This window comes from Acidiphilium sp. C61 (assembly GCF_905116885.1).
Lineage (GTDB): Bacteria > Pseudomonadota > Alphaproteobacteria > Acetobacterales > Acetobacteraceae > Acidiphilium.
Window position 1 is genome coordinate 687,218 of the sequence record NZ_CAJHNI010000005.1, and the last position, 55,799, is coordinate 743,016.

The window sequence follows — 55,799 nt, forward strand, 5'->3', positions numbered from 1 at the left end:
CGAACCCTGCGTCGCGCAGGATCCCGAGGATCCGTGCAGTGCTGGTATCGGGAACAATCTCGATCCCGATCAGGCTCCTGTCTTCGCCGCTCGCATCCGGAACGAACGACGACACGACATAGGCTTCCGACTGAGGCACCCCTTCACCGCGCTTCGCCCAGAACGGCAACTTCGCGACGATCGACAGCCGCGGGAGGCCGCCATGCATCAGGCCGACCCACCATGCCGCCTGATCGTCATCCTCATCGGATGGGATGGGCAAGACGGCCGCATGGGCAATTTCACTCGTGATGTCTGTGAGTGCCTGCGAGGGCGTGCGATGCCGGCGCATGGACGTCAGCGGTCCGAAATGTTCACGGGCCAGGGCAAGCAAATCAGCCTGACCGCCATCCGCAACGGCAATGACAAGCCCACCCTCGATCATCAGGGCGCCGGAAAAGAGTTCCCGCCAGATCCTTGTGATCGTATGCGGCGGCAGCCCTCCCTCGTGGCGGGCGAGCAGGCGGCGCAGAATCGCGGCCTCGCGGCCAGGCCGGATCATCACACCGCGCTTCCCGCCTTGCGAACGCACACGCTCGATGATTTCCGCGCGCTGCATCAGCATGTCGTGGATACGGTCGTCGAGGGAGTCGATTTCGGCGCGAAGCCGGGACAGCGCCTCCGGGGCGGTGTCCTGAGGAGGTGATGCAGGCGGCATTTCAGACATGGCATTCCAATAAGCTGAATTCGACTTTAACTGATACAGGAGGTTCGCCACACGGCAAGCCCCATCCTTGCCGCATGCTTGGGTTGAGCGCATATCCTGCGAGCCATGGACCACTCACCCTTTCCCGATATTCCCCATCAGAAGGTATCGTTTCCCGATGGCCTTGCTCTGGATTGCGGCGTGACGCTCCAGCGGCTCGAAGTCGCATACCGGACATATGGCACACTCAATGCAGAAAAAAACAACGCGGTTCTGATCTGTCATGCCCTGACGGGCGACCAGTATGTGGCGGAGCAACACCCGCTGACCGGCAAGCCTGGCTGGTGGAACGCGCTGGTGGGGCCGGGCAAGCCAATCGATACACGACGGTTTTTCGTGGTCTGCGCGAATGTTCTGGGCGGCTGCATGGGCTCGACAGGCCCTCGCAGCCCGCGGAACCATGAAACCGACGATGCCTGGTCGGTCGATTTTCCTGCCATCACCATCCAGGACATGGTGAGAGCCCAAAAGAAGCTGATCGACTGGCTGGGAATCGAACGGCTTTTTGCCGTTGTCGGCGGCTCGATGGGCGGCATGCAGGTACTGGCCTGGGCGTCGATGTATCCGGACCAGGTCTTCGCTGCGGTTCCGATCGCGACAGCGCCATACCACTCCGCACAGAACATCGCCTTTCATGAGGTCGGCCGGCAGGCGATCTATACCGACCCGGATTTTCACGACGGTCACTACCGCGCACATGGGGTGATCCCCGCACGCGGGCTCGCTGTCGCCCGCATGACCGCGCACATCACCTATCTTTCCGAAGCGGCGCTGACGCGAAAATTCGGCCGGCGCCTGCAGCGCCAGACCGCCCTCCCCTCGCCGCTGTTCGGAGAGCGTTTCGCCGTCGAGAGCTACCTCGAGCATCAAGGGTCGAGTTTTGTGCGCCGCTTCGATGCGAACTCATATATCGTGATCACGCGGGCGATGGATTATTTCGACCTCGCTGCCGACCATGGAGGATCGCTGGCTGTGGCCTTTCGCCACACGAAATCGCGTTTCCTGCTGGTCTCGTTCAGTTCCGACTGGCTGTTTCCGACCGCCGAAAGCCGAACGATGGCCCGCGCGCTGAACCAGGTCGCCGCAAATGTCAGTTTTGTCGAAATCCTGAGCGACAAGGGACATGATGCCTTCCTGCTCGATGAGCCGGATTTCCACCGCACGGTTGCCGGCTTCATCTCCGGCGCGGCGGAAGCGGCGGGGCTGCAATGAGCCAGGCAACACCGGTGCGGTTCGTTGCCAAAAACCTGCGTGTCGATCTTGAATTGATCGCAGGGATGATCCCCCCGGGCTCCCGCGTGCTTGATATCGGCTGCGGCGATGGGGCGTTGATCGACCTTCTGGCCCGCACCCGGCGATGCGATGCCCGCGGCATCGAGATCGACATGGCCGAAGTCACCCGCGCCGTCGCGCATGGCCTGCCGGTGATGCAGGGAGACGCGGATACCGACCTTATCCATTACCCCGACAACACATTCGATTATGTCGTTCTGTCGCGCACGCTCCAGGCTGTCGAACAGCCGCGCGAAGTGCTGCGCCAGATGCTGCGCGTCGGCACCAGGGCGATCGTCAGCTTTCCGAATTTCGGTCACTGGAGCCTGCGCTGGCAGTTATTCTCGACAGGCCGCATGCCGATGACCACGACGTGGAACCGGATGTGGTACGAGACACCCAACATCCATCCCTGCACGATCCGCGACTTCTTCGACCTCTGTGCGAAGGACCGCTATCAGGTCGAACAATGGCTGGCGGCCGACGAGGCCGGGCGGCGTGCGCCGTGGCGCCGCTTTCCGCTGCTGGCCAATCTGTTCGGCGAGCAGGGTTTGTTCGTGTTGAAGCGCGAACTGGCGATGGAAAGCTGAAACCGGTATCGCGCCGCTCCCCATGGACGCAGTGATTGTCGAAAATCTGACCAAGCGTTTTGGCACTGTCCGCGCCGTCGACAGTGTCAGCTTCCGCCTGCCCGCCGGGACGACTTGCGGCTTGCTGGGAGGAAATGGCGCCGGCAAGACGACCACGATTTCCATGCTTCTCGGTATCCTGGCGCCTGACGCCGGCTCGATCGAGGTGCTCGGACACGATATGGCGCGAGACCGGTTCGCAGCACTCGCCCGGATGAACTATTCCTCACCCTATGTCGCCCTGCCGATGCGGCTGACCGTCAGTGAAAATCTCCGCGTCTACGGCCACCTCTACAACGTGCCTCGGCTTGAGAACCGGATTCGCGAACTGGCGCGGGATTTTGACCTCGAGGGACTCCTCTCGCGCAAGGCGGGAGCCCTTTCAGCGGGGCAAAAAACCCGAGTAGCGTTGGCAAAGTCTCTGATCAACCGACCATCCCTGCTCCTGCTCGATGAACCGACCGCCAGTCTCGATCCAGATACAGCTGATTACGTGCGCGGCGTCCTCGAGCGATATCGCGACGAAACCGGGGCAGCCATTCTGCTCGCGTCGCACAACATGGCCGAGGTCGAACGACTCTGCTCCCAGGTCCTCATGATGAAAGGCGGGCGGATCGTCGACCGCGGCACGCCGGGCGACCTGATCACGCGCTACGGCCGCGACGATCTGGAACAGGTCTTTCTCGCCATCGCGCGCAATCCGGAGACGCTGCCGCCGTGATCGCCGCCCTTCGCCGGATATGGGGTCTGATCTATCGCCATCTCTGCCTTTACCGGCGGTCCTGGCCACGGGTTCTCGAACTCGCCTACTGGCCCACCCTGGAATTGCTGATCTGGGGGTTCACGGCTCAGTTCGTCATGAAGGGCCATGCCGATCTGGCGATCCGCACCGCCGGCGCGCTGATCGGCGGCGTGCTGCTCTGGGAAGTCGCCCTCCGCGCCCAGATGGGTGTTACCATTTCATTCCTGGAAGAAATCTGGTCACGCAATCTCGGCCATGTCTTTGTCAGCCCCCTGCGGCCGCGCGAAATGGTGCTGGCACTGCTTGGCGTCTCGGTCCTGCGCACGGTCGCGGGTCTCACGCCGGCCGCCGGGATCGCTTTCTTTCTCTACGAATTCAATATCTTCACGTTCGGCCCCGCTTTGATCCTGTTTGTCGCCAATCTTTTCCTGATGGGATGGTGGCTTGCGCTCTGCGTGATTTCCCTCCTGTTCCGCTATGGGGCATCGGCTGAGGCGCTCGCCTGGACGCTCGCTTTCGGGCTTACCCCGGTCGCCTGCGTGTTTTATCCGGTCTCGGTTCTGCCGCCATGGCTGCGCCCGGTTGCCGAAGCCCTGCCGGCCGCACATATCTTCGCCGGCATGCGCACCGCGCTGTATCACCACAAGACGGATATCGGCCAGCTTGCGATTGCTGCCGGGCTGAACCTGTTCTGGATGGGCTGCGCCGGTTTGATATTCGCATTGCAGTTCAGGGCAGCCCGCCGCAGCGGCGCTCTGGTCACGATCGGCGAATGATCGTTCACTCCCCCTCCCGCAATCCACGGAATCCAACATGACACCGACGACATTCTGGCTGATACGGCATGCGACCGTGACACCCCAAGCGCTCGCATTGCTCTATGGCCAGATGGATGTCCCGATCTGTGAGTTGCGCCGCGCTCAGGATGCACCCCGCTATGCGGCTCTCGCCCAGTCCCTGCCCCGCCCGGCGCAATGGTTCGTCACGCCGCTATCGCGCACAAGCCTGACCGCGGAGGCCATCATGAACGCCGGATATGGGCCCATCGCGCCTCGCGTGGAGGAAACCCTCATCGAGCAGGATTTCGGAACATGGCAGGGCATGCGGATGGATAAATTCGCAGAACGAGGCGCGCGGCATCCGTTCTGGCCGGTTGGCGGCGATGAACAGCCGCCGGATGGGGAGAGTTTTGCCCAGCTGCGCCAACGGGTGGGCGCGGGCCTTGAGCGGTTGAGCACCGATCATGAAGGGGAACATGTTGTCGCGGTGTCTCATGGTGGTGCCATCCGTGCAGCGGTGGCGCATGCGCTGGATCTGACAGCCCATCAGGCCTTAAGCCTCGCCGTCGAAAATCTGTCGGTGACCCGGCTTGAGCGCCACGATCGCGCCTGGAGGGTCGTCACGGTCAATGAACAAATTTCCATTTGAACGTCAGCCCGATCCGGGCCACATCCGATCAACACCTGTCCAGAGCGGAGACGAGCAATGACGCAACGCAAGACCACGGCATGGCGCCAGGCGCGAAAGACGCTCTATGCCGGGGTTACCGCACTGTCGGTCACAATTCCCCTTGCATCATGCGCCTCGGGTGCCGGCTCGCCGAACGCCGCCCAGGAACTCGTCGACCGGTCGACCCTCACGGTCGAGACAATGCTCGGATCGGGAACCCCATCCGCCGGCCAGGCCACCCAGATGCTGCGAAATGCCAAGGCGGTCGTGGTCTGTCCGCGCATCTTCAAGGCAGGCTTCTTCATCGGCGGCGAAGGTGGAAGCTGCGTTCTGGTTTCACGCGCGGCCGGCGGTTCATGGTCCGATCCCGCCTTCTACACGATGGGGAGCGGCAGCTTCGGCCTTCAGATCGGCGCGCAGGATGCCGAGGTCATCATGCTGCTGATGAACAACACCGCGCTGAACGCCTTTCTCAGCAGCCAGTTCAAGATGGGAGCCGACGCTGGCGTCTCGGTGGCCACGATCGGGGCTGGGATCGGCGGTTCAACCGGAACGGCGCTTGGCGCTGACATCGTCACATTTACCAAGGCGCGCGGGCTTTACGGCGGGATTTCCCTCTCAGGCTCCGTTTTCTCGAACGATGAGGCGCTCGATCAACAATATTACGGGCAGACCGTCGCTCCGCGTCAGATCGTCGTGAACATGGCGGTTAATAATGCAGGCGCCAACCCGCTGCGGGCGATGCTCTCCAGATACGGTGGCTGAAGCCCAACAAGGGCAGGATAGATCCTTTGATGGGATGACATCATCGCAGGTCATCCTGGGGCTGCGCGTTGCCTGATTGCCGGGCCAGGAAACCAAGCGGGTATTCTGGTTCTTTTCTGCCCTCTGCGTCCGGGCTAGACTGATCGCATGTCGCAATCCGGTGTTGAACCGTTCTGGCGTCGCAAGCGCCTTGGAGAGATGACCCAATCGGAATGGGAATCCCTCTGCGATGGTTGCGGCCGATGCTGCCTGCATAAGCTGAGGGACGAAGAGACCAACGAACTCGCCTTCACGGATGTCTCCTGTCACCAGCTCGACCGGACGACCGGGCGGTGTCTCGACTATAAAAATCGCCTGCACAAGGTTCCCGACTGCACAGCCTTGACACCCGAACTCGTCGACGCGATCGACTGGCTTCCTCCCTCATGCGCGTACCGCCTGGTTGCTGAGGGGCGCGATCTCCCGGATTGGCATCCATTGCGCACGGGCGATCCGGACAGCACGCGCCGGGCTGGGGCATCGGTTGCCGGACGGGTGCGAACTGAGCGAACCGTTGAAAATCTGGAGGATCATATCGTTGAGTGGCCGGTTCTCTGGCCGCGCGCCGGTGATCGCGACGAATAGGATCTTCTGATGCCACACATGCCGTTCAGCATCGCACCGATGGAAGACGCTGAACCTGTCATCGTAGGCGGCCTGCAGGCCACGATTGTCTGGCGGAAAAACAATCGGGCGAGGCGCGTTGCATTGCGGATCGATCCGCAAGCAGGCCGGATTGTCATCACATTGCCGCCGTGCGGATCCCGCCAGGCCGGGTTGGCGCTGCTTCGCGGGCATGAATCGTGGGTTGCCGAACGCCTCGCCTCCCTGCCGCCGGCCCTCGTGATCGCGGATGGAAATGAAATTCCGGTCTTCGGTCAACCGCACAGGATCGTCCACGATCGCGGAACCCGCGGCGGAGCGGCGATCGAGACCCCAGTGATCCGGGTTTCCGGCCATCCGGATTTCCTGGCCCGCCGCGTTCGCGACATGTTGCGCGATCTCGCCTTTCGTGAATTCTCGGCAATGGCACGGCACATGGCGGCGCAATTCCGTGCGCGCCCCGCTGCGGTCCGCATAAAGGACACCCACACCCGATGGGGTAGTTGCACCGCCGATGGAACGATGATGTTCTCATGGCGTCTCATAATGGCGCCACGCTTCGTTCAGGATTATGTTGTCGCACACGAAACGGCTCATTTGCGTCATATGAGTCATGGGCCGGATTTCTGGACGCTGGTGGAGACTCTGACACCATACCGCGCAGAGGCGACAAGCTGGCTGCGTCGCGAAGGGCCCGGACTCCTGCGGATTTCCTGATCGCCACACATCTCAAACCCAATGAACAAGGCCAATCCATGAAAGCAGTCGCCTTTACGCATTCTCTGCCGATCACGGCGGACGACGCGCTGATCGATATCGAGGCTCCGGATCCCGTGCTGCGTGCCCATGATGTCCTGGTCGAGATCCGCGCCGTATCGGTCAATCCGGTCGACACCAAGATCAGGCGCCGCAACGAGCCACTCGGCGAACCCCGGATACTCGGCTTTGACGCCTCGGGCATCGTTCGGGCCGTAGGCCCCGGTGTGACGCGGTTTGGAATCGGCGATGAGGTCTTTTATGCGGGCTCGGTCGATCGCCAGGGCTCCAACGCGCAGTTCCAGGCGGTCGATGAGCGCCTTGTTGCCCGCAAACCCCGCTCCCTCAGCTTTGCCGAGGCCGCGGCGCTGCCGCTGACCACATTGACCGCGTGGGAAATGCTGTTCGACCGCTTCTCCATTCCGAGAGATCGTGTCCATCACGATACGCTGCTGATCGTCGGTGGCGCCGGAGGCGTCGGCTCAATGGCGATCCAGCTAGCGCGCCAGCTCACCGGTCTCGTCGTGGTTGCGACAGCCTCAAGACCCGAAACGATCAACTGGTGCTCCTCACTCGGCGCTCACCACGTCATCGACCACCATCATCCCGTGGCGGCCCAGCTCGAGATGGTCGAAGCCAGCGCGCCGAGCTACATTTTCTGCACCAATCACGTGGAGAAGCACTGGCGCGAACTATGCCATGTGCTGGCCCCCGAAGGGCGGATCGGGCTGATCGAGTCGACCGGCCCGCTCGACATGCACGAGATATTCAACAAATCAGCATCGGTGCATACCGAATACATGTTTGCCCGTTCACTTCACCAGACGGCGCAGATGATCGAGCAACACCACATCCTCCAGTCGGTGAGCCGCCTTGTCGATCAGGAGGTTCTTCGCACGACGATGACGGAAAATTACGGGCCGATCACGGCCGCCAACCTTCGGCGGGCACATGCTGCGATCGAAAGCGGCACAACGCGCGGCAAGATCGTTCTAGAAGGGTTTTGAGTGGATATCATTCTCGCCAGCACATCGGCCACGCGGCAATCGATGCTGCGATCGGCCGGTGTGACGCCGAATGCAGTTGCATCCGGCGTCGACGAAGCGCCGATCAAGCTGTCCTTCCGGGAGGCAGGCCAGTCTTCCACCGCCGCAGCCATGGCGCTGGCACGGGAAAAGGCACTGGCCGTATCGGCCCGACACCCCGACGCGCTGGTGATTGGTGCCGATCAGATACTGGATTGCGAGGGTCGCTGGTTTGACAAACCAGCTGACTTGCCAGCCGCCGCAGAACACTTACGGAAATTGTCAGCCCGGGTGCATCGGCTGGAAACCGCTGTCGTCTGCGCGGTGGCGGGCGCATGCCGCTGGGAGCATTCCGAAGCTCCCGAGCTGAAAATGCGCCCCCTGTCCGATAAATTCATCGCAGCCTACGTCGAATCCGAAAGCGATCAAATCCTGCACTCGGTTGGTGCCTACAGGCTTGAGGGGCTCGGCATTCAACTTTTCGAGCGTATCGACGGCGATTTTTTTACGATACTCGGCCTCCCGCTACTCCGCCTGCTTGCGTTCCTGCGTCAGTCCGGAGCGCTGCCCTCCTGATCGGGCGTAAGTGCCTGTTCCGCCTCCCCATCTGCCAGCGATGGCACAGATGTCTCGGCGGCTTCCGAACGATGAGCCATTTCCTCGAGGCGGGCGACGCGAGCGGCCAAAGCGTCCGCCTCGGCCCTCGCGCGCGAAGCGAGTTCCATTACCGCGTCGAATTCATCACGTCTGACAAGATCAAGGCGCCGGATGGCTTCCTCCACCCGGGTGCGGACCATTGCGGACATTTCATCGCGCAAGCCGCTGGCGGCAGACAGGGCACCGCCGGCAAGGCCCGCCAGATCGTCAAAAAATCGCGGTCTCTCGGTCATGCCTTTTCTCCTGCAGGTGGTGATGACGGATCATCATATGCCCACTATAACCACGTCCATGATACTGGTCACGGGCGGAGCTGGCTTCATCGGCTCCAATCTCCATGCGGAATTGCACAGAAGCGGTCGGGAAACCGTCATCGTCGACCGGCTACGTGCAAACGGCAAATGGCGTAATCTCCGGGCCCATCCTCCCTCGGCCATCGTTGATCCGGACAATCTGGAAAATTTTCTCGCCAGCGATCCGCCGATTGACGCGGTTGTCCATCTCGGCGCGATCAGCGAGACCACGGCAACGGACGGCGACCTTGTATGGCGCTCGAACGTCGTGCTCAGCCAGATGCTCTGGCATTGGTGTGCCGCGCAACAGCGTCCTTTCATCTATGCTTCCTCGGCGTCCACTTATGGCGACGGTTCATTCGGCTTTGATGATGACAACGACATCGAGGCGCTCCGCAGATTGCGGCCGATGAATTTATACGGCTGGTCGAAACATGCATTCGATCTTTGGGTTGCTGGCGAATGCGCCGCAGGCCGGCCGCGCCCGCCCCACTGGGCGGGATTGAAGTTCTTCAATGTCTACGGCCCGAACGAATATCACAAAGGCCGCATGATCTCGGTCATCAAGGTCAAGTACGACGAAATCGCGGCGGGGGAACCCGCGCGCCTGTTCCGGTCTGACAGGGCCGAGATTGCCGATGGCGAGCAGGCCCGGGATTTCATCTGGGTGGATGACGTTGTCGCGGCGATTGGCTTCCTGCTTGCGCACCCCAACGTCAGCGGTCTGTTCAATCTGGGCACGGGGAAAGCGCGGAGCTATGCGGACCTGGCCCGCGCCGTCTGCGCCGCATGCGGCGTTGCAGAACGGATAGAATTTGTCCCCATGCCTCAAAGCCTGGTCGGCCAGTATCAATCGTTTACCGAAGCGCGGATGGATCGCCTTCGCGCAGCAGGGTTTGATATGACGTTCACCACGCTCGAACAGGGTATCGAAACCTACATAAAACGCTTTCTCGGTCAGCCGGACCCTTACCGATGAAAAACGTTTATGTCTGGCCGCATTTCGACCCGATCCTGGTTCGGTTCGGGCCGTTCGCCGTTCATTATTACGCCCTGGCCTACATCACGGCTCTGGTGCTTGGCTGGAGGCTGATGCGCCGGCTGGTCCGGGAGGCGCCGGTCGTCGCGACCCATGAACAGGTTGACGATTTCCTGTCCTGGGCAACGCTCGGCGTCGTGCTGGGTGGGCGGCTGGGCTACATAGTATTCTACCAGCCGGTTTATTTCCTCGACCACCTCAACCGCACCTACGCGGTGTGGGATGGAGGGATGAGCTTTCATGGCGGAATGCTGGGTGTAGCGGTTGCGATCCTGATCTATTGCGGGCGCAACGGCCTCGATCCATGGCGGTTTGGCGACCGGGTTGCCGTGCCGGTGCCAATCGGCCTCTTCCTCGGGCGGATTGCAAACTTCGTGAATGGCGAGCTCTGGGGCCGCCCTGCTCCCTCCTGGTTTCCGTTTCGCATCATCTATCCCGAATCGGGATCTGACGTTCCCCGCTATCCGTCAGAACTGATCGAGGCTACGCTCGAAGGGTTAGTGCTCTTCCTCGTCCTGTTCATCGCCTCCCGCAACGAGCGTATCCGGAACCAGCCCGGGTATCTCGGCGGCATGTTCGTGATGGGCTACGGCATCGCACGAACGGTTGCCGAAGGCTTCCGTCAGCCCGACTGGTTCCTGGGTTATCTGATGTTCGGGCTGACCATGGGGCAGTTGCTTTCCATCCCGATGATCGTGATCGGTGCGACCATGATCTGGCGGGCGAAATATGTCACCCGCCCGAAGGCGGCTCCAGCCGGGGCATGATCGAGCGGTTGGACGCTTTCATGGCGCGGGCCAACGCCGCCTACTACGCCGAATGTGATCCATTCAGGGATTTCACGACAGCGCCCGAAATCAGCCAGATCTTTGGTGAATTGATCGGCCTCTGGGCAGCTGTCACCTGGCGAATGCTCGGCCGCCCGGCTGTATTCTCACTGGTCGAGGCCGGCCCCGGGAACGGGCACCTGATGGCGGACGCGCTTCGCGCCGCCGGGCGCGCCGTGCCGGCGTTCACTAGGGCCGCGGAAATCCACCTCATCGAAACGTCACCGCGACTGATCGCCCTGCTAAGGCAGAAACTCCCGCAGGCCACGATCCACCCGGATCTGTCAACGATTCCCGATCGGCCGATCCTGCTTGTGGCGAATGAATTTCTTGATGCCCTGCCGATACGCCAATTCGTCAGGCGTGGCTCCGCCTGGCATGAACGATACGTGGCGGATGGTGATTTCATCGAGATGAGTACCGATCTCGATCTGCCGGATGCGCCGGATGGCGCAATCATCGAGCGGAGCGAAGGCGGAGACACATTTGTGCGCGATCTTGCCGCACGTATCGCAAAACGGAGCGGTGCCGCACTGCTGATCGATTATGGCCATGATCGCGGGGGAGCTGGCGCAACCCTGCAGGCGATTGAAAGCGGCAGGCCGGCGGATCCACTCGCGTATCCCGGCCGAAGCGATCTTACCGCCCATGTCGATTTCGCCCGCATGGCCATGATCGCCCGTCAGGCCGGCGCCGATATCCAGGGACCGCTGTCTCAAGGCGCCTTTCTCGCTACGATGGGCATTCATGAACGCACCGCCCAGCTGGGGCGTCACGCCAAGGCTGACGACGCAATGCGACTGCTTGCAGCCACACAGCGCCTCACCGCACCGGAAGCGATGGGCAGCCTTTTTCGTGTCATGGCGCTGGCGCCACGAGGATTTGAACGACTTCCCGGATTTTTGTCATGATCCCTTTCATCACTGCGGGGCTAGCCTCGCCCCATGGCTTTTTCTCCAGGCAAGGCGGCGTCTCTGAGGGCGCATATGACAGCCTGAACTGCGGGCAATATGGCAAGGACGATCCCCTGAACGTCGCCGAAAACCGGTCCCGCGCCATGCGCGCCATCGGCGGAATGCCCCACCGGCTGATCGGGCTGAAACAGGTGCACGGCGCGCGGGTCGTCCTGAACCCCGAACCTGGGGCCGCGATGATCGAAGCGGATGCGATGGTCACCGACCAGCCAGAGCTCGGCCTCGGCATCATCACCGCAGATTGCGCCCCGGTTCTGTTCAGCTCCGCTGATGGCAAAATCGTTGGCGCCGCTCATGCCGGATGGCGCGGCGCGGTCGCCGGCATTCTTGAGGAGACGGCAGAGCTGATGCGCGGGATCGGGGCTGAGGGAATAACCGCAGCGATCGGCCCATGCATTCACCAGGAAAGCTACGAGGTCGGAGCGGACATGAGGCAGGTTGTGCTTGACCGTGCAACTGAAGATACGCGCTTTTTTGCAGATGGCAGACCGGGTCACTGGCAATTCGATCTCCCCGGCTACTGTGCAGCGCGGCTTGCCGCGATCGGCGTCCAGACAATAATTCTTCCTCATGACACGCAGGCCGATGAAGCCGGCTATTTCTCACATCGTCGCCGGACCCTGCGCGGTGAGGGCGCGGGCGGACATCAGATATCGATCATCATGAGGCGTGCATGAAACGCCTGCTCTGCATGGCTTTCACACTGTTGCTGGCCGGATGTGGGACGCTGCCACAACCCCTGCTCGGCAAGCCAGGGGCGGAGGGGGCGCGCCTCGCGGTACCGCCGCCGCCGGTTCTGGTCATTCCCCCCTCCCCTGCGACATTGCTCGGGAGCAATGGATCGAAAGCCTATGCTCACGCTCTGGCCCATGCGCTGGACGATCAGAACGTGCCGGCCATGGTCCGCACCCCGCGAAACTACGATTGGGAGCTTTTGGCGACGGCAACCACTTCCGCGGGGCTGACAACGCCCGACTTCAAAATCATCGGGCCGAACCACAAAATATACGGCCACCTGACAGGCCAGCCCGTTGATGCCACCCGATGGGCAGAAGACGATCCTGCAACCATCGCCCACGCTGCCACGTCGGCAGCACCACACCTCGCCAGGCAACTCGCTGCGATCAACGCCTCCGTGCAACAAAGCAATCCAGCCTCTCTCGAAAATCGCCCCCCCCAGGTGATGCTCCTCGGCGTGACCGGCGCACCTGGCGACGGCGACCACGCCCTGAAACTCGATCTTTCGCGGACTCTGCCAAGACAGGGCATTGTCATGGTCAAAGATAAATCCGACGCCGATTTTCTCGTCAGCGGACGCGTGAGGGTGAGCCCTCTCGACAAGACGAATCGGGACACCGAGAACAAGCTGGTCGAACTTGACTGGACGGTGAAAGACCGGCGCGGCAACTTCGTCGGCAAGGTATCCCAGCTACACGACCTGAAGAGCAGTGAAATGGCTCCGTATTGGGGCGATGTCGCTGCCGCGGCGGCACAGCAGGCGGCGCTGGGACTGAAGCAGGTTATCCGGAACGCAACGTTGCGGCATGACGCTGCGGCGAAGACTGGCAACAAACTCCGGAAGGATCCCATAACGGTGCAACAGCCGTGACGTGAAAGGCCAGCGCTTTCGCGCCACGAACATTCAGCAGAGCCGCCCCGTCCGTCCATCTGAAACAATCAGGCCCAATATTCTCAGGATCGTGAAATCCGGATTCGAACAATCCGGCAAGCATGCCGACCGGGGCCGAATCCAGCATTACGTGGTCAATGGCTATCCCGAGTTTGCGCCAATCCTGCGAGACCGGGTCCAACTCAGCGGGGCGCGATGTTGAGGATATGATCGCGACCCTATGGGTTCCATGTGGCAACCGATACACACTCATTGGAGCGGCACTGCTGTCTGGCACAAGAGCCTTGCCGCTTACACAGACTTGGAAATGGCCCGGTATCTGCCGAAAACCGCGCGCGACAAGCCGGTATTGCAAAACAGTCCTGATGCGAGCGAGATGGGGCCCACCGTCGATTACGGGTGCGCAAACGTGTACCGGATCGCGAAAAGGAGGATTAAAGTTAGCAAACAACGTGATATAATTAATACCATCAGAAAATTGGTTCCGGTTTCCACAATCAAGGTAAGTCTCAACCGGCAGCATTTCAGCCAAAATTACATCATGATTTTCAAGCTCGATATGATGATACGTTACACTCGGCACGGATACCTGTCGTATCGAAAGTCCATTGATCAATTTTTTGATCTCGATCAGGTATCCATCAATCCAGATCGCATGGTCCGGTGAGAGATAAAGATCCCGGCATGGTTGGCCAGAGCCGAAGGCATCCTTCTCGATCAGAACCGGCAGGACCAACTCTGGCGACCGGTGCCTGCGGCAATCCACCCGCCGCTGTCCATGCCAGATAATCTTGTGACGATCTCCGGTACGGGTAATGACGTGGTCCCCTTCGCACAAGGTTTCCACTAGCCGCAATCCGTCCGGGGTCAACAGCCGGGTGCCTTGCCTGAAACATGGAACAACGATCTCTACGGTTTTCGGATTGGTCCCACTGACAGCCTGGACGGCCAGTGAACCCGGCGCTGTTGAGAATGTAATCTGGTACGGCGTTTGCCCATCGTTGAGTGTCAGAACATTGCCTGTCACAGAACCGCTGACCTGCTGGGTCTGTCCGTAACCCGTTATGTCAATTGTATCGCCGGCAGAGAACCCTCCAATAGTACCGGAAAACGGGTGCGCCTGGTTTAAAACGATATTTGAACCTGAACCTGTAAAATCTATTAACATTCCAGAGGTAACATTATTTGAAAAAGTAACATTTCCACCAGCCAGATCGATAATACCAGTACCAGATGCGATAGTATTAAAATCTAAATTTGTTCCTGATGAAATAACTATCGTTCCATCATTTACAAATGGGGCCGAAATGGTCGAGCTGCCAGAAAACTGCCAATTTGCGCCTGCAGCAATCGAAACGGTGCTGAATTGTAGAAATTCCGCCAATGGATCGGAAAATGTTCCGGCAACGTTCCCACCAAACACGAGATCGGCAACCGATCCGCCATAGACAAGGCCATCAAAGGTGGCGCCGGGCAAAATTGTCAATGTATCTGTCGGGGTTGCCGCAACACCTGAAGCAAAGGATATGGCAGCCCCCGAGCTTGCACTGACCATACCTCCTTGAATAATATCAACATAATTCTGGCCACTTGGCACCAGAATGCCTGTCGCTCCGTCAATTGTCCCCAGATTGGTCAATTCAGCGACATTATTGAGTTCTACACCGACGCTACCCCCCTGTATCAGGGCTCCAACAAGATTTATCGCGCTTGCCGCTCCAATCTCCAGTCCAATGCCACCGCTTCCGGCAGTAATCATGCCTGCATTCAGAAGCGAACTGCCCGTTACATCGCCACTCAATTTGACCGCAATCGAGCTTGAACTGACTATCGTGGCCAGTGCATTATTCTGAATGCCAAAAGCGCGACCCGTTGTGGATTGTATTGCGCCAAACGCTCCAGAAATCAGTCCTGAATTATCGATCTGGCCGCCTTCATACAGAACGATACCTTCGCCAGACGGCGCCACGAGACTCCCCGCGACATCAATGGTCCACACCGCCGGTGCGACAATCGCGTTTCCCGATGCCACGGCAAAATTGCCCGTTACTGTAACCGGGTCAGCATACTGAGTTGATGAGAGCGAGATCTCTGTCGCCTGGCTCCCGGTAATCGTGTCAGACATCTTCGCCCCTCAAGAATCAGCCGAACAGCTATTTAATCCTGAGATTGTGTATATATTAAACTTTAAGTTGAGTCTATATAAAATTTATGTTTCATTAATTTTTGCCCCCCTGAGGATGGTGCCAGGCAACTGGGCATCCGGGTTGAAATACCCATAAATCAGTCGAGCAGTTGCGCGATTGATCCCCGCCACTGCCTCGAGATCTTTCAAGCCTGCCTGGCGAACGCCTCTTGCGGACCCAAAATGATTAAGCAGGGCGCGTTTGCGGGCTGCGCCAATACCAGGAATACCGTCGAGTTCGCTTGTCGTTATTTTGCGGCTCCTTCCGGCTCTATGGGTCGTGATTGCATACCGATGCGCCTCGTCTCTCAACCTTTGCAGGAAATAGAGTACGGGATGGCGCGGCGGCAGTTGAAACGGGGCACGCTCCGGCAAATGAAACCACTCACGCCCGGCATCCCTGTCCGGTCCCTTGGCAATCGCTACAAGCGGAATATCGACGATACCGAGTTCATCGAGCACAGCGCACGCCGACGAGAGTTGTCCCTGGCCACCATCGATGACGACCAGATCCGGCCAGGAGCCTTCTTCACGCAGCGGATCATCTGCCTGCGCGCGTGCGAAGCGACGCGTCAGAACTTCCCGCATCATGGCAAAGTCATCTCCGGGCGTGACGGGCCCCTTGATTGCGAAACGCCGGTAGGCTGACTTCACGAACCCTTCAGGCCCGGCAACGACCATCACGCCATAGGCATTGGTGCCCATGATATGCGAGTTGTCGTAGATCTCGATGCGCTGCGGCGAAGCCTCAAGCCCGAACAACGAAGCCGTGGCGGACAGGAGCTTTTCCTGGCCAGCAGATTCGGCGAGCTTTCGTTCCAGGGCTTCGCGGGCATTGGTGGCGGCATGATCGACAACCTGCCGCTTCTCCCCGCGTTGGGGGACAGCCATCTCGACCTTATGCCCTGCCTTGAGGCTGAGAGCGTCCCGCAGCAGTGCCGCCTGGGTAACGGCAGTGCTGAGCAGGATCAGAGGCGGCGGAACCTTGTCGTCATAGAACTGGGTGATAAACGCACCGATCACGTCACCAGCGACTGCCCCCTGAGCATGAGTGGGAAAGAAACTTCGATTCCCGTAGTTTCGTCCGCCACGGATGAAAAAGACCTGGACACAAGACTGGCCTGCAGCCTGATGGATTGCGATGACATCGGCATCCCCAACCGTTTCGGGGTTGATCACATCGTCACCGCTTATATGTGCAAGACCGCGAATTCGATCCCGGATTGCAGCGGCCCTCTCATACTCCATGGACTCAGACGCTGCCTGCATTTCCGCAGCCAGATCACGCTGAACTGTACCGGCGCGGCCTGAGAGAAAATCGCTCGCCTGCCGCACCAGCGCACCATAGGCCTCGGCGTCTATGCGCCCGACGCATGGGGCGGAGCATCGTTTGATCTGATAAAGCAGGCAGGGTCGGGAGCGGTTGGCGAAAACGGAGTCTGCGCATGTGCGAAGCAGAAACACCCGCTGCAGCGCCTGGATTGTCTGGTTCACAGACCAGGCGGAGGCAAATGGTCCCCAATACCGCCCCTTTCGCGTCCGAGCACCTCTGTGCTTGACGAGTTGGGGAAACTCGCCCTCCTCGGTGATCATCAGCCACGGATAGGACTTGTCGTCTCGAAGCAGGATATTGAACTTCGGACGCAGCTTTTTGATGAGATTTGCTTCGAGAAGCAAAGCCTCGGCCTCCGTGTGCGTCGTGATGATCTCGACGCTCACAGTCTCCGAAACCATGCGCCGCAGCCGCTCCGGCAACCGGGCGACCTGCGTGTAGGTCGTCACACGTCTCTTCAGGCTGCGGGCCTTGCCCACGTAGAGGGCACTACCGTCGCAATCGAGCATCCGGTAGACGCCCGGCGCTGCCGGCAGCGACCCCAGAGCGGCCGCAATGATATCGACCCCTTTGGGGGGCGTTTGAGGATCGGGCATTATGGTGGCCTGTCAGTGCGGCTAGACTGTGGATAACTCTGTGAACGAATTCGAAGCCTCTTGGCTTCAAGCGATAGTCAAGTCGGCCGGGGAATTTTATGGCAACCCGGGATCGGACAGATAAGCGACTGATATTGCAGACTAATCTTTCAAATCAAAACAACATGGCGAACTCCTGTAAACAATTGAACAAAACCGATTTGCCACGTCTATACGCGTGGACAACTTGCGATACAGCCGTTCAAAGATTTTGCCGGGATGGGATGATACAATGCCAAAAGGGATCACCAGCTATCGGAAAGTATCGCATCCAAACCGCGGTAAAGTCCCGATTGTCGATAGTGATATCATGACAGCCCGTTGCGCATCGAGGAGCCTCTTATGCCCGCCCAGCCCAATTCGACAGATATCAACTCGCGTTCAAGCCTTCCGGTCCATGCGCTGAGACCTGGGGAAATCGAACATTTCCTCACCGACCTGAATGAAACGGAAGCTGCCTATCTGCGTGCGCATGATTTCTCGGGCAAGGCCGCATCCGTCGTGTTGCTGCCAAGCCCGGAGGGGATATCGCGAGCCGTCTTGGGGCTTGGTGACCATCCGGGTCCGGCAACATTTGGCGACCTGCACAAGAAACTGCCGAACGGTATCGACTGGACCCTATTGCCTGGGAGTTATGATCCCGGCGAGGCATATCTCGGCATCACGCTAGGCGCATACCGATTCGACCGCTTCCGCAAGCCAGACGCGAAGCTACCACACATTAGCGTACAGAACGCGCCAGACCGGGCCAAGCGTCTTGCCGAGGCGGTTTGTTTCGCCCGGGATCTCGTCAACATGCCAGCCAATCATCTGGGGCCTGCGGAACTCGCCGACGCGGGGGAAGCGCTGGCGAGGCGCCATGGCGCGCGATCCAGGCGGATTCGCGGCGCTGAACTTGCAAGCGGCTACCCCGCACTCCACGCTGTGGGGGCAGGGTCGGACCGCAAGCCGGAAATCCTCCAATTCAGTTGGGGGGAGAACCCTTCGCATCCCTTGATCTCACTTTGCGGCAAGGGCGTGTGTTTCGATTCGGGCGGCTACGATCTCAAGCCCAGCGCGGCGATGTTGCGCATGAAAAAGGACATGGGTGGCGCAGCAATAACCCTGGGCGTCGCGCAGGCCATCATGGCGCTCGACCTCCCGGTGAGGCTCGAAGTACGGATCGGATGCGTTGAAAATAGTGTTTCAGGACACGCCATGCGTCCGTTGGACGTACTGGCCACACGGGCAGGCCTAACTGTGGAGGTTGGAAACACCGATGCAGAGGGCAGGCTGGTCCTGGCGGATATGCTAACCGATGCGGCGGATGCAAAACCGGACTGGCTGATCGATTTTGCAACGCTGACAGGAGCCGCGCGTGTCGCACTCGGGCCTGAATTGCCCGCACTTTTCGCGAATGACGACAGGCTCGCGGATGCATTGATTGCCTCCGGTACTGCTGCACATGACCCTTTGTGGCAGTTGCCCCTTTGGCATGGCTACGAGTCGTGGCTGCACAGCAAAATCGCCGACATGAATACGGTTGCACCGAAACCCTTCTCCGGAGCAATCGTGGCGGCTCTCTTCCTCAAACGCTTTGTCCCCGCAGGCATAGCCTGGGCTCATATCGATACCTATGCGTGGAACGATTCAACTACACCGGGAAAACCGGAAGGAGGAGAAGCCCAGTCGCTAATGGCGACGGTTGGCGCTATTGAATATTTGGCCAGTATATCGGTTAGCGAACGATCCTAATAATTTGTAGGTAATTAAATAATATACAGCAACGGAATTGCAATGTTTTCATGTTTCAATATCTTGAGAATTAACTTCGACGTTCACACTTGACCTTCGATCAACCTGCTGGAAAGTTGGCGAACATCGATGTGATCTTTCGTAACGAAAGTTCAAGCTAGACGATGCAACGCCAGTGTCTTCTGGTGATCAGAATGCCGGGTAGCCGGAAGGAGATTGTGTCATGCGACAGCGTATGGATGCAGAAGGACTGGTGGAGATTTTCCGTGACACGATCGTCGCTCTCGTCAGGCGCGAAGGCGTCGATCTATCGGCCCGTCAGCTCGGTGTTTTTCTCACCTGCTATCTCGATGAAGACGCTCACACCGTGCGTGGCCTCGCGAACCAACTGAATGTTTCAAAGCCGGCAATCACGCGCGCCCTCGACCGGCTGTCCGATCTTGACCTTGCCCGCAGGAAGGTTGATCCAGCCGACCGTCGTAGCGTACTGGTTCAGCGTACAACCAAGGGCTCAGCGTTTTTGCGGGATATCCGTTCGGTGATGAGTGAATTGGCGATGGACGAACCACGACATTCAGAGCAAACCAACCGCTGTTCGGCGGCACCCAACTGAGTGGAAGAGTGGAATTAGATGATCCATCGGCGCGGGCTATTAGGCTTTGCTGTTGCCTTCCTCACCGCGTCAGGCATCCAAGCGCACGCAGCAACGGCACTGCCGGACCATACGCAAAAAACCCTTACGGCAGTTCTGACTTATCTGAATGGCCTGAAAACCGTAACCGCGCACTTCATGCAGGTTGGCCCTGACGGATCAGTTCGCACGGGCACTGCGATTGTCCAGCGTCCCGGCAAAATGCGGTTCCAATACGACAAGCCGAATCCACAACTCCTGGTTGCCGGCTTTGGCTTGCTTGTCTATCACGATCCCGAACTGAACCAGACAAGCAATATCCCGCTGGCCTCCACGCCGCTCGGCATTCTGCTGTCAAAACACATCCGTTTCGACGGTGACGTGAAATTGCTGCGGGTGACCACCCCGCCCGGTGAGATCCAGGTCACCTTGGCAAGGGTCGGGAAGGAATCTCAGGGGCATATCACCCTCGTATTCTCCACCAATCCGATCGAATTGCGGCAATGGCGGATCACCGACGCCCAGGATCGCGTTACTCAAGTCAGCTTATATGACCTTAAAAAAGCCCCCCCCTTCCCCGACAAGACATTCGAGTTCATCCCGGGCTTCAATTCGAACTGACCTCCCGTGATACGGCCGCCATTGTGGGTGCAACTCTGGCAGTCCGGAGAGCGATGCTGACAGGGGACGCCGGATTTGCGACAACCCGGTCATGATCTCCCGCTCATCAAAACTGATCGGCATTTCGTGCTGCCGCAAGCTCTTTGGCATTTACGGCATGGTCAATCACGCTGCGTCGGATACCTATGTCCGCGCCGTCGATCTCGTGGTTGGGGGAATGCCTCTGCTCATTCCAGCAAACGGCGATCGGGCGCATATCGATACGCTTCTGGACCGGCTCGATGGACTGATCCTGACCGGCAGCCGCAGCAACGTCGCTGCCGTATTCTATGGCGGACCGCCGCAACCGCCTGAAGATGCGCCCGAGGACCCCGAGCGGGACCTCGTGACGCTGCCCCTCGTGCGCGGTGCCATCGAACGGGGCTTGCCGGTCCTGGCAATCTGTCGTGGCCTTCAGGAGCTTAACGTTGCTCTCGGCGGCACTCTGCACCAGCGCCTGCAGGACCTGCCGGGAAGAATCGACCACTCGACACCCATGCAGCCACACGGGCCGGTCAGGACCGGGAAAGCTCATCATGTCATCTTGCGCTCCGGTGGCCAGCTCGCGCGGATCGTCAAAAGCGAAGCTCTTTCTGTCAATTCCCTCCACAATCAGGGGATAGACCGGCTGGCTCCGGGCCTGCTGGTAGAGGCTCGCGCAACCGATGGCACCATCGAAGCGGTCACCGGCACGGGAGCGGGCTATCTCGTCGGTGTGCAATGGCACCCCGAATATGATTTCGAGCATGATGCAGCGTCGCGCCGCATATTTGAAAGCTTCGGTGCGGCAGTGGATAAAGCAGGCTGATCGCTCGCAGGAAAAGTAGGAAACGGACATGCTCGACTTCGTGATCGCCCCCCCAGCCACACCGGCCGTGCCAGTCGCTGGCGGAGGATATTTTCCAATCCGGCGGATTTTCTGCGTCGGGCGAAACTATGCCGCCCACACCCGCGAGATGGGCGGAGATCCAAACCGCGAGCCGCCGTTCTTCTTCACAAAGCCCGCCGATGCGATCGTCGTGGGCGATTCCGTTCCCTTCCCCTCCGCCACGGACAACCTTCATCACGAGATGGAACTGGTTGTCGCTCTCGGCTCGGGCGGCAGGGATATTCCGCCCGGCGCCGCCCTTGATCACGTCTACGGATATGCCGCGGGCGTGGATCTCACCCGCCGGGATCTTCAGGACGAAGCAAAATCGCTTCGCCGTCCATGGGACATGAGCAAAGGGTTCGACCATTCCGCCCCGGTCGGCCCAATTGCCCCCTCATCGCGCGTTGGTCATCCTGCTTCGGGCCGCATCTCCCTCACCGTCAACGGCGAACAGCGTCAGAACGGCGACCTGTCTGACATGATATGGCCCGTTGCCGATATCATCGCTTGTCTCTCCAGCCTCGTGGAACTGATGCCCGGCGACCTGATCTTCACCGGAACGCCGGATGGCGTCGGTCAACTGCGCCGCGGCGATCGCATCGCCGGGGTCATAGACGGTATCGGCCAGCTCGAATTCACGCTCGCATGACACAACTGACCATTGCGACCTGGAACATCAATTCTGTCAGGCTCCGCCGCGATCTGCTGCACCGCCTGAACGAACTGGCGATGCCCGACATCATCTGCCTGCAGGAAACGAAAGTACCTGACGAACTCTTCCCCGACGATTTGGGCGCCGCGCTTGGCCTGCCTCACGTGCTCAAGCGCGGCATGAAAGGTTATAACGGTGTCGCCATTCTCTCTCGGCTCCCGCTTGAGACGCTCGAAGAGACGCCCGACTGGTGCATGAAATCCGATTGCCGGCACCTCGCCGCCCGGGTCGAAACCGGGTCGGAACCGCTTGTGGTGCACAATTTCTATGTTCCGGCCGGTGGCGACATTCCTGACCGCGAGGAGAACCCGAAATACGGCCACAAGCTGGATTTCATCGCCGAAACCCGTGCCCATTTCGCGGCCAACCGCCCACACCGCGCAATCCTGGTCGGGGATCTGAACATCGCGCCGCTGGAAAACGATGTCTGGAGCCACAAGCAATTGCTGGGCGTCGTCAGTCATACCGCTGCGGAAACCGAAGGGTTGAACGCGTGGCGGCGCGAAGGCTTCATCGACGCCATCCGGCATTTTGTGCCCGATGATCAGAAGCTTTTTACCTGGTGGTCGTACCGGAACCGGGATTGGCGAGCGTCAAACCGTGGCCGGCGCCTGGATCACATCTGGGTTTCGGCGGACCTGTCAGGCAAGCTGACCCGGTACGCCATTCTTCAGGATGCCCGAGACTGGGAACGCGGTTCCGATCACGTCCCTGTGGCGCTGACGCTCGATCTGTAAGCCTGCAAAGCGCGCTTCAGGGCGCGCCGCGCGGCGGCAGCCTCGCGGGCCAGCGCAAGCAGCTGCGGGATCTGGGCGGGCTGGCGCAAAACACTCCTCACGACCTGACCAAGCTGGATACGGCCATCCGTGCCGAGTGCGAGAAGCGCTGCCGGCGGCAGATGCCGTCCGGCAGGATCGGCGACAGCCCGCAGAACGGCAAACCCGAGGCCATGCTCCAGGGCAACGCGTGCAACGGCCGCGGATTCGAGATCGATCGCGACCGCACCGGTGGATGCGAAGAGCATCATCTTGTCTTGGGGAGTAACGGCAACCTTCCCGCCGCCGATCATGGCGTCAGCGGTCACCCCGCCGAACATGTCCGCAAGCCGGTTGTCACATGGAAAAGCAGTGCCGGCAGCATCGAGTATCCGCCTTGGGATGAGCAAGTCGCCCGCCGCAGAACCTGGATCCAGCCCGCCTGCAAGACCGAAACTGATGATCGCCGAAACCGAGCTATCCCGTGCCAGCGATCGCGCTGCACGAGTTGCCCCTTCCGGCGTTCCACCGCCAACGGCGACCTTTGCGTCCATGCCATGCAGGAGGCTGGCTTCCGCGGTCAGCCCCGTCACGAATCCCAGCATGATGCGGACCGGGTGCTCAGCGCGGGCTGAGCACCATGATCATCTGCCGGTTTTCCATCTTCGGCATCTGCTCGACTTTGGTATCCGTCTCCATGTCAACACGGATACGTTCCAGCACCTTCACACCAAGCTCCTGATGAGCCATTTCTCGGCCACGGAAACGAAGCGTGACCTTGACCTTGTCGCCTTCGCCGATGAAGCTTTTCATGGCGCGCAGCTTCACCTGATAATCGTTCTCGTCGATATTCGGGCGGACCTTGATCTCTTTGATCTCGATCACTTTCTGCTTCTTGCGCGCCTCGTTTTTCTTCTTTTGCTGCTCGTATTTGAACTTGCCGTAATCGAGCAGCTTACAGACAGGAGGATCAGCATTCGGACTGATCTCGACAAGGTCGAGCCCAACCTCGCCGGCGCGGCGCTGCGCCTCTCTCGTGCTCATCACACCGAGCATTTCGCCCTCCTGGTCGATCAAGCGGACCTGGGGCACACGAATATCTTCATTGACGCGCGGGCCATCGCGGTTTGGCGGGCTCGGCGGAGCAGGTAGTCTGGCTATGTCGGTCTCCTGTCGTTGTGGACGCAAATAGAAATTAGCTTTATTGCTCTAGACGATATCGGGCTGCCAAAGCAACAGAACAAGCGCCCGGCCCTTCAGTTCCCCACGATCAGGTCCCCACGAATGGATCAGCCTCGTAGCGGACCGCGACCAGGGACAATCCCTCCGGCGGCGCAGTCGGCCCGGCGGCGGCACGATCGCGCGCAGCAAGAGCCTCGGCCACCCGGCCGACTGGCCAGCGCCCATCCCCTACCAGCTTGAGCGTGCCCACCATGTTCCGCACCTGATGATGCAGAAAGCTGCGCGCGTCCGTCTCGATCACCACCATGTCGCCATCCCGCATCACGTCGAGCCGATCGAGCGTACGCAGCGGCGACTTCGCCTGGCACGCACTAGCCCGGAAACTGGTGAAGTCATGCCGGCCCAGGAGGGACTGGGCCGCTTCGTGCATCGCCGAAACATCGAGCGGCACCTTCACATGCCAGACGAAGCCCTCCTGCAAGGCCGGCCGGGCTGCTCGATTGAGGATCAGGTAGCGATATGAGCGTCCGATCGCCGAAAAGCGCGGACTCCAGTCCGCCCACAATACCGGCGCTGCGGCAAGCACCACTACGGCATGCGGTTTCATATGGAAATTCAGCGCCTCGCGCACCGCCCGCGCGTCGAACTGGTCCGGCAATTCAAGAGCCGCAACCTGCCCGGCGGCATGCACCCCCGCATCCGTGCGACCCGCGACAACGCTTTCAGCAGTGCCGCTACCGCATAGCCGAGACGCTGCGGTCTCCAGCACCTCCTGCACGGACAATCCATTCTGCTGACGCTGCCAGCCGACAAATCCCCTGCCGTCATATTCAAGCCGGAGAGCCCAGCGTGTCACCCGAGACGCGTCCCGATACCCACCGAGTGCCCACGCAGAAATGCCTCCGCGGGCATGGCGGCGCGTCCAGCGCGTTGCACCAGCGTCAGCCGGATTGCTGCCTCGCCGCAGGCAATGGTCAGCCGATCGTCGAGCACCGTTCCCGGCTCACCCTGCCCTTCTGCGGCGTCTGCACGCAGGATCTTGAGCGTCTCGCCGTCCAGGCGAGTCTCAGTGCCAGGCCAGGGCTGGAATGCCCGGATTCGCCGCAGAATGGCCGCTGCCGGCGTGGACCAGTCGATCACGGCATCCGCCTTTGACAGTTTCGGGGCATAGGTCGCCCCGATTTCCGGCTGCGGCACCGGGATGCAATCCGCTTGCAAAGCCTTGAGGATCAAGCGGGCGCCAAGGGCAGCGAGCCTGTCATGCAGATCCGCCGTCGTATCCTCCGGGCCGATCGGCAGCGACTCGGCCAATAGCATCGCACCGGTATCCAACCCTTCGTCCATCTGCATGATGGTAACACCGGTCTGCGTATCCCCCGCCAGCACCGCGGCGTGGATCGGCGCGGCGCCGCGCCAGCGCGGCAACAGGCTGGCATGGATATTGATGCAGCCCCGCCGCGGCGCGGCCAGCATGTCCGCAGGCAGGATCTGGCCATACGCGGCGACAACGGCAACATCGAGATCGAGGCCACGGAAATAGGCTCTTTCTGCGTCATCGCGACGCAAGCGCTCCGGCGTCCGCACCGTCAGGCCGAGTTGATCGGCCGCCTCGTGAACGGGGCATTTGCGGATACGATGCCCTCGCCCGACCGGACGCGGCGGCTGACAATACACGGCCACCACATCATGCCCCGCCGCATGCAGCGCCATCAGCGCCGGGACGGCAAATCCCGGCGAACCCATGAACGCAACGCGCATCAGCGCGTCGGCTTTCGGGCTGCCTTTTCGCGCAGATCCTTCGCCAGCTTGCGCAGAATCATGTTCCGCTTGAGCGCCGAGAGATGGTCAACGAACAGGACGCCATCCAGATGGTCGATCTCGTGCTGGATACAGGCGGCCAGAAGTCCATCAGCATCGAGCAGCCGCTTCTTGCCGCCCTCGTCCTCGAACGACACGCTGATCCGCCCCGGCCGGATCACCTCGGCATACTGTCCCGGCAACGACAGGCAGCCCTCCTCACGCGAGACAAGTTCGTCGCTGCGGGTGGTGATCTCCGGGTTGATCATGACGATGGGCTGCTTCTGGTCGTCCGGCGCCAGATCCATCACCACCAGGCGCAGCGACACGCCGATTTGCGGGGCGGCAAGACCGATGCCCGGCGCGCGATACATGGCGGCAAACATCCGCGGCACCAGTTCAGCGACCTCACTCCGGTCGGCGCCGACAACCCGGCGCGCCTTCATGCGCAGTCGCTTGTCGGGCACGATCAGGATTTCGGGGATTCCGGCATCGGCAATATCGGTCGTCACACTCATGCGCGGCATGTAGCGCCGCCGCCCCGCCCGATCAATCGGTACTTGCATTGGCCGCGATTTATGCCCATTTCGGGGGTGCGAAACGCCGTCCGGGTTTCGCTTGTCTCGCTCGAAAGGAGGAGGCTTTGACCACTCGCGTTTTCACTTCGCCCCTGTTTCTGGGCTTCGATCATCTTGAGCAGGTGATTGAACGTGCCGCAAAGGCCTCGTCGGAGGGATACCCTCCCTACAACATCGAACAACTCAGTTCGACGAGCCTGCGGATCACGATCGCTGTCGCCGGGTTCACGATGGATGATCTCCAGATCACACAGGAAGACAATCAACTGGTGATCCGTGGCCGTCAGAACGACGACATGCAGGGACGTATCTTCCTGCATCGCGGGATTGCTGCACGGCAGTTCCAGCGGGCTTTCGTTCTTGCCGAGGGCATCGAGGTCAAGGGAGCATGGCTCGACAACGGGCTCCTGCATATCGACCTCGCACGACCGCTGCCGGAAGCAAAAATCCGCACGATCGCCATCAAGAAAGGTGCAGGCGGCCAGAACGGCGCCAGCACGGCACGCACGCTCGACAGCGACGCGATTGCATCGCGCGTGGTTGGCCGTGAACTCCAGGAGGGTTCCTGACATGAACATCAAGACCCATGACGGCATCACCGAAGATGCCCCGTTCCAGGTGTTTCTCGATCCGCATCAGATCACCGAATCGCAGCTCGCCGAACTCGGCCTTGAGGAAATCGCTTACGTCCGCCCGATCATGACGCCTTCAGGCCCGGCCTTCGGTGTGTTCGCTGCCAACGGCGTGCCGATGGCGATCGCAGCCGACAATAACGTCGCCCGCGCCGCCATCGTCCAGCATGAACTTGCGCCGGTATCGGTTCACTGAGACCTTTGCGCCGGCCTGAGTAACGAGCGAATTGATCACCTTGTCGTGGCAAGACGTCCGGTCAGATGGAAACATCTGACCGGATACTTCTTTACAAGGCAGACATGACCCCGGCGGGGCAACCCACACCCGTGCCGCCAAGCCCGCAATAACCGTTCGGGTTCTTGGCCAGATATTGCTGATGATAGGCCTCGGCAAAAAAGAAGGGGGACGCCGGAACAATTTCCGTGGTGATCGTGCCAAATCCGGCCGCAGAAAGCGCCGGCTGGTAAGAAGCGCGGGCTTCTTCAGCGAGACGCAACTGCTCATCCGATGCCGCACAAACGATCGAGCGATATTGCGTGCCGATATCAGCACCCTGGCGCATGCCTTGCGTCGGATCGTGATTTTCCCAGAACACCTTCAACAGAGCCTGGAACGAAGTCACCTTCGGGTCGAAAACGACAAGAACGACCTCTGCATGGCCCGTGCGACCCGAACAGACTTCCTCATAGGTCGGGTTGGGCGTGAATCCGCCTGCATAGCCGACAGCGGTCACCACAACGCCCGGCACCTGCCAGAATTTACGTTCGGCGCCCCAAAAGCAGCCAAGACCGAAAATCGCGGTTTCCGTTCCCTGGGGATAAGGTCCGGCCAGCCGCGCACCGCTGACATGGTGGAATTCGGGAACGGCTATTGGCGTCGCGCGACCAGGCAGCGCCTCAGCAGGCGTCGGTATTCGCGTTTTCATCAAGCTCATCATGGCTTTGATCCCCTCCAACACTTTCATGCCCGGAAATCCAGCCCGACGGAAATCAGGCCAGCTCGGCCAGAAGCGAGTGTTGAGGATCTCTCGGCTCGGCATGATCTGTCAACGGGATCGGATAATCGCCACTGAAACAGGCATCGCAATAGGCCGGCGCTTCCGGGTCGCGCCCGCTATGGCCCAGGGCGCGATAAAGCCCGTCGATCGAGATGAATGCCAGACTGTCGACGCCGATCAGCGCGGCCATCTCCGCCTCACTGTTGCGAGCTGCAAGCAGTTTCGCGCGCTCTGGCGTATCGATGCCGTAGAAGCAGGAATGCGTGGTCGGCGGCGAGGATATCCGCATATGAACCTCGCGCGCGCCGGCTGCGCGCACCATCTCCACAATCTTCTTCGACGTGGTGCCGCGCACGATCGAATCGTCCACCAGCACAACGCGCTTGCCCTCAAGCGCCGGCCGGTTGGCCGAATGCTTCAGCCGCACGCCAAGATGGCGAATCTGGTCGGTCGGCTCGATGAACGTCCGCCCGACATAGTGATTGCGGATAATGCCGAGTTCGAACGGAATACCGCTCCGTTCGGCATAACCCATCGCGGCCGGCACGCCGGAATCGGGGACAGGGACGATCAGATCGGCCTCGACAGGGGATTCTTCGGCAAGCTGGCTGCCAATACGTTTGCGCGCCTCGTAAACCGACTTTCCATCGACAACCGAATCCGGCCGAGCGAAGTAGATATATTCAAAAACGCAGAATCGCGGCTTTTGCGGCACGAACGGCTTGAGGCTCCGCACGCCGTTGCGATCGATCGCCACGATCTCGCCCGGCTCGATATCGCGCACGAATTCGGCGCCGACCATCTCAAGCGCGCAGCTTTCCGAAGCCAGCACCCAGCCGGGACCGCTACCGTCAGCCCCATGCGTGCGGCCAAGAACCAGCGGACGGACACCCAAAGGATCACGAACGCCGATCAGCAGGTCATTGGTCAGCGCGACCAGCGAATAAGCCCCCTGGACTTGCTTCACCGCGTCGATCAGACGGTCGAGCACGGTTGCATAGAGGCTGATGGCAATCAGATGAACGAACACTTCGGAATCGGTCGTGGACTGGAACAGGCAACCGCGCCGCACCAAGGTCCGCTTCAGCGTATGGGCGTTGGTCAGATTGCCGTTATGGCCAACCGCCAGGCCACCGAATTCGAATTCCGCGAACAACGGCTGGACATTCCGCAGTAGCGTGGCGCCGGTCGTTGCATAGCGATTGTGGCCGATTGCGCGGGTTCCCGGCAGACCGGCCATGACCTTGGCGTCACCATAATTGTCACCGACGAGGCCTATACCCTTATGGGCATGAAAGCGGACGCCGTCATGCGTGACGATGCCCGTCGCCTCCTGGCCGCGATGCTGGAGCGCGTGCAGGCCGAGCGCCGTGATTGCGGCAGCGTCGGCGACGTTCCAGACGCCAACGACACCGCACTCCTCGTGCAACTTGTCGTCATCGCCAGCAGTCATTTGATTTTCGGATTGTATCACGCCGCTTGATCCCCTTGCGACCGGAGCTTGTCACATAATGCCTCGGTCCTGCCCTGTCGAGGACCAAACCATGCCGGCATCTATTGGCTGGGTCCTGTCACGCCCGCGGCGGAATTCGGCTGAGCGGACGGCATGGACGGTTCCGGACTGAGGTTGTCGACATGGGGCCTGTAGGCTGGCGGCAGAAACGCCACCAGAAATGCAGAGCCGTTCTCGGCATAATTCAGGAACCGCGCATGCCGGATCGCAGCAGGCCATTCAGGCGGCTGCAGGAAAATCGACAGGCCGATATAGGCAAGGCACACGATCACACCGCCGCGTACAATGCCAAAGGCCAGACCAAGCGTGCGATCGATGCCCGAAAGGGCAGAGTCCCGCACGAGCGATCCGAGCCAAGCACTCAGGATCGACAGCACGATGAGCACAACGATGAACACAATACCAACCGAAACCGGCAGCACGAGTTTCGGATTCCCCACAATCCCGGTGATCTGCGGCTCGATATCGGGATAGAGAAGGAATGCAGCCGCACCAGCTCCGATCCAGGCGCCAATCCCCAGAACCTCCCGCACGAAGCCTCGGGCCAAAGCAAGCAGGCCAGAAAGCAACACGATGGCAATCCCAACACCATCAGCCCAAGTCATAATTCCTCCTCCGCCCTGCTGCCACCATCACCACCCATGGCCGCAACAAGATCGCTCAAATGTCCGTATTCCACCAATGACATGCCATCCGGCGACAGCAGCCGCCTTTGTCCGCCAGCCGCACGGCGCGGCAGCACGGCTCTTGCGAAGCCGAGCTTGACCGCCTCCTTCAACCGCAATTCCGCCTGCGCCACCTGGCGCAATTCGCCAGACAGGCCGATCTCGCCAAAGAAGACAGTCTGCGGATCGGCCGGCACTCCGCTGGCCGCCGAAATGAGGGCGGCGGCGACAGCAAGATCCGCGGCCGGCTCGGATACGCGCAATCCGCCGGCGATATTGAGATACACGTCGTGACCGCCAAGCTTCAGGCCGCAGCGTGCATCGAGAACAGCCAGCAGCATCGACAGCCGGCCCTGGTCCCACCCGATCACCGAGCGCCGGGCTGACCCCGCCCCGTTGGCCGAGAGCAGCGCCTGCACCTCCATCAAGACCGGCCGTGACCCCTCCAGACCCGCAAGCACAGCGCTGCCCGTGACATTGCCGTGCCGCTCGGCAAGAAAAAGGGCGGATGGGTTGGCAACCTCAGCCAAACCACCCCCGGTCATTTCAAATACGCCGATCTCATCGGTGGCGCCGAACCGGTTTTTCGCGCCGCGCAAAATGCGGAACTGGTGGCCACGATCACCCTCGAAATGCAGCACAACATCGACCATGTGCTCGAGTACACGCGGCCCCGCGAGCGCGCCTTCCTTGGTGACATGTCCGACCAGCATCAGCGCGAAACCCTGCGTCTTTGCCGCCTGGATCAGGGCAAAGGCATTGGCGCGCACCTGGCTCACGGTGCCGGGAGCCGATTCGATGGTCTCGTCCCAGATGGTCTGGATACTGTCGATCACGACGAGTGCGACATTGGTCTCGGCGCGCAATGAACCGAGTATGTCGGCGAGAACTGTCGCGGAGGCCAGGTTAACCGGCGCCGCCTTGAGGTCGAGCCGTTCGGCCCGCAGCCTGATCTGCGCAACCGATTCCTCTCCGGAAACATACAGCACCCGCTGGCCGGAGGCGGCGAGACGGGCCGCGGCCTGCAAAAGCAGGGTAGACTTGCCGATTCCCGGATCGCCGCCCACCAGAATGACGGAGGCCGGCACCATCCCGCCCCCGAGCACGCGATCAAACTCGTCGATTCCAAGCGGAATTCGCGGCGGCGGAGGCGTCTCTCCCGCCAGCCCGACGAAATCGATTCCCCGGCCGGTCTGAACCGGTGCCTTGCGCCCCGTGCCGGTTGGAATGACCGTTTGCGACTCAAGGGTGTTCCAGGCGCAGCAAGCTTCGCACCGGCCCGCCCATTTCGGGGCCACTGCGCCGCATTCATTGCACACGAAACGGGTGGCGCCCTTCGCCATTCAGTCGCCGGTTACCGGTGAGATCGGCATCAGTTCGGCCGCCAGCCAAACCGCGTGAACAGAAATTGCCGCAGCGCCAGAAGTGCGTCCGGCGGAGCCGTGATCGGCGCGAGGGCGAGACCGGCGCTGTCCACCGTGAGGGCAATCGCACTCGCCGCCGCCGCAGACTGAAGGGCAGGCTGGCCGATCGCCCCCAGCGCGGCCTGGCGCCATAGCGCGACCGATACTGCGGGCGTCAGGCGCGGCAGGATCAGGATGAAATCCAGCCGGCTTGCGGCCACTACCGCCTGATAGGCGCGTTCAAGCGGCGCGGGCAGTGTTGCCACCCTGCGCGACGAGGCGAGTTCCTCAACCGTCGGCAAGGCGGGAAAGCGCTGCTCCCGCCTTGTCCCGCCAGCCTGATCGGAGCTGCCCAGCGTGCAGATCGCGCTACCGTTCGCCGCCTGCAGGGAGGCCATATCCGCCGGAATGTCTTCTCCAGCGAGCAATACCGCATCTGCCTCGCCGAGCCTGAATGCTCGTGCGACCGCCGATATGTCGCGAAGTCCGAAAATCGGCGAAATCGGCACGCCAAGCAGCTCGAACGCCAAAATCGCTGCCAGATCAGGACTTTCCGGCGCCGCTGCGGCCAGGCGGAGGGGGCTGGGCTGCGCGAGCCTTGCAAGCCCGCCACGCACCACAATGACGCCAGGATTGATCCCGGCAAGAATGGGAATCCACTCCCCCGGCCGGAAATGAACGCGCGGGTCGCCCGTCAGATAAGCGATCGGAGCTGCGCCAGGGAGCAGCGCTCCGGTATGGCCGTCCGCCGCGACAAGGGCCTGCAGACGGTTTGCGCCAGTAACGCCGTCCCGTCCCCCCGCTGTTTGAACCCGCAAGAGAGCGTCCGGCGAGAGGATAGCTTGAACCCCGAGCGAAATCGCATGAGCCCAGCGGTCGATCCTCCCGCCGGGCAAGCCCCCCACCAAAATACGATAGCCACGATCCGACGTATCGGCGAAGATCGTGCCAGTCGGCGCGATGCTGCCCGCGGCGGACGATATCCCGGGAGTTGCCCCCGCCAATGTCGCGCCAAGTGCGCCGAGGATGAACCGGCGCCTCACCCTGCCAAACCTCTCGACCCGGGCCTAACGGTCGTAGCTGACAAGAGCTTCGAACGGCACGTCAAGACGATCCCGTCCTTTCAGGAACTCCAGTTCGATGAGCGCCGCCGCGGCCGGCACCGTGGCGCCGACATTCCGCAACAGATTTATGCCAGCCGCCATCGTGCCTCCCGTCGCCAGCAGGTCATCGACGACGACGACCCGCTGCCCCGGCTGGACGGCGTCGGCCTGGATCTCGATGCGGTCGGTGCCGTATTCGAGATCATAATCATAGCCAACAGTCGGGCCCGGCAGTTTGCCGCGCTTGCGGAGCATGATGAACCCGCACCCCAGCTTGAGGGCGAGCGGCGCCGCAAGAATGAAGCCGCGGCTTTCCACACCCGCAAGCATATCCGGGTGGTATGCCCGAACCACATTGGCGAGACGCCCCATCGCCACCTGCCACGCATCGGCATGGCGAATGAGAGTGGAAATATCGTAGAACAGGATGCCCGGCTTCGGAAAATCGGGGATACCGCGGATGTGATCCTTTAGATTCATGCCGCCGGTATAGCGGAGGCGGCAGCCTTGGCAACGTCCGCAAGGCCATCGTGCGGGACAAAATCATTCTTGCGCTAATTCACGCCGCCTTGCTCTCGTCACGATATGGGTGTTCCGCTATTCAGGCATCAGCTGGCGCCGTTTCCGCTCGACGATGTCGCGCGTTTCAGCTACACAACATATAGAGGATTTTTTGCTATGGATCGTCGTTCGCTACTAGGTATGGTGGCTGGACTTGTGAGCGCCGGTGGCATCGGAACATCATTTCCGGCAGCAGCAGCCGGAGCGGCCACCGATTCCCCCTACACGGCGCGCAGCCTCGGCAATCCCGACGCCCCTATCAAAATCTACGAATATTTCTCCCTCAACTGCCCGCATTGCGCCGAATTCGCCACGCATGCGCTGCCCAAGGTCATCGAAACCTACGTGAAGCCGGGTAAGGCGTATTACGTGTTCAAGGATTTCCCGCTAAACGAGGACGCTCTGTGGGCAGCCCAGATCGCCCGCACACTGCCGTCAAGGGCGTATTTTCCCTTCATCTCCGAACTTTTCCGCACGCAAGATGAATGGGCCTACGCGCCGGACCTGAAAACGCCCAAGGATTACCAGAACGCGCTGTTCCGCTACGCCGCCCTCGCCGGCATGGATCGCGCGACGTTCGACGCCGCCATTGCGAACAAGAAGCTGCGCGCCTTCGTCCTCAAGGAGCTGAACGAGGCGGAAAAGACCTACAAGGTCAATTCGACCCCCACCTTCATCATCAACGGCCGCAAGCGGGAGGGCGCTGTGTCGTTCGACACCTTCTCCTCCTGGCTCAAGGCCGCGTAGGTCCGGCTTGCCCGCGCGTTTCGCCCGCCTGCGGATCAGCGGGTTCAAGAGCTTCGCCGATCCGACCACGATCGACATCCTGCCTGGGCTGACCGGCATCATCGGGCCGAACGGCTGTGGCAAGTCGAACGTGGTCGACGCGCTGCGCTGGGCGATGGGTGAGGCCAGTGCAAAGTCCCTGCGCGGCGGCGAGATGGAAGACGTGATTTTCGCCGGCACGATGGCGCGTGCCGCGCGAAATCTCGCCGAAGTATCCATCACCCTGACCGACACGGCTGGCCTCGCCCCGGTTCCGTTCCAGAACGAGCCGGAACTCCAGGTTTCCCGCAAGATCGAGCGCGGCAGCGGCAGTTCGTATCGGGTCAACGGCCGCGAAGTCCGGGCACGTGATGTCGCGACCCTGTTCGCCGACCTCGCCTCCGGCGCCCGCAATTCCGCGATGATCAGCCAGGGCCGGGTCTCCGCCTTGGTAAATGCCCGCCCGGACGAGCGGCGCGCCCTGCTCGAGGAAGCTGCCGGCATCACCGGCCTGCACGCCCGCCGGCACGAAGCCGAACTCAAGCTGCGGGCAGCCGAGCAGAACTTGCTAAGGGCCGACGACCTGCGCGCCCAGCAGGAGGCCCGTCTCGCCGAGTTGCGCAAGCAGGCCCGGCAGGCCAATCGCTACCGGAATATCTCGGGGCTGATCCGCGACGCCGAAGCCGAATATCTCGCCATTGAGCGAGAGCTTGCGGAGCGCCGGCGCCATGCGGCGCGCGCGCACTTCGCCGAAGCCGACGCAGCGGTCGGCCGCGCCGAGCGGATCCGTGACGAGGTGCTGGGCCGCGAGACCTCACAGAACGACGCGCTGCCCTCCTTGCGCGCGCGCGAAGCGGAAACGCGAACGCGTCTCGAGCGCGCACGCATCCTCGCCAAGCAGATCGATGCCGAGATAGCGCGTCTCGAAGCGGCTCGGCAGGAAGCCGAAGCGCGGGTGACGACCCTGCGAAAGGACCACGCCGGCGCCGAACGGACTGCCCACGACGCCGAAGCAGCCGCAATTCGGCTGGAGGCAGAGCGGTCGCAACTCGCCGCCGATCAAGAACTGGCTCCCGCCCGACTAGATCAGGCACGGCGCGAGGCCGAGGCAGCTTCGGGCGCCCTCGCGCAGTGCGACGCCGCAACCCAGCAAGCAACGGAAGCCGCTGCCCGCGCCCAGGCCGAGCGTCAGGCACTGGAAACCCGGCTGACCCAGGCCCGCAATACCGCCAGCCAGGCGGATCGCCGGGCCCGCGAAGCCGAAGCCGCCCATGCCAGCGCGCTGGCCGCTCTTGTGTCACCCGAGCGTCTTGCCGCCGCAGAAGCCGCCCGCGAGGCGGCGGAACTGGCCGTGACAACCGCCGAGGCCGCCTATGCCGAAGCCCAGAACCGGGTGCAGGAGGCGGAAACCCGGCGCACGGAGACCCATGCCGCCGCCATCCGCGCCCGCTCCGCCGCCACCGAAGCGGACGGCGCGGCGACGCGGCTCAAGGCCGAAACCGATGCGCTGAAAGCCCTGCTCGCCCAGAAATTCGGTCGCGATCCCGATCCGGTCCTGGACCGCATCAAGGTTCCCGCCGGGCTGGAAACAGCGCTTGGCGCCGCGCTGGGCGCTGAGCTCTCGGCAGGTGAACAGGCCAGCGCCGCCCGGCACTGGCGTCCCCTGCCTGCCATCACGTCCGAGGCCTCGCTACCCCGGATCGGCGAGACGATCACCGCACCCGAAGCCCTCCGACGTGCCCTTGACCACATTCTCCTGCTGCCGGCCGGCGAAGACGGCGATGCCTTGCAGGCGACGCTGCGCCCGGGGCAGATCCTCGTCTCGATCGAGGGTGGGGTCTGGCGTTGGGACGGTTTCGTGGTCCGTCCTGGCGCGCCGACGGAAGCGGCCGTCCGCCTCGCCCAGCGCAACCGGCTGGACCAGCTCGACATCGAGTTCGCGCGCGCGCGGGAAAGTGCAGAGGCGGCACGCGCCGCGCTGCAGGACGCCGAAACCGCCGAGCGCGATGCGCGGCGGACCGAGGAGGAGGCGCGTACGTCCCGCCGCTCTGCCGAATCCGCGATCGACCGCACCCGCAAGGATCTGCGCGCGGCAACGGAGACCGCGAGCAGGCTGGCGGCTGAAGCCGAGCGGTTGGCCTCCCGCGAGACTGCGGCGGCCGAAACCCGCGCCCGATTCGAGGCCGAGGCCCAGGATGCTCGCGCTGCACTTGCCTCCATCGAGTCCGAATTCACGACACTGGATGACGCCCGGACCCTTCGCGACGCGCTGGAGCAAGCGCGCGCAGCCCTGGCCGAGAGCCGCCGGCGCGACAGCGAAGCGACCCAGGCCCTTCAACGCCTGCAGGCGGAAACCGAAACCCGCGGGCGCCGGCTGGACACGATCGTCCGCGAACAGGCGGACTGGGTCGAACGCGCACGTGACGCCAATGACCGACGCACCGACCTCGCTGCCCGCTTGCGCGAGGCCGAAGCCAGCCTGGATTCCCTCGGCGCGGATGGCGGCGCGCGGGAGCGCCGGGCCGAAGCCGGCACCGAGCTGGCGGGGGCAGAAACCGACCACCAGGCCGCCGCGCGGGACCTTGCCGGCGCCGAAGACGCTGCACGGCGGAATTCTACCGCCGCGCGCGCCGCGGAGCAGGATCTAGCCCGCGCCCGAGAAGCCCGCATCGGCGCGGAATCCGCCGTGCGCGAAGCGGACCATGCCTGGGGCACCGTCGCCGAAAGAATGCTGGAGCGCCTGGGGGTCGATCCCGCCTTGCCCGCAGTGGCCGATCCGTCGCCCGACGCCGCCGACAAGGCGCGGAAGCGGTTCGAGCGCCTCACACGGGAACGCGACGAAATGGGCCCGGTCAACCTGCGCGCCGATATCGAGGTCGGCGAGATCGAGACCCGTCTCGCCGCGATCGAACGCGACCGCGAGGAGATTACCAGCGCAATCGCGAAGCTGCGCGGCTCGATCGGCCATCTGAACCGGGAGGGCCGCGAGCGCCTCTCTGCCGTCTTCACCGAGATCGACCGCCACTTTCAGGCCCTGTTCACCCGGATGTTCGGCGGCGGGCGCGCGCATCTGGCCCTCACCGGCTCCGATGACCCGCTCGAGGCAGGACTCGAGATCTTCGCCGAGCCGCCGGGCAAAAAACTCGCAACATTGTCCCTGCTTTCCGGCGGCGAGCAGGCTCTTACCGCGCTGTCGCTGATTTTCGCGGTCTTTCGCTGCAATCCGGCACCGCTCTCGGTGCTCGACGAGGTCGACGCCCCGCTCGACGATGCGAACGTCGAACGCTTCTGCCGCCTGCTGGAGGACATCTCCCAGGATACCGGAACCCGGTTCATCGTTGTGACCCATCACCACCACACGATGGCGCGGATGGACCGCCTCTATGGCGTCACGATGCAGGAACGCGGGATTTCGCGCGTCCTGTCGGTCGATCTCGGCACGGCGGCGGCGATGGTCGAGCCCGCCGGCGCCATGGCAGCGGAATAGATTTCACGCTCGCGATATGTTGACTTGGAACGGCAGCATCGGTAGCAACCGCTGCCGCCTGTCGGCGGGCGTAAGGGTGTGAAAATGGGTGACGAACCGGCTCAGGGGCCAGATGATCGAAACGATTTCGATCAGCGCCTTGCCGCCGCGCGAAGTCGTGCCGGGCTAGACAAGTCCGCCAAAGGCGCCGCGCAGCAGGACAAGGGTCCCAATCCGTTCAGCGTCGCAACGCGACTGGGCGCCGAAATGGTGGCGTCTCTGGTCGTGTCGGTCGCGATCGGCTATGGACTGGATCGCCTTTTTCATTCAGCACCCTGGTTCATGATTGGCTTCGTGCCCATTGGCGCGGCTGCGGGGCTTCGAAACGTGTTCCGGGCCATGGGGCCAGGCGACAAGGACTGACCGGAGGATACGGATGGCGCAAGAATCGGGGATCAACGCTCTCGGGCAGTTCCAGCTGACCACCGGTTTCGGTGCGTTCGGCAAGGCGATCGAATTCACCAATTCGAACCAGATGATGCTGCTCGCCGCCGTGATCGTCACCTCTCTGTTCGTGATCGCGCTGCGCCAGCGCGCACTGGTTCCCGGCCGCATGCAGGGATTGGCCGAAATCAGCTATGAATTCGTGCACAACATGGTGACCGACACGATCGGCGAGGAAGGCAAGCGCTTCTTTCCCTTCGTCTTCACCCTGTTCGCCTTCATCCTGATCGGCAACATCCTCGGCTTGTTCCCGTATTTCTTTGCCTTTACCAGCCATATCGCGATCACCGGCGCCCTTGCGCTGTTCGTCTTTGCCCTCTCGACGCTGGTGGGCTTCTGGTATCACGGCATCGGCTTCCTGAAATTCTTCTCCCCACCGGGCGTGCCGGGCTGGCTGCTGCCGCTGCTGATCCCGATTGAAATCGTCTCCTTCCTTTCGCGCCCGATTTCGCTTTCGGTCCGACTTTTCGCGAACATCACCGCAGGCCATGTGATGTGGGAAGTGTTCGCCGGCTTCATGCTGATGCTGGTCTCGGGCTTGGGTGCCGTTGGCGTGGTCGCCGCGATCATCCCGCTCGGCCTCAACATCGCGCTCACAGCGCTCGAATTCCTGGTCGCGTTCCTGCAGGCTTACGTGTTCGCGATCCTGACCTGCCTTTACCTGCACGATGCGATCCACATGCACTGATCGCCTCGCGCATCCCTTCAACTCCACCGGCCTGACCGGCCTCAGCTACCGCTTGAACTGAAAGGAATCCTAGTTATGGCCATTGACACCCTTCTGCTTGCTCGCGACGTCGGTGCAGGTCTGGCGACCATCGGCGTTGCCGGCGCGGGCGTCGGTATCGGCAACCTGTTCGGCGCTTTCGTCGGCGCTGTCGGCCGCAACCCGGCGGCTCGCGACAAGATGTTCCGCGACGTTCTGCTCGGCTTCGCCCTGACCGAAGCCGTCGCGCTCTACGCGCTGGTCATCGCGCTCATCATCCTGTTCGCCTGAACCACCGGCAGGGATACGTCACGCGATGCGCCGAACCACCATACTGCTCGCTGCCACTCTCCTGGGCCTGACGCCGGCTGTCGCCATGGCTGAAGGCAAGATGCCGCAGATGGATTTTGCCAATCCGCTGACCGGCGCTCAGGTCGTGTGGATGGCGGTCATCATGGTCGCGCTGTATTTCATTCTGGCGCGCTGGGCCCTGCCCAGGATCGGCGGCGTGATCGAGAACCGTCACAACCGCATTGCAAGCGACCTTGAAACCGCCCGCCGCGCCAAGGCGGAGGCAGAGCATGCCGTGCGAGACCTCAATCTCGCGGTCCAGAACGCGCGGGAATCGAGCCAGGGTGCGATCGCCGAGGCGGTGAATGCCGCAAAGGAACGCGCCCGGGCACAATCCGCGACGCTGAACGAGCGGCTCAACGCGCAGATTTCAGCGGCCGAAGCCGAAATCGAGGCGGCACGTCGTACGGCGGTCAACGCTTTGGCTCCGATCGCGCGCGACGTCGCGTCCAGCCTGCTGCACCGCCTGACAGGCGAGGCGGCGGAGCCTGGCCGCGTCGATCAGGCGATTGCGGCACTTTCAACCCAGGGGTGAGCGACCATGGAATATGAAGCCCTTACCGGTACGCTGTGGGACAAGGGAACTTTCTGGGTCACCGTTGCGGTCCTGATTTTCCTCTTTTTCTTTGGCAAGAAGATCGTTGGGGCAATCACCACGATGCTCGACCAGAGAAGTGCTGAGATTCAGCGCGAACTGGATGAAGCCTCCCGCTTGCGCGCCGAAGCCGAAGCCATGCTGAAGGATGCCGAAACCCGCCGCGAGGCCGCACTCGCGCAGGCGAAGGACATGCTCGCCATGGCCGGTCGCGAAGCCGAACGCCTTGCAGCCGACTTGCTGGCAGAGGCCGAGGCTTCCGCCCGTCGGCGTGAACAGATGGCGAAAGAGCGGATCGCTGCGGCCGAATCCGCGGCTGTCGCCGAAGTGCGCGAGGCCGCCGCGGCACTTGCCGCGCTCGCAGCAGAACGGGTTCTCAAGGAAACCATCGATGCGGCCCACGATCAAGGTCTTATCGATCAGGCGATCATCGGTTTGCCCGCAGCGCTGAGGCAGAAGGCTGCCTGATGCCTGTCGGATGCTGCCCTTCCGGGCAGCGTCCGGCTCCGGGCATGGCGCAAACCCCCGCCGGTTGATATACCCGGTCGTGAGCGGCACCGTTTTAATTTCCTTTTCGCCGCCGAGATACGAGGTTCACCCATGGCGCGTCGCCGGCAACTTTACGAAGGCAAGGCAAAAATTCTGTTCGAAGGGCCGGAACCCGGCACACTCGTGCAGTATTTCAAGGACGACGCCACCGCGTTTAACGCCCAGAAGAAGGGCGTGATCACCGGCAAGGGCGTATTGAACAACCGCATCAGCGAGTTCCTGATGCAACGCCTCGGCGAAATCGGCATTCCCACCCATTTCGTCCGCCGCCTCAACATGCGCGAACAGCTTGTGCGCGAAGTCGAGATCATCCCGATCGAGGTGGTTATCCGCAACGTCGCGGCGGGCAGCATGAGCACCCGGCTCGGCATCCCCGAGGGGACACGGCTTCCCCGGTCCATCATCGAATACTATTACAAGAACGATGCGCTGAACGATCCCATGGTGTCCGAGGATCACATCACCGCATTCGGCTGGGCCAGCACGCAGGATATGGACGACATCGTCCATCTCAGCCTGCGTATCAACGATTTTCTGACCGGCCTGTTCCTTGGTGTCGGAATCGTGTTGGTGGACTTCAAGATCGAGTTCGGCCGGCTGTGGGAGAACGAGGATATGCGCATCGTTCTCGCCGATGAAATCAGCCCGGACAACTGCCGACTCTGGGACGCCAAGACCAACGAAAAGATGGACAAGGATCGTTTCCGCCGTGACCTCGGCCGGGTCGAGGAAGCGTATCAGGAAGTCGCCAAGCGGCTCGGCATCCTGCCCGAAGCCGGAACCCGCGACATGAAGGGCCCGGAGATGATGCAATGAAGGTTGTGGTCGCGGTCAAGCTGAAACCCGGCGTGCTCGATCCTCAGGGCAAGGCCATTGGCCACGCACTCGAAGGCTTGGGATATGACGGCGTCACGGATGTCCGGGTCGGCAAGCTGATCGAACTAGACATCGCCGAGACAGACCGCGAGAAGGCCAAGTCTATCGCCGAAGCGATGGCGAGACGCCTGCTCGCCAATACAGTGGTCGAAAACTTCGAGATTTCACTTCCCTGACGACCGGGCGTTGCGGCGCCCGCCTTTAGCGCCCATCTCGAAGGCAATGATGGGTGAGATGAAAGGCGCCAGCCGCGTCAATGGCCTCCTCCAAGGGCCCCGCGATGAATAGGGTCGTTTCACTTCTCATACGGCCGATGCGTTTGCTTGGACACCGCTGGTACCGGCGCCTGCGGATGGATCTGTGGTTTCCACATGTGCCGCTGGCGCTCGCAGTCGGCGTCGCTGGCGCACTCGCGATTCTGCCGACGATCCAGAAATTCGCTGCGGAATATCTTCATCTCGATCTGGCTAACCTGGTCAGCGCCATTCACCCGATTTCGGGAAATATTCCGGGCCTTATCCTCAACGGTGTTCCAACCGTCGTCGTTGGCGCACTCCAACTCCTGATCGCCATTGGGTTGCTGGGCCGCTCGCGTATCGCCTGGCTCTCGGCCATCGGGATCACGCTTGCCCAACTTCTGCTGACCGTTCATGTCCAGGCAGCGTCCAGACTCGATGGGGAAGCGATCTACATCATCGCCCTGCTGGCCTCGCTCCTGCTCGCACGCAACCACTTCTCCCGTTCTTCACTGGCCGCCGGCACGCTGTTCGCTGTGGCCTCGGTACTTGTCTTGATGGTGTACGGGGTGCTCGGTTCACTGCTTCTCGGCGCCGGCTTCAACCCGCCAATCACCAATCTGCCGTCAGCGCTTTATTTTGTTATCGTCACGATGTCGACCGTGGGGTATGGCGACATCCTCCCCAAGAGCGAGAACGCGCGGCTTTTCGTCGTCTCGCTCATCGTGCTCGGACTGACGGTCTTCGCAACCGCACTGACTGCCGTGATCGGCCCGGTTCTGCAGAATCGGATAAACCGGACGATCGGCCCCCGGAGGCAGAAAATGAAACGCGTCAACCACTTCATCATTTCCGGCCATGGCGTCCTTGCCCGAAATACAGCCCGCGAACTGCGCAATCGTGGAGAATCCGTGATTGTCATAACGGAATTCGAGGATGCGAGTTTCGGCGATGCCGAGACGGTGATCGGCGATCCCACCGACCTCGATACGCTCCGCAAAGCCGGTGGCGAGCATGCACGGGCGATTCTTGCCCTTTCGGATGACGACTCGGAAAATGCCTTTGTCGTTCTCGCGGTCCGGGAACTGGGCACGGATGCCAAAAAGGTGGCCGCGGTGAGTACCCGCAAGAATCTCGAGCGCGTCCGACGGGTTCACCCCGACATGGTTCTCGCTGCCCCAGTCTTCGGCAGCGAGGTGCTGGCAATGGCCCTCACGGAGGAGAAAATCGATGGGGACTGGCTTCTCAGCCGGTTCCTCGATGTTCGCCCCCATGAAGACAATACCTGATTTTCCGCTCCCTCGGCGCGAGATTCAGGAGATATCGGACTGCCAGATCCGCACGGCAGGCCGCCCGGTCGTCGCGGCGGTCAAACGGGCCTGCTCGAGACCGGAGCGGGCATTGGCGAGAACCGCCGCAGGGTCATCGCCCGAGCGTGACCACCGCGACGCGATGCCAATGGCGACATGGCGACCGGTTCCCGCCAGCATCGCATCCAGCCGCGCGACGATCCGGTCTCCCCGCTCGGCAGCTACCAGATGATCCACCCCATCGCACCAGGCGGCAAGGCGGGTCGGGCCGATCCGCCCGATCAGGTCGCTCGGACGCAACATGTCGCGCAGGGTTTCGGCCGACTCACGAATGACGGCAGATGACGCTTCCGATCCTTGCGTGCCGCTCGATCTGACCCAGCCTATGGCGAACATGGTGCCAACGCGTTCCTCGATGTCCAACCGGTCAAATCGGCGATCCGCCTGTGCGAGGAAACTCGGCAGGGGCCACAATCCGGTTTCAGGATCGAGCGCATTCCGCTTCTTGGTGGCGCCAGCCGTAAGCAACCGGGTCACGAGGCGCCGCAAATGCGGTCCGATCGCGGTCAGCAGATCGGTTTCCGCGGCAGTGAACCGCCTGTCTCCACGACTACGCCAGGCCACGAGTGAAGCCGCAGGGAGATGCCCGGCAGTTGCAGTTTCCAGATCGACGGGAATGGTGAGGATTTCACCGCCGATGCAATCGGTCAGGCCGATGCCATAGGGGTAATCAGCGAGGATCGTTTCCCCCCCCTGCTGCACCGTCGCCGGGCGCACCACGAAACACATGCCGGAATCGGGAAATTCCGCTGCCAGCAAGGCGCAGGCCGCGGGGCCGGCGGTACTCGGGTCAGGCAGTCCTGCCAAACTATCGATCATGCGTGCCATGCGGTCGAGACGCCCTGAAATGTCTCGTCCGTCACGGGCGCCCTCGGATGCTTCCATGGAAAAGCCTGCCTCATACGTCATCATCAGGCTTTTCGCAGGATTGGGTAAATAACGTATTACCGCCCGATTGACAGGCTGAACCCACCTCAGCATGGTCTCGCCGGAACAAATACGGAAAGGCCGCCAATGGATCACACACCGCTCGCCGCGACGATTACCGCTGCCTGGGGCCGCCGGGACCAACTCGATTCGGCCTACCAGGGACCAGTGCGCGAGGCGGTGAACCAGGCCCTCACCTTGCTGGACGACGGCGTTCTGCGGGTGGCGGAACCCGGCCCGGACGGCTGGACCGTGCATCAATGGCTCAAGCAGGCCATTCTCATGTCCTTCCGCCTGCTGCCGAACCGGAGCATGGAAGGAGCCGGCGGTGCGCCCGTGTTCGACAAGGTGCCGATGAAATTCGGCGACTGGGACGATGCCCGCTTCGCGGCCGCGGGGATTCGGGCGGTGCCGGGTGCGGTTGTCCGACATTCCGCTCATGTCGGGCGGAACACGGTGCTGATGCCGAGCTTCGTCAATGTCGGCGCCAGGGTCGGCGAGGATACGATGATCGACACCTGGGCAACGGTGGGCTCCTGCGCGCAGGTCGGCCGCAACTGCCATATCAGCGGCGGTGTCGGAATCGGTGGAGTGCTCGAGCCGCTACAAGCCAATCCGGTGATCATCGAGGATGACTGCTTCATCGGCGCGCGCTCGGAAGTCGCCGAAGGCGTGATTGTGGAGCGCGGCGCCGTGCTTTCGATGGGAGTGTTTCTCGGCGCCTCGACCAAGATCGTCGATCGCGCAACCGGCGAGATCTTCTATGGCCGCGTACCAGCCTATTCCGTTGTCGTGCCCGGAGCATTGCCGGGCAAGGCGCTGCCTGACGGCAGTCCGGGCCCATCGCTCGCCTGCGCCGTGATCGTGAAGCGGGTCGATGCCCAGACCCGCTCGAAGACCGCGATCAACGAGCTTCTGCGGGCGTGACAGGCACGGACCCCGTCCCGATCGCGCAGCTTTTGCTGCGCCACCGCTCGGTCACGCCGGTCGATGATGGCGCTCAGACAACGCTTGCTGGTCTGCTGGAGTCGCTCGGTTTCACGGTCGAGACGCTGCAATGCGGCGAGGTTTCCAACCTCGTCGCCCGACGCGGAACCGGCAGCCCGCATTTCGCCTTCGCCGGTCACACCGATGTCGTTCCCCCTGGCGATGACTGGCGCCACCCGCCATTCGGCGGCACCATCGCGGATGGGCTGCTCTATGGGCGGGGCGCCGTCGACATGAAGGGTGCGATCGCAGCCTTCGTCGCAGCGCTGGCATCCCGACCGGCATACCGGGCGGGAACCATCTCCCTGCTGATCACGGGCGATGAGGAGGGCGAGGCCGTCGACGGAACCCGGCGCATTCTCGACCATTTGGCTGAAAATCGCGCCCTGCCTGAATTCTGCCTGGTCGGCGAGCCGACCTGCCGGACCACGCTTGGCGATACGATCAAGATCGGCCGGCGCGGATCGGTTTCGGCCCGTATCACTGTTCCCGGCGTGCAGGGGCATGTCGCCTATCCACATCTCGCCGACAATCCGCTTCACCGGCTGATCCCTGCCCTTGAAGCGCTCCGCACGCGGCAACTCGATACCGGCACAGCCTGGTTCGAACCGTCCTCGCTGCAAATCACCAGCGTCGATACCGGGAATGCGGCCGGCAACGTGATCCCGGCCAGCGCATCGGCGCGGCTGAACATCCGGTTCAATGACCGGCACAAGGGGACCGAACTCGCCGCCTGGATACGCGAAACGGTCTCGACCTACGCGCCCGGCGCAAAATGCGAGACCAGCATCAGCGGCGAGGCGTTCCTGACCAAACCCGGCAAGGATATCGACCTGCTCAGTGATGCCATCGCCAAGGTAACCGGCATCACGCCCAAACTGGACACCGGCGGCGGCACGTCGGATGCCCGGTTCATCACGTCATATTGTCCTGTCGCCGAATTCGGTCTGGTCGGAACCTCGATGCACCGGGTCGACGAGGCGGTTCCGATCAGCGAGCTGAGAGATTTGTCCGAAATCTATGCCCAAATTCTGGATCGTGTGTTCGCATGAATGGTGAGGATCGTTTTGCCGGAGCGCTGTTCAGCACCCTGCGCGGCATCTTCCGACTGGCCCTCGGCAGACTCGATGCGTTTCGCGAGTTCGGGAACACACCCGCCGCCTTCTCGGCGTCGATCGCGCCGCTGATCGCCTTCCCGATGGTTGGTGCGGCACTTCTGGCGGCGCGTGGCCACTGGATCTACGCGGCGGGGCTCATGCTGTCCCGACTGTGCGGCGTCCTGATACAACCCGTCATCATCGAACGGGCATCGCAGTGGCTTGGACGTCGCGACCGATGGCTGATCACTGCCACGGCGCTGAACTGGTCGATCTGGGTCGTATTCGTTCTCATTCCCCTGGGAATGGTCGTCAATGACATCCTGCTCGCGCTCGGCGCCGGGCAGGTCGGCGCGCTCACCCTCTCAGGCGGGCTGATCGCCCTCTATATGCTGTGGCTGCAGGGTTTCGTGCTGCGGGCCGGGCTGCAGACCAGCTGGTGGAAGGCGCTCGGGCTGCTGTTCGTGGTCAACCTGAGCACGGCTGCACTTTACGCAGTGCCGTATGTTTTCCATCCTGGCCTGCTCAGCCTGACACTTCGTCCTGCTTCAGGCTGAGCGCGCGCGCGTATACCAGCTTGCGTGGCAACTCCAGCTCCCGGGCAACGGCCGAAGCCGCATCCTTGATCGACATGACCGCCAGTGCCGCTTCGAGCGCCTCGTCCAGCGCCTCCGCCGATGCGCTTGTCCGGGTCGCAGGACCGATCACCAGGGTGATCTCGCCGCGCGCGGCGGTCGTCGCGTAATGTTCGGCGAGCACGGAGAGCGGGCCTCGCCTGATCTCCTCGAATCTTTTGGTCAGTTCGCGCCCCACCGCAGCGGGCCGGTCTCCGAGGACCGCCTGACAATCTTCAAGACACGCCGCCAACCGGTGGGGCGCTTCATAAAATACCAATGTCGCGACAAGCCCGGCTTGCTCCGCCGCGACGAGACGCTGCAATGCGCTGCGGCGAGCGGCCGAGCGCGGCGGCAGAAACCCGCCGAAGAGAAACGGATGGGGTGGCAGGCCGGACAAGGCGAGCGCCATGACGGCCGCATTCGGCCCCGGCACGGCACTGACAACGAGTCCCTCGTCGATCGCCGCACGCACCAGCCGGTAACCAGGATCGGCGATGAGCGGCGCCCCCGCATCGCTCACCAGGGCGAGCCGCTTTCCCTCGCGCATCATGCCGATCAGCGCAGGGGTTCGGGCCTGTTCGTTATGGTCGTGGAAAGATTGTAATTTTGTTAAGATTTGATATTGAGCCAGCAGGGTCGCGCTAACGCGGGTATCTTCGCATAATATGATGTCTGCTTCGCGCAGCGTGCTGACCGCGCGTGGCGACAAATCGCCCAGGTTGCCGATTGGCGTGGAAACCAGCACAAGGTCGGGTTGCCGACGAGAGGCCGTTTCGGATGCAAGTGGAGAAGTCTCGGATGTCACGAACGACATTAACGCCTGTGGCTTTGGTTTTGGCAACCGCTGCGGCACTCGCACTTGCGGGATGCAGCACCGCGCCGCGCCCCACCGCCACCGGCGGCGAGGTCTCATCGATGCAACCGACGGCGCACGCCACACGGACGCAAGGTCCCGTCGCGTTGCTGGTGCCGCTGACCGGCCCCTACGGCGCCATCGGACAGTCGATCGAGAAGGCCGTCAAACTGGCATTTTCAGCACCAGGCGCACCTAGGCTGGATGTCGAGAACACCGGCGGCACGGCGGCCGGCGCCGCCAGCGCCGCGCATAACGCCATCGGCAAGGGTGCCGGTCTCATCCTCGGACCGCTTACCATGGTGGAAGCTCGTGCGGTCACGCCCGTCGCCCAGTCCGCGGGCGTGAATGTCCTTGCCTTCACGAATGACGACAGCGTTGCGCGCCCCGGCATCTGGCCGCTGGGCATCTCGCCCGACCAGCAGGTCGGCAGGGTGGTTTCCTACGCCATCGAAAGCGGCCGCACCCGCACCGCCGCAATCCTGCCGGATAACCTGTTCGGCCGGCTCATGGCCGCCGCCCTGCGCCGCACCACAGCCCGGCTCGGCGCTCCACCGCCGCATATCGGATACTATTCGGCATCTTTCTCCAGCCTGAACGCAACGACGCGGAGCATCTCACAATTCGACAGCCGGGGTGCCGGCCTGATGTCGCGGATTCGCGCTGCCCGCGACCAGGACAGCGCGGCGGGACGTCGCCTCGCGGCCAAGCTGCGGAGCGAACCCGTCCCGCCGCCGCCCTTCGATGCCCTTCTGCTTGGTGCGACAAGCGAAGACCTCGCCGAGTTGCAAACCTTCCTTCCGTATTACGAGGCCGGTCCGCCACAGGTTCAGCTGATGGGCCCCGCGCTCTGGTCCAGCCGTGCCAGGGCGATGGCCACGCATGAGGTTCTGCGCGGTGCGATCTATGCGGCGCCCGATCCGTCGGCAGGCCTGCCATTTGACCAGAAATTCGAGGCAACCTATGGCGGTGTCACGCCGCCATCGATCGACAAGGTTGCCTTCGACGCCGCGGCGATCAGCGTACTCGCGGCGCATGAAGGCGGGTACAAGACATCCGTTCTGACGGCATCCAGCGGGTTCTCGGGTACCGACGGTCCGCTCCGGCTGCTGCCAAACGGTCATGTCGAACGCGGGCTCGCGGTGTTCCGGATCGAGCCGGACGGTCCAAAAGTGGTTTCGCCCGCACCGCAGACATTGCCATCCCCGGCACCATCGCCGAACGCATGACCTGACCGGATGCGCCGACCGATCGCAACGATAGCGGCCTGGCTCGGCGGTCCGCCTGCCATCGTCCTGTCCGGACTGATCTTTGCCCGCGCGATCCCTCTCTGGGAGGGCGTCGGCTGGCTGGCCGGCTGCGCCGCCTGGTCGGGAGCGGCGGGCATGGTTCTGGCGCGCGATCTGCGCCGCTTCAGTGCCGCGCTCACCGCGCCGTCATCGCCCTCGGCATTGCAGCTCGTAACACCGGGGCTGACCAACCTCGCCCAGCGCATCATCCAGACGATCGCCACGGAACGCGAAACCCGCGAAGCCGCCGCCACCAACGCCAACTACAGCCAGTCTCTTCTCAATCGCCTGCCGGATGCGCTGTTCCAGCTCGACGGCCTGCCAGGGTCGCGGCGGATCGTCTGGAGAAACCCCGCAGCGGTCAGGATCTACGGCGCCGAGGAATCGGCACTCCTCCGCCATCCGCAGTTGCGCGCCGCCCTCGCGGAGGCAGAGTTGGCCGACCAGCCGGTGCGGACCACCCTATCGCTCGCCACACCGGTCGCCAGGGTTCTGGATGCCACGGTGATCCGCAGCGGAGATCTTGGCCGCGCGGCCCCGGTCTACATCCTGCTGACCGACCGCACCCGCGAGCGCGAACTGAACCAGATGCGCGCCGATTTCGTCGCCAATGCAAGCCACGAATTGCGGACGCCGCTGACCAGCCTGATCGGCTTCATCGAGACCCTGCGCGGCCCGGCCCGCGACGATGTCGAGGCCGTGCCGCGTTTTCTCGCCATCATGGCCGAACAGGCCGAACGGATGCAGAGGATCATCGCGGATCTGCTGAGCCTCTCGCGAATCGAGATGTCGGAGCATCAGCCCCCCTCCGAGCAGATCGATATCGGGCCGGTGATCCGCCAGGTCGCCAGCTTCATGGACCCGATCCTCGCGAAAGCCTCGACCAGGCTGACCCTGGATATCGCCGCCAGCCTGCCCGTCGTGCATGGCGATTCCGGCCAGCTCACCCAGGTCATCGGCAACCTTGTCGACAACGCGGTGAAATACAGCGCGCTCAAGCACGGAAACGCAGGCGGCAACATCACGGTGTCCGCGCATGCAACGCCAAATACCGACTTCCCCCAACCTGGCATTCTGATTGAAGTGATCGATGATGGCCCCGGGATCGCGCGCGAGCATCTGCCAAGGCTGACGGAGCGATTCTATCGGGCTGACAAGGGGCGGGCGCGCGCCGTGGGCGGCACCGGGCTCGGCCTTGCGATCGTCAAGCATGTCGTCATGCGCCACCGTGGCCGGCTGGTGATCGACAGTGTCGAGGGAACCGGCACGACATGCCGCGTATGGCTGCCCGCGGCAGCGCAGGCAGCGCAGGGGTCGAGGCGCTCGGCCTGATCGGTGATGCCGGCGGTTTCATCGGTGTCACGGTTCGGCTAAAGCGAGGGCGCGGCGCTGGCCTTGCCTGGCTTCCGGGCGAGGCTTTCGGGAACAGGACCAGGGCGCAAGCCTGTTGGCCAGCCGCTCGACAAGACGCCAAACCGTTCGGAAAGATCGAGCCTGAGGAACGATGTTTATCCCGCTCCGCCTTGCTGCCCTGAGTGTCGTCATCAGCCTGGTCTCGCTCGGGCTGAAGGTGATGGCGTGGCGCGTCAGCCATTCGGCGGCACTCTATTCCGACGCACTCGAATCACTGGTGAACGTCTTTGCCGCGGTGATGGTGATGGTGGCGCTCAAGGCCGCCGCCAAGCCCGCCGACAGCGAGCACCCCTACGGACATGCGAAAGCAGAATTGCTGAGTGCGGTCGCCGAGGGGGGCATGATCCTCTTCGCCGCAGTGCTGATACTCGAACGCGCCGCAAGTACGATATTTATGCCGCACCTCCCTTCGGCGCCGGTCTTGGGCCTCGGCCTGAACGCGGCCGGCGGCCTCGTGAATGCCCTCTGGGCGCTCGCGCTCGGCCGGTCCGGCGTGACCCGGAAATTTCCGGCGCTGGCAGCCGATCAGGCCCATCTCGTGGCCGACGCCATCACCACGGTCGGGATCATCGCCGGATTGTCCATCGCCGTCCTCGCCGACCTGCCGGTCATCGACCCGCTGATCGCCATGGCCGTCGCGGCGCAGATTGCATTCATGGGCGGGCGGACAGTGCTGCGCGCCCTCAGCGCACTGCTCGACCGCGCGCCGCCGCCTGAAATGGTGGACCGGATCCACCGGCTCGTCGCCACCCATGCCGCCGGCGCGATCGAGGCGCATGACATGCGAATCCGTGAGGCCGGGCAGTCGCGCTTCCTCGAATTCCACCTCGTCGTGCCGGGGACCATGACGGTCGCCGAATCCCACACCATATGCGATCGGATCGAAGGTGCCTTGAAGCGGGAAATGGCAGGCGTGATCATCACGATCCATGTCGAGCCCGATCACAAGGCCAAGAACGAAGGAATTCTGGTGAAATGAGGTCTGCGAGATGGTGAAGCTGGATACGATCGTGACCCGCGGCGGCGACCGTGGCGAAACATCCCTGGCCGACGGATCGCGCGTCGCCAAGAGCCACACCCGCATCGCCGTGTTCGGCGCGCTGGATGAAACCAACACCGCGGTCGGCCTGCTCCGCGTGGTCTGCGCGCAGTCTCCCGAGATCGACTCGGTCCTCGCCGCCATCCAGAATGATCTGTTCGATATCGGCGCCGACCTTGCCGCGCCCGCCGACCCTAACCGCCCGTCAAGGCTGACCAGCGCCTATGTTGCCCGGCTCGACGAAGCCGCCACCGCCTGGAATGCGCGTCTTGGCCCGCTGACCAGCTTCATTCTGCCGGGAGGCACCGAAGCCGCATCCCGCGCGCATCTCGCCCGCACGATCGCGCGGCGTGCCGAACGCGAACTGGTGCGGCTCGCCAGCGAGACGACTATTTCAGATATACCGATCCCCTATCTCAACCGCCTGTCGGACACGATGTTCATCCTCGCCCGCCTGCTCAACGACGAAGGTCGCGCCGACACGCTCTGGCGGCCCGGCGGCGCCTGAGCGCCGGGACACCGGCCAGTTTCAGAATATTATCCGATCAGATGGAGTTATCTGATCGGATAAAAATATTATTTTTATCAATATTATAGAGCACTACATCCGATCCAAAAGGATCCGATGTAGTACTCCAGAGAAGCCCGTCTCAAAGAAGGTGGAAGCTCGAGACCCTGGTACCGGTGAGCGTCAGGTCGGTGAGAACCTGATTGCCCCCCTGTAGCGTCACCTCGAAAATATAGCCGATCGTTGAGCCCACCCGCTGCGTCGTCAGGTATTTGACGGCGAAAGGCTGGGATAGCGGGATCTTCGCGTCGATGGCGGCCGCCTGAGCGGGAAACTTCTTGCTGTCGACATGGGCCCGGAATGTCGATGACGTCGGTGCCACGAAAGATTTGTAATCGGAATGCCCGATCGCCGAGAGCATCTGGGTCATATCGCGCGTCGCCAGTTGCACCTGCGCGGGCTGGGCTTGGGCCACCGCAGATTGTGCCGCGATGGCGACGAGCAGCAATCCTGCTGCTCCAATCGAAAACTTCATTACGCGTCCCTTCCCTGTTCGTCTTCGAGCCCATTATGAGCGGGGTATTCATGCGCTCAAAGGGCTTCCGGCCTTTCCGGAACCACCGAATTGCGCACACACTGCTGTCCCGCCATCATGACCGACCGAAGGAGACGGATCAATGACCGACGCTTTCCGTGGCCGCCGCGCCCTCGTCACCGGGGCTTCCAGCGGCATCGGCGCCGATATTGCCCGCCAGCTCGCCCAGCGTGGTGCTGACCTCATTCTCACCGCAAGGCGGCAGGACCGGCTCGAGTCGCTGGCTGCCGAATGCCGCCTGTTCGGCGTCACCGCCGAAACCGCCGCCGCCGACCTCGCCGATGAGGCCGGCCGCCTCGCCTTGGCCGAACGCTTCCCGACCATCGACATTCTGGTGAACAATGCCGGACTAGGCGTCTTCGGCCCCTTTGCCGAGGCCGAATGGACACGGACCGAGGCGATGCTCGCGGTGAACATCACCGCCCTGACCCATCTCACACGGCTGTTCGCCGCTCCGATGGCGGCGCGCGGCTGGGGCCGTATCATGATGGTCGCCTCCACTGCCGCGTTCCAGCCGGTTCCGCTCTACGCCGCCTATGCCGCGACCAAATCCTATGTCCTATCGCTCGGCGAATCGCTGAATGTCGAGCTGTCCGGACGCGGCGTGCGTACTACCGTGCTCTGCCCCGGCGTCACCGAAACCGAGTTCTTCGATGCCGCCGGCCAGATCCGCTCCACCTTCACCAAACGCAGCGCGATGACCAGCGCCGAGGTCGCGCGAATCGGCGTCGCAGCACTGCTCGCCGGGCGCTCCAGCGTCGTCGCCGGGCGAAGCAACGCGGCCATGGCCTTCGGCACCCGTTTCGCGCCGCGCGGACTCGCCGCCCGCCTCGCCTTCCGGATGATGAAGCCGTGAGCGATAGCGCCGACCCGATCCACGCTGAACTGATCGCGGTCGTTGTCGCCGTCACCGACGCAACACCCCGCGTCCTCACCCTGCACGACGGCAGCGCCCTGCCCGCCGGCCCGCTCGAATCGGCCCATCGATCGCTGCAGGCCGGGCTGCGCGACCGGGTGGAGCGCCAGACCGGACATCCGCTCGGCCATGTGGAGCAACTCTACACCTTCGCCGATGCCGGCCGCAGCCGTGCTGGGCGGAGCATCTCGATCTCCTACCTCGCCCTCAGCAGCGAGACGCGGGCTCGGCTCGGCGGCCAGGTCTCGTGGCAGGACTGGTACCGCTACTTTCCCTGGGAAGACCGCCGCACCGCGAACGACGCCGCCTCACGGATCGAACCCGGCCTGCGAAGCTGGGTGGGCACGGAGCCGACGCGCCGCGCGCGCATCGCCCGCTGCTTCGGGCTCGACGGCACGCCCTGGCAGGAGGATCTGGCGCTCGACCGCTACGAACTCCTCTACGAAGCCGGGCTGGTGCGCGAGGCCGCGCGCGACGGCCGGCCGGCGCATGGCGAGTTCGCCCCGGGTGCCACGCTCGCCGCCGACCACCGCCGCATCCTCGCCACCGCGATCAGCCGGCTGCGTGCCCGGCTGCGGGCCCGGCCCGCCGTTTTCGAGCTGATGCCGGAGCGATTTTCCCTGCTCGAGCTGCAACACTGCATTGAATCCGTCAGCGGCCAGAAACTGCACAAGCAGAACTTCAGGCGCCTCATCGAAAGCCAGAACCTGCTGGAAGAAACGGGAGATTTCGCGAACGGCCCCGGCCGGCCGGCCAAGCTGTTCCATTTCCGCAGTGCCATCCGTGACGAACGGGCCATGACCGGCAGCCGCCCGCCGCTCGCCACACCTTGACCGAATTATACTCACATCCACTATAAGAGGCGTTGATCCAGCCGATTTTCGGCCATAAAATCGCTCATGATATGCTCATTTCGAGCATAAGGATGTGGCCATGACTCTCGCCGCTGCCCCCGTTCCCGCGCCGCTCGCCGCACATGTCCCGCCCGCCGAATGGGCGCTGATGCAAGAGGACATCGCGGCAATCCGCGACCTCAAGCAGGCGCGCGACGCAATCATCCTTGCCCATAATTACCAGACGCCGGACATCTATCACGGCGTCGCCGACATCGTGGGCGACAGCCTCGCTCTCGCCCGTGAGGCGATGTTGGCCCGCGCTTCGGTCATCGTCGTCGCCGGGGTGCATTTCATGGCCGAGACCGCGAAGCTGCTGAACCCGGACAAGACGGTGCTGATCCCCGATTCCCGCGCCGGCTGCTCGCTCGCCGAAAGCATCACGGCCGCCGATGTCCGCGGCCTGCGCGCCCGCCATCCGGGCCTGCCGGTGATCGCCTATGTGAATACCTCAGCCGCGGTGAAGGCCGAGGTGGATTATTGCTGCACCTCGGCCAATGCCCGCAAGGTGGTCGAGCACGCCGCCCGCGCCGCCGGGACCGACGCGGTGATCATGCTGCCGGACCGCTTTCTAGCCGCCAACACTGCGCGCGAAACCACCATCCGCATCATCGCCTGGGACGGCGCCTGCGAGGTGCACGAGCGCTTCACCGCCGCTGACATCGTGCAGGTACGCCAGCAATATGACGGGGTTGCCGTCCTCGCCCATCCGGAATGCCCGGAGGAGGTGGTCGCCGCCGCCGATTTCGCCGGCTCCACCGCCGCCATCGCCGACTATATCGCGCGCCACCGCCCGGCCCGCGCAGCATTGATCACCGAGTGCTCGATGGCCGACAACATCGCCGCCGCCAATCCCGCAACCACCTTCGTCAAGCCCTGCAATCTCTGCCCGCACATGAAGCGGATCACCCTGGCCGGCATTCGCAGCGCTTTGGAAACCATGACCGAAGCGGTGACGATCGACCCTGCCCTCGCCACCCCGGCACGCGCGGCGGTCGAGCGAATGCTCGCGATACCTTGATAGCGCATTCTCGCGATACCTTGATGCGGATGCGCACAATCCCATGAACGCCCCGATCATTGTCGGGGCCGGGCTCGCCGGCCTTGCCGCCGCCCTGGCCGCCGCGCCACGCCCGGTGCGACTGCTCACCGCCGGCACGCTCGATGCCGGCGCCGCCAGTCTCTGGGCCCAGGGCGGTATCGCCGCCGCCATCGGCGCCGACGATGCCATCGACCTGCACATCGCCGACACACTCGCTGCCGGCGACGGGCTATGCGACGCCGCCGCGGTCTCGCGCATCATCGCCAGGGGGCCGTTCGTGATCGATTCCCTGCGCGCCCACGGCGTGCGCTTCGACGCCGGGCTCGGCCTCGAAGCCGCCCATGCGCGCCGCCGGATCAGCCATGTGAAGGATGCCACCGGCCGCGCCCTGACCACCGCGCTCGCCGCCGCCGTGCGCGCCGCCCCGCATGTCACGATCATCGAACACGCGCGCGCCGTGGCGCTCGATGTCGCGGAGAACCGGGTGCGTGGCCTCTGGGTCGAGACCGCTGGCTGCATCGTCCATCTCCCGACCGCCGCCGTGCTGATCGCGACCGGCGGCGTCGGCGCGCTGTGGCGCCACACCAGCACCCCGCCAGGTGCCGACGGCTCCGGCCTCGCCCTCGCCGCACGCGCGGGCGCCGTGCTGCGCGATCTCGAATTCGTCCAGTTCCACCCAACCGGACTCGATTCCGGCGCCACGCCGATGCCGCTGATCTCCGAGGCGGTGCGCGGCGAAGGCGCCATCCTGACCGATGAGACCGGTCAGCGCTTCACCGACGAACTCGCCCCGCGCGATGAGGTTGCCCGCG

62 protein-coding genes (2 of these 62 running past the window's edge) are annotated in these 55,799 nt (G+C 62.6%); 44 read left to right on the top strand and 18 right to left on the bottom strand.

The annotated features are described in order from the left end of the window. Positions 1-757, bottom strand: the 5' portion of a protein-coding gene (locus HUW10_RS06030; RefSeq protein ID WP_236656247.1) for a chorismate mutase. 182 nt of this gene lie to the left of the window's left edge; only the first 757 of its 939 coding nucleotides appear in the window; the start codon lies at positions 755-757; its stop codon lies off the left edge, out of view. 54 nt (positions 758-811) lie between these two features. Between HUW10_RS06030 and HUW10_RS06035 the strand changes: the two genes are divergently transcribed. The 10 genes from HUW10_RS06035 to HUW10_RS06080 all read left to right on the top strand — a co-directional run bounded on the left by HUW10_RS06035 (position 812) and on the right by HUW10_RS06080 (position 8,601). Further along, the gene (locus HUW10_RS06035) at positions 812-1,957 is read left to right on the top strand and encodes a homoserine O-acetyltransferase (protein WP_174502677.1); all 1,146 of its coding nucleotides are present in this window, start codon (positions 812-814) and stop codon (positions 1,955-1,957) included. Continuing rightward, entirely contained in the window at positions 1,954-2,607 is a 654-nt protein-coding gene (gene metW / locus HUW10_RS06040) for a methionine biosynthesis protein MetW (protein WP_174502678.1), read from the top strand. Before HUW10_RS06035 ends, metW begins: the two co-directional genes overlap by 4 nt. 22 nt (positions 2,608-2,629) lie before the next feature. After that, the gene (locus HUW10_RS06045; RefSeq protein WP_174502679.1) at positions 2,630-3,367 is read left to right on the top strand and encodes an ABC transporter ATP-binding protein; all 738 of its coding nucleotides are present in this window, start codon (positions 2,630-2,632) and stop codon (positions 3,365-3,367) included. Further along, the gene (locus HUW10_RS06050; RefSeq protein WP_174502680.1) at positions 3,364-4,164 is read left to right on the top strand and encodes an ABC transporter permease; all 801 of its coding nucleotides are present in this window, start codon (positions 3,364-3,366) and stop codon (positions 4,162-4,164) included. The genes HUW10_RS06045 and HUW10_RS06050 overlap by 4 nt, the downstream gene beginning before the upstream one ends. 37 nt (positions 4,165-4,201) lie before the next feature. After that, a complete protein-coding gene (locus tag HUW10_RS06055; protein ID WP_174502681.1) occupies positions 4,202-4,816 on the top strand; it encodes a histidine phosphatase family protein in 615 nt (204 codons plus the stop codon). A 57-nt stretch (positions 4,817-4,873) separates the two neighbouring features. Beyond that, positions 4,874-5,602: a lipid-binding SYLF domain-containing protein gene (locus HUW10_RS06060; RefSeq protein WP_174502682.1), complete on the top strand. Its 729-nt coding sequence runs from the start codon at positions 4,874-4,876 to the stop codon at positions 5,600-5,602. Positions 5,603-5,749: 147 nt separating this feature from the next. After that, entirely contained in the window at positions 5,750-6,226 is a 477-nt protein-coding gene (locus tag HUW10_RS06065; protein ID WP_174502683.1) for a YcgN family cysteine cluster protein, read from the top strand. Positions 6,227-6,235: 9 nt separating this feature from the next. Continuing rightward, positions 6,236-6,961 (top strand): M48 family metallopeptidase, encoded by a 726-nt coding sequence (locus tag HUW10_RS06070; RefSeq protein ID WP_174502684.1) that lies wholly within the window; start codon positions 6,236-6,238, stop codon positions 6,959-6,961. A 38-nt stretch (positions 6,962-6,999) separates the two neighbouring features. Continuing rightward, a complete protein-coding gene (locus HUW10_RS06075) occupies positions 7,000-8,007 on the top strand; it encodes a zinc-binding alcohol dehydrogenase family protein (RefSeq protein WP_174502685.1) in 1,008 nt (335 codons plus the stop codon). Continuing rightward, positions 8,008-8,601 carry a nucleoside triphosphate pyrophosphatase gene (locus HUW10_RS06080; protein ID WP_174502686.1) on the top strand — a complete coding sequence of 198 codons (594 nt, stop codon included), beginning with the start codon at positions 8,008-8,010 and terminating at the stop codon, positions 8,599-8,601. Here the strand turns inward: HUW10_RS06080 and HUW10_RS06085 are convergent. Further along, positions 8,577-8,915, bottom strand: a complete 339-nt coding sequence (locus tag HUW10_RS06085) for an accessory factor UbiK family protein (protein ID WP_174502687.1) — start codon at positions 8,913-8,915, stop codon at positions 8,577-8,579. The genes HUW10_RS06080 and HUW10_RS06085 overlap by 25 nt on opposite strands. Before the next feature lie 58 nt (positions 8,916-8,973). Here HUW10_RS06085 and rfaD point away from each other — a divergent pair, with 58 nt between their 5' ends. The 5 genes from rfaD to HUW10_RS06110 are packed head-to-tail and all read left to right on the top strand — an operon-like array spanning position 8,974 to position 13,424. Further along, the gene (rfaD, locus tag HUW10_RS06090) at positions 8,974-9,954 is read left to right on the top strand and encodes an ADP-glyceromanno-heptose 6-epimerase (RefSeq protein WP_174504768.1); all 981 of its coding nucleotides are present in this window, start codon (positions 8,974-8,976) and stop codon (positions 9,952-9,954) included. Next, positions 9,951-10,781, top strand: coding sequence for a prolipoprotein diacylglyceryl transferase (gene lgt, locus HUW10_RS06095; protein WP_174502688.1), 831 nt, complete (start codon positions 9,951-9,953; stop codon positions 10,779-10,781). Before rfaD ends, lgt begins: the two co-directional genes overlap by 4 nt. Next, a complete protein-coding gene (locus HUW10_RS06100; RefSeq protein ID WP_174502689.1) occupies positions 10,778-11,752 on the top strand; it encodes a class I SAM-dependent methyltransferase in 975 nt (324 codons plus the stop codon). Before lgt ends, HUW10_RS06100 begins: the two co-directional genes overlap by 4 nt. Then, complete coding sequence (gene pgeF, locus HUW10_RS06105) at positions 11,749-12,492, top strand: peptidoglycan editing factor PgeF (protein ID WP_174502690.1); 744 nt, start codon at positions 11,749-11,751, stop codon at positions 12,490-12,492. The genes HUW10_RS06100 and pgeF overlap by 4 nt, the downstream gene beginning before the upstream one ends. After that, positions 12,489-13,424: a hypothetical protein gene (locus tag HUW10_RS06110; RefSeq protein WP_174502691.1), complete on the top strand. Its 936-nt coding sequence runs from the start codon at positions 12,489-12,491 to the stop codon at positions 13,422-13,424. The genes pgeF and HUW10_RS06110 overlap by 4 nt, the downstream gene beginning before the upstream one ends. Here HUW10_RS06110 and HUW10_RS06115 read toward each other — a convergent pair. Together HUW10_RS06115 and uvrC are read right to left on the bottom strand one after the other, a co-directional pair. Then, positions 13,336-15,570 (bottom strand): Hint domain-containing protein, encoded by a 2,235-nt coding sequence (locus HUW10_RS06115; protein WP_174502692.1) that lies wholly within the window; start codon positions 15,568-15,570, stop codon positions 13,336-13,338. The two genes, HUW10_RS06110 and HUW10_RS06115, sit on opposite strands and share 89 nt — an antisense overlap. Before the next feature lie 84 nt (positions 15,571-15,654). After that, complete coding sequence (uvrC, locus tag HUW10_RS06120) at positions 15,655-17,559, bottom strand: excinuclease ABC subunit UvrC (RefSeq protein WP_174502693.1); 1,905 nt, start codon at positions 17,557-17,559, stop codon at positions 15,655-15,657. A gap of 381 nt (positions 17,560-17,940) precedes the next feature. Between uvrC and HUW10_RS06125 the strand changes: the two genes are divergently transcribed. The 6 genes from HUW10_RS06125 to HUW10_RS06150 all read left to right on the top strand — a co-directional run bounded on the left by HUW10_RS06125 (position 17,941) and on the right by HUW10_RS06150 (position 22,943). Next, positions 17,941-19,332, top strand: a complete 1,392-nt coding sequence (locus tag HUW10_RS06125) for a M17 family metallopeptidase (protein WP_174502694.1) — start codon at positions 17,941-17,943, stop codon at positions 19,330-19,332. Positions 19,333-19,555: 223 nt separating this feature from the next. After that, a complete protein-coding gene (locus HUW10_RS06130; protein ID WP_174502695.1) occupies positions 19,556-19,945 on the top strand; it encodes a MarR family transcriptional regulator in 390 nt (129 codons plus the stop codon). A gap of 18 nt (positions 19,946-19,963) precedes the next feature. Beyond that, positions 19,964-20,584, top strand: a complete 621-nt coding sequence (locus HUW10_RS06135; protein ID WP_174502696.1) for an outer membrane lipoprotein carrier protein LolA — start codon at positions 19,964-19,966, stop codon at positions 20,582-20,584. Between the two features lie 91 nt (positions 20,585-20,675). Beyond that, entirely contained in the window at positions 20,676-21,431 is a 756-nt protein-coding gene (locus tag HUW10_RS06140; protein WP_174502697.1) for a gamma-glutamyl-gamma-aminobutyrate hydrolase family protein, read from the top strand. A 28-nt stretch (positions 21,432-21,459) separates the two neighbouring features. Then, positions 21,460-22,143 (top strand): fumarylacetoacetate hydrolase family protein, encoded by a 684-nt coding sequence (locus HUW10_RS06145; protein ID WP_174502698.1) that lies wholly within the window; start codon positions 21,460-21,462, stop codon positions 22,141-22,143. After that, positions 22,140-22,943: an exodeoxyribonuclease III gene (locus tag HUW10_RS06150; protein WP_174502699.1), complete on the top strand. Its 804-nt coding sequence runs from the start codon at positions 22,140-22,142 to the stop codon at positions 22,941-22,943. The genes HUW10_RS06145 and HUW10_RS06150 overlap by 4 nt, the downstream gene beginning before the upstream one ends. Here HUW10_RS06150 and HUW10_RS06155 read toward each other — a convergent pair. From HUW10_RS06155 to def, 5 genes are all read right to left on the bottom strand, one after another. After that, positions 22,910-23,566, bottom strand: a complete 657-nt coding sequence (locus tag HUW10_RS06155) for a phosphorylase (RefSeq protein ID WP_174502700.1) — start codon at positions 23,564-23,566, stop codon at positions 22,910-22,912. The two genes, HUW10_RS06150 and HUW10_RS06155, sit on opposite strands and share 34 nt — an antisense overlap. A gap of 16 nt (positions 23,567-23,582) precedes the next feature. Continuing rightward, positions 23,583-24,122: a translation initiation factor IF-3 gene (infC, locus tag HUW10_RS06160; protein ID WP_174504769.1), complete on the bottom strand. Its 540-nt coding sequence runs from the start codon at positions 24,120-24,122 to the stop codon at positions 23,583-23,585. Positions 24,123-24,231: 109 nt separating this feature from the next. Continuing rightward, positions 24,232-24,999, bottom strand: a complete 768-nt coding sequence (truA, locus tag HUW10_RS06165; protein ID WP_174502701.1) for a tRNA pseudouridine(38-40) synthase TruA — start codon at positions 24,997-24,999, stop codon at positions 24,232-24,234. Then, a complete protein-coding gene (fmt, locus tag HUW10_RS06170; protein WP_174502702.1) occupies positions 24,996-25,901 on the bottom strand; it encodes a methionyl-tRNA formyltransferase in 906 nt (301 codons plus the stop codon). The genes truA and fmt overlap by 4 nt, the downstream gene beginning before the upstream one ends. Next, positions 25,901-26,467, bottom strand: a complete 567-nt coding sequence (def, locus tag HUW10_RS06175) for a peptide deformylase (protein WP_174502703.1) — start codon at positions 26,465-26,467, stop codon at positions 25,901-25,903. The genes fmt and def overlap by 1 nt, the downstream gene beginning before the upstream one ends. 116 nt (positions 26,468-26,583) lie before the next feature. Between def and HUW10_RS06180 the strand changes: the two genes are divergently transcribed. Both HUW10_RS06180 and HUW10_RS06185 read left to right on the top strand, forming a co-directional pair. Continuing rightward, positions 26,584-27,087 (top strand): Hsp20 family protein, encoded by a 504-nt coding sequence (locus HUW10_RS06180; protein WP_174502704.1) that lies wholly within the window; start codon positions 26,584-26,586, stop codon positions 27,085-27,087. 1 nt (position 27,088) lies between these two features. Then, complete coding sequence (locus HUW10_RS06185) at positions 27,089-27,346, top strand: DUF1150 family protein (protein ID WP_174502705.1); 258 nt, start codon at positions 27,089-27,091, stop codon at positions 27,344-27,346. A 91-nt stretch (positions 27,347-27,437) separates the two neighbouring features. Here HUW10_RS06185 and msrA read toward each other — a convergent pair whose 3' ends face one another. From msrA to HUW10_RS06215, 6 genes are all read right to left on the bottom strand, one after another. Beyond that, entirely contained in the window at positions 27,438-28,115 is a 678-nt protein-coding gene (gene msrA / locus HUW10_RS06190) for a peptide-methionine (S)-S-oxide reductase MsrA (protein WP_174502706.1), read from the bottom strand. A gap of 25 nt (positions 28,116-28,140) precedes the next feature. Then, complete coding sequence (gene purF, locus HUW10_RS06195) at positions 28,141-29,601, bottom strand: amidophosphoribosyltransferase (protein WP_236656248.1); 1,461 nt, start codon at positions 29,599-29,601, stop codon at positions 28,141-28,143. Between the two features lie 101 nt (positions 29,602-29,702). Beyond that, on the bottom strand, positions 29,703-30,266 hold the full coding sequence (locus tag HUW10_RS06200) for a CvpA family protein (protein ID WP_174502708.1): 564 nt from the start codon (positions 30,264-30,266) through the stop codon (positions 29,703-29,705). Then, positions 30,263-31,669 carry a DNA repair protein RadA gene (gene radA / locus HUW10_RS06205; protein ID WP_174502709.1) on the bottom strand — a complete coding sequence of 469 codons (1,407 nt, stop codon included), beginning with the start codon at positions 31,667-31,669 and terminating at the stop codon, positions 30,263-30,265. The genes HUW10_RS06200 and radA overlap by 4 nt, the downstream gene beginning before the upstream one ends. Before the next feature lie 29 nt (positions 31,670-31,698). Further along, on the bottom strand, positions 31,699-32,772 hold the full coding sequence (locus HUW10_RS06210) for a hypothetical protein (protein ID WP_174502710.1): 1,074 nt from the start codon (positions 32,770-32,772) through the stop codon (positions 31,699-31,701). Positions 32,773-32,796: 24 nt separating this feature from the next. Further along, the gene (locus HUW10_RS06215; protein ID WP_174502711.1) at positions 32,797-33,312 is read right to left on the bottom strand and encodes an adenine phosphoribosyltransferase; all 516 of its coding nucleotides are present in this window, start codon (positions 33,310-33,312) and stop codon (positions 32,797-32,799) included. A gap of 198 nt (positions 33,313-33,510) precedes the next feature. Between HUW10_RS06215 and HUW10_RS06220 the strand changes: the two genes are divergently transcribed. The 10 genes from HUW10_RS06220 to kch all read left to right on the top strand — a co-directional run bounded on the left by HUW10_RS06220 (position 33,511) and on the right by kch (position 42,730). Next, positions 33,511-34,140 carry a DsbA family protein gene (locus HUW10_RS06220; RefSeq protein WP_174502712.1) on the top strand — a complete coding sequence of 210 codons (630 nt, stop codon included), beginning with the start codon at positions 33,511-33,513 and terminating at the stop codon, positions 34,138-34,140. Positions 34,141-34,147: 7 nt separating this feature from the next. After that, positions 34,148-37,645: a chromosome segregation protein SMC gene (gene smc, locus HUW10_RS06225; RefSeq protein ID WP_174502713.1), complete on the top strand. Its 3,498-nt coding sequence runs from the start codon at positions 34,148-34,150 to the stop codon at positions 37,643-37,645. 84 nt (positions 37,646-37,729) lie between these two features. After that, positions 37,730-38,047 (top strand): AtpZ/AtpI family protein, encoded by a 318-nt coding sequence (locus HUW10_RS06230; protein WP_174502714.1) that lies wholly within the window; start codon positions 37,730-37,732, stop codon positions 38,045-38,047. Positions 38,048-38,060: 13 nt separating this feature from the next. Further along, positions 38,061-38,816 carry a F0F1 ATP synthase subunit A gene (locus HUW10_RS06235; RefSeq protein ID WP_174502715.1) on the top strand — a complete coding sequence of 252 codons (756 nt, stop codon included), beginning with the start codon at positions 38,061-38,063 and terminating at the stop codon, positions 38,814-38,816. A 75-nt stretch (positions 38,817-38,891) separates the two neighbouring features. Next, the gene (locus tag HUW10_RS06240) at positions 38,892-39,125 is read left to right on the top strand and encodes an ATP synthase subunit C (RefSeq protein WP_007422333.1); all 234 of its coding nucleotides are present in this window, start codon (positions 38,892-38,894) and stop codon (positions 39,123-39,125) included. A 25-nt stretch (positions 39,126-39,150) separates the two neighbouring features. Next, positions 39,151-39,720, top strand: coding sequence for a F0F1 ATP synthase subunit B (locus HUW10_RS06245; protein ID WP_174502716.1), 570 nt, complete (start codon positions 39,151-39,153; stop codon positions 39,718-39,720). 6 nt (positions 39,721-39,726) lie between these two features. After that, complete coding sequence (locus tag HUW10_RS06250) at positions 39,727-40,248, top strand: F0F1 ATP synthase subunit B (protein ID WP_174502717.1); 522 nt, start codon at positions 39,727-39,729, stop codon at positions 40,246-40,248. Positions 40,249-40,380: 132 nt separating this feature from the next. Continuing rightward, the gene (purC, locus tag HUW10_RS06255) at positions 40,381-41,145 is read left to right on the top strand and encodes a phosphoribosylaminoimidazolesuccinocarboxamide synthase (protein WP_174502718.1); all 765 of its coding nucleotides are present in this window, start codon (positions 40,381-40,383) and stop codon (positions 41,143-41,145) included. Next, positions 41,142-41,381, top strand: a complete 240-nt coding sequence (gene purS, locus HUW10_RS06260) for a phosphoribosylformylglycinamidine synthase subunit PurS (protein WP_174502719.1) — start codon at positions 41,142-41,144, stop codon at positions 41,379-41,381. Before purC ends, purS begins: the two co-directional genes overlap by 4 nt. 137 nt (positions 41,382-41,518) lie before the next feature. Continuing rightward, positions 41,519-42,730 carry a voltage-gated potassium channel protein gene (gene kch, locus HUW10_RS06265; RefSeq protein WP_174504770.1) on the top strand — a complete coding sequence of 404 codons (1,212 nt, stop codon included), beginning with the start codon at positions 41,519-41,521 and terminating at the stop codon, positions 42,728-42,730. Between the two features lie 24 nt (positions 42,731-42,754). Here the strand turns inward: kch and HUW10_RS06270 are convergent, their stop codons facing one another. Next, entirely contained in the window at positions 42,755-43,882 is a 1,128-nt protein-coding gene (locus tag HUW10_RS06270; RefSeq protein ID WP_236656250.1) for a diguanylate cyclase domain-containing protein, read from the bottom strand. Here HUW10_RS06270 and dapD point away from each other — a divergent pair. From dapD to HUW10_RS06285, 3 genes are read left to right on the top strand one after another with little or no spacing between them, the layout of a single operon-like run. After that, positions 43,826-44,665: a 2,3,4,5-tetrahydropyridine-2,6-dicarboxylate N-succinyltransferase gene (dapD, locus tag HUW10_RS06275; RefSeq protein ID WP_174502720.1), complete on the top strand. Its 840-nt coding sequence runs from the start codon at positions 43,826-43,828 to the stop codon at positions 44,663-44,665. The genes HUW10_RS06270 and dapD overlap by 57 nt on opposite strands. Beyond that, positions 44,662-45,777, top strand: a complete 1,116-nt coding sequence (gene dapE / locus HUW10_RS06280; protein ID WP_174502721.1) for a succinyl-diaminopimelate desuccinylase — start codon at positions 44,662-44,664, stop codon at positions 45,775-45,777. The genes dapD and dapE overlap by 4 nt, the downstream gene beginning before the upstream one ends. Then, on the top strand, positions 45,774-46,379 hold the full coding sequence (locus tag HUW10_RS06285; protein ID WP_174502722.1) for a hypothetical protein: 606 nt from the start codon (positions 45,774-45,776) through the stop codon (positions 46,377-46,379). The genes dapE and HUW10_RS06285 overlap by 4 nt, the downstream gene beginning before the upstream one ends. On the opposite strand, the gene rsmI is transcribed toward HUW10_RS06285, so the two are convergent. Further along, positions 46,348-47,253, bottom strand: a complete 906-nt coding sequence (rsmI, locus tag HUW10_RS06290; protein WP_174502723.1) for a 16S rRNA (cytidine(1402)-2'-O)-methyltransferase — start codon at positions 47,251-47,253, stop codon at positions 46,348-46,350. The two genes, HUW10_RS06285 and rsmI, sit on opposite strands and share 32 nt — an antisense overlap. On the opposite strand from rsmI, the gene HUW10_RS06295 reads away from it, so the two are divergent. From HUW10_RS06295 to HUW10_RS06310, 4 genes are all read left to right on the top strand, one after another. Next, complete coding sequence (locus tag HUW10_RS06295) at positions 47,238-48,521, top strand: penicillin-binding protein activator (RefSeq protein WP_371808619.1); 1,284 nt, start codon at positions 47,238-47,240, stop codon at positions 48,519-48,521. The genes rsmI and HUW10_RS06295 overlap by 16 nt on opposite strands. A 9-nt stretch (positions 48,522-48,530) precedes the next feature. Then, entirely contained in the window at positions 48,531-49,913 is a 1,383-nt protein-coding gene (locus HUW10_RS06300; RefSeq protein WP_174502725.1) for a cell wall metabolism sensor histidine kinase WalK, read from the top strand. Between the two features lie 172 nt (positions 49,914-50,085). After that, positions 50,086-50,973 carry a cation diffusion facilitator family transporter gene (locus HUW10_RS06305; RefSeq protein WP_174502726.1) on the top strand — a complete coding sequence of 296 codons (888 nt, stop codon included), beginning with the start codon at positions 50,086-50,088 and terminating at the stop codon, positions 50,971-50,973. A 10-nt stretch (positions 50,974-50,983) separates the two neighbouring features. After that, a complete protein-coding gene (locus HUW10_RS06310) occupies positions 50,984-51,541 on the top strand; it encodes a cob(I)yrinic acid a,c-diamide adenosyltransferase (RefSeq protein WP_174502727.1) in 558 nt (185 codons plus the stop codon). Between the two features lie 142 nt (positions 51,542-51,683). Here the strand turns inward: HUW10_RS06310 and HUW10_RS06315 are convergent, their stop codons facing one another. Further along, positions 51,684-52,076: a hypothetical protein gene (locus HUW10_RS06315; RefSeq protein WP_174502728.1), complete on the bottom strand. Its 393-nt coding sequence runs from the start codon at positions 52,074-52,076 to the stop codon at positions 51,684-51,686. A gap of 142 nt (positions 52,077-52,218) precedes the next feature. On the opposite strand from HUW10_RS06315, the gene HUW10_RS06320 reads away from it, so the two are divergent. The 4 genes from HUW10_RS06320 to HUW10_RS06335 all read left to right on the top strand — a co-directional run. Further along, positions 52,219-52,992, top strand: coding sequence for an SDR family oxidoreductase (locus HUW10_RS06320; protein WP_174502729.1), 774 nt, complete (start codon positions 52,219-52,221; stop codon positions 52,990-52,992). Further along, a complete protein-coding gene (locus HUW10_RS06325; protein ID WP_174502730.1) occupies positions 52,989-53,885 on the top strand; it encodes an NrtR DNA-binding winged helix domain-containing protein in 897 nt (298 codons plus the stop codon). Before HUW10_RS06320 ends, HUW10_RS06325 begins: the two co-directional genes overlap by 4 nt. 100 nt (positions 53,886-53,985) lie before the next feature. Further along, positions 53,986-54,966: a quinolinate synthase NadA gene (nadA, locus tag HUW10_RS06330; protein WP_174502731.1), complete on the top strand. Its 981-nt coding sequence runs from the start codon at positions 53,986-53,988 to the stop codon at positions 54,964-54,966. Positions 54,967-55,009: 43 nt separating this feature from the next. Further along, a protein-coding gene (locus HUW10_RS06335; RefSeq protein ID WP_174502732.1) for an L-aspartate oxidase crosses the window boundary here: on the top strand, positions 55,010-55,799 show its 5' portion. 671 nt of this gene lie beyond the right edge of the window; only the first 790 of its 1,461 coding nucleotides appear in the window; its start codon is at positions 55,010-55,012; its stop codon lies beyond the right edge, outside the window.

Bases quoted from the DNA above. Each gene is read 5' to 3' on its own strand.
- HUW10_RS06035 (WP_174502677.1), top strand. From the start codon at position 812: ATGGACCACTCACCCTTTCCCGATATTCCCCATCAGAAGGTATCGTTT.
- metW (WP_174502678.1), top strand. From the start codon at position 1,954: ATGAGCCAGGCAACACCGGTGCGGTTCGTTGCCAAAAACCTGCGTGTC.
- HUW10_RS06045 (WP_174502679.1), top strand. From the start codon at position 2,630: ATGGACGCAGTGATTGTCGAAAATCTGACCAAGCGTTTTGGCACTGTC.
- HUW10_RS06055 (WP_174502681.1), top strand. From the start codon at position 4,202: ATGACACCGACGACATTCTGGCTGATACGGCATGCGACCGTGACACCC.
- HUW10_RS06060 (WP_174502682.1), top strand. From the start codon at position 4,874: ATGACGCAACGCAAGACCACGGCATGGCGCCAGGCGCGAAAGACGCTC.
- HUW10_RS06065 (WP_174502683.1), top strand. From the start codon at position 5,750: ATGTCGCAATCCGGTGTTGAACCGTTCTGGCGTCGCAAGCGCCTTGGA.
- HUW10_RS06070 (WP_174502684.1), top strand. From the start codon at position 6,236: ATGCCACACATGCCGTTCAGCATCGCACCGATGGAAGACGCTGAACCT.
- HUW10_RS06075 (WP_174502685.1), top strand. From the start codon at position 7,000: ATGAAAGCAGTCGCCTTTACGCATTCTCTGCCGATCACGGCGGACGAC.
- HUW10_RS06085 (WP_174502687.1), bottom strand. From the start codon at position 8,915: ATGACCGAGAGACCGCGATTTTTTGACGATCTGGCGGGCCTTGCCGGC.
- rfaD (WP_174504768.1), top strand. From the start codon at position 8,974: ATGATACTGGTCACGGGCGGAGCTGGCTTCATCGGCTCCAATCTCCAT.
- lgt (WP_174502688.1), top strand. From the start codon at position 9,951: ATGAAAAACGTTTATGTCTGGCCGCATTTCGACCCGATCCTGGTTCGG.
- HUW10_RS06100 (WP_174502689.1), top strand. From the start codon at position 10,778: ATGATCGAGCGGTTGGACGCTTTCATGGCGCGGGCCAACGCCGCCTAC.
- pgeF (WP_174502690.1), top strand. From the start codon at position 11,749: ATGATCCCTTTCATCACTGCGGGGCTAGCCTCGCCCCATGGCTTTTTC.
- HUW10_RS06110 (WP_174502691.1), top strand. From the start codon at position 12,489: ATGAAACGCCTGCTCTGCATGGCTTTCACACTGTTGCTGGCCGGATGT.
- HUW10_RS06115 (WP_174502692.1), bottom strand. From the start codon at position 15,570: ATGTCTGACACGATTACCGGGAGCCAGGCGACAGAGATCTCGCTCTCA.
- uvrC (WP_174502693.1), bottom strand. From the start codon at position 17,559: ATGCCCGATCCTCAAACGCCCCCCAAAGGGGTCGATATCATTGCGGCC.
- HUW10_RS06125 (WP_174502694.1), top strand. From the start codon at position 17,941: ATGCCCGCCCAGCCCAATTCGACAGATATCAACTCGCGTTCAAGCCTT.
- HUW10_RS06130 (WP_174502695.1), top strand. From the start codon at position 19,556: ATGCGACAGCGTATGGATGCAGAAGGACTGGTGGAGATTTTCCGTGAC.
- HUW10_RS06135 (WP_174502696.1), top strand. From the start codon at position 19,964: ATGATCCATCGGCGCGGGCTATTAGGCTTTGCTGTTGCCTTCCTCACC.
- HUW10_RS06140 (WP_174502697.1), top strand. From the start codon at position 20,676: ATGATCTCCCGCTCATCAAAACTGATCGGCATTTCGTGCTGCCGCAAG.
- HUW10_RS06145 (WP_174502698.1), top strand. From the start codon at position 21,460: ATGCTCGACTTCGTGATCGCCCCCCCAGCCACACCGGCCGTGCCAGTC.
- HUW10_RS06150 (WP_174502699.1), top strand. From the start codon at position 22,140: ATGACACAACTGACCATTGCGACCTGGAACATCAATTCTGTCAGGCTC.
- HUW10_RS06155 (WP_174502700.1), bottom strand. From the start codon at position 23,566: ATGCTGGGATTCGTGACGGGGCTGACCGCGGAAGCCAGCCTCCTGCAT.
- fmt (WP_174502702.1), bottom strand. From the start codon at position 25,901: ATGCGCGTTGCGTTCATGGGTTCGCCGGGATTTGCCGTCCCGGCGCTG.
- def (WP_174502703.1), bottom strand. From the start codon at position 26,467: ATGCCGCGCATGAGTGTGACGACCGATATTGCCGATGCCGGAATCCCC.
- HUW10_RS06185 (WP_174502705.1), top strand. From the start codon at position 27,089: ATGAACATCAAGACCCATGACGGCATCACCGAAGATGCCCCGTTCCAG.
- msrA (WP_174502706.1), bottom strand. From the start codon at position 28,115: ATGAAAGTGTTGGAGGGGATCAAAGCCATGATGAGCTTGATGAAAACG.
- purF (WP_236656248.1), bottom strand. From the start codon at position 29,601: ATGACTGCTGGCGATGACGACAAGTTGCACGAGGAGTGCGGTGTCGTT.
- HUW10_RS06200 (WP_174502708.1), bottom strand. From the start codon at position 30,266: ATGACTTGGGCTGATGGTGTTGGGATTGCCATCGTGTTGCTTTCTGGC.
- radA (WP_174502709.1), bottom strand. From the start codon at position 31,669: ATGGCGAAGGGCGCCACCCGTTTCGTGTGCAATGAATGCGGCGCAGTG.
- HUW10_RS06215 (WP_174502711.1), bottom strand. From the start codon at position 33,312: ATGAATCTAAAGGATCACATCCGCGGTATCCCCGATTTTCCGAAGCCG.
- HUW10_RS06220 (WP_174502712.1), top strand. From the start codon at position 33,511: ATGGATCGTCGTTCGCTACTAGGTATGGTGGCTGGACTTGTGAGCGCC.
- HUW10_RS06230 (WP_174502714.1), top strand. From the start codon at position 37,730: ATGGGTGACGAACCGGCTCAGGGGCCAGATGATCGAAACGATTTCGAT.
- HUW10_RS06235 (WP_174502715.1), top strand. From the start codon at position 38,061: ATGGCGCAAGAATCGGGGATCAACGCTCTCGGGCAGTTCCAGCTGACC.
- HUW10_RS06240 (WP_007422333.1), top strand. From the start codon at position 38,892: ATGGCCATTGACACCCTTCTGCTTGCTCGCGACGTCGGTGCAGGTCTG.
- HUW10_RS06245 (WP_174502716.1), top strand. From the start codon at position 39,151: ATGCGCCGAACCACCATACTGCTCGCTGCCACTCTCCTGGGCCTGACG.
- HUW10_RS06250 (WP_174502717.1), top strand. From the start codon at position 39,727: ATGGAATATGAAGCCCTTACCGGTACGCTGTGGGACAAGGGAACTTTC.
- purC (WP_174502718.1), top strand. From the start codon at position 40,381: ATGGCGCGTCGCCGGCAACTTTACGAAGGCAAGGCAAAAATTCTGTTC.
- purS (WP_174502719.1), top strand. From the start codon at position 41,142: ATGAAGGTTGTGGTCGCGGTCAAGCTGAAACCCGGCGTGCTCGATCCT.
- kch (WP_174504770.1), top strand. From the start codon at position 41,519: ATGCGTTTGCTTGGACACCGCTGGTACCGGCGCCTGCGGATGGATCTG.
- dapD (WP_174502720.1), top strand. From the start codon at position 43,826: ATGGATCACACACCGCTCGCCGCGACGATTACCGCTGCCTGGGGCCGC.
- HUW10_RS06285 (WP_174502722.1), top strand. From the start codon at position 45,774: ATGAATGGTGAGGATCGTTTTGCCGGAGCGCTGTTCAGCACCCTGCGC.
- HUW10_RS06295 (WP_371808619.1), top strand. From the start codon at position 47,238: ATGTCACGAACGACATTAACGCCTGTGGCTTTGGTTTTGGCAACCGCT.
- rsmI (WP_174502723.1), bottom strand. From the start codon at position 47,253: ATGTCGTTCGTGACATCCGAGACTTCTCCACTTGCATCCGAAACGGCC.
- HUW10_RS06300 (WP_174502725.1), top strand. From the start codon at position 48,531: ATGCGCCGACCGATCGCAACGATAGCGGCCTGGCTCGGCGGTCCGCCT.
- HUW10_RS06305 (WP_174502726.1), top strand. From the start codon at position 50,086: ATGTTTATCCCGCTCCGCCTTGCTGCCCTGAGTGTCGTCATCAGCCTG.
- HUW10_RS06310 (WP_174502727.1), top strand. From the start codon at position 50,984: ATGGTGAAGCTGGATACGATCGTGACCCGCGGCGGCGACCGTGGCGAA.
- HUW10_RS06315 (WP_174502728.1), bottom strand. From the start codon at position 52,076: ATGAAGTTTTCGATTGGAGCAGCAGGATTGCTGCTCGTCGCCATCGCG.
- HUW10_RS06320 (WP_174502729.1), top strand. From the start codon at position 52,219: ATGACCGACGCTTTCCGTGGCCGCCGCGCCCTCGTCACCGGGGCTTCC.
- nadA (WP_174502731.1), top strand. From the start codon at position 53,986: ATGACTCTCGCCGCTGCCCCCGTTCCCGCGCCGCTCGCCGCACATGTC.